The 57,671-nt window shown below is 73.5% G+C and carries 38 protein-coding genes and 1 pseudogene (1 of these 39 running past the window's edge); 26 read left to right on the top strand and 13 right to left on the bottom strand.

The genetic code is table 11. The features are described from left to right. Nucleotides 1-2,986, bottom strand: the 5' portion of a protein-coding gene (locus tag ACZ4SF_RS35585) for an AfsR/SARP family transcriptional regulator (RefSeq protein WP_468392770.1). It extends 116 nt beyond the left edge of the window; 2,986 of the gene's 3,102 nt are visible here — the first part of the coding sequence; it begins with the start codon at nucleotides 2,984-2,986; its stop codon lies off the left edge, out of view. A gap of 278 nt (nucleotides 2,987-3,264) precedes the next feature. Between ACZ4SF_RS35585 and ACZ4SF_RS35580 the strand changes: the two genes are divergently transcribed. The 18 genes from ACZ4SF_RS35580 (at nucleotide 3,265) to ACZ4SF_RS35495 (ending at nucleotide 36,292) form a co-directional block, all read left to right on the top strand. Then, nucleotides 3,265-3,453 carry a lysine biosynthesis protein LysW gene (locus ACZ4SF_RS35580; protein ID WP_468392768.1) on the top strand — a complete coding sequence of 63 codons (189 nt, stop codon included), beginning with the start codon at nucleotides 3,265-3,267 and terminating at the stop codon, nucleotides 3,451-3,453. Further along, the gene (locus ACZ4SF_RS35575) at nucleotides 3,450-4,319 is read left to right on the top strand and encodes a RimK family alpha-L-glutamate ligase (protein ID WP_468392766.1); all 870 of its coding nucleotides are present in this window, start codon (nucleotides 3,450-3,452) and stop codon (nucleotides 4,317-4,319) included. Before ACZ4SF_RS35580 ends, ACZ4SF_RS35575 begins: the two co-directional genes overlap by 4 nt. 14 nt (nucleotides 4,320-4,333) lie before the next feature. Further along, nucleotides 4,334-4,963, top strand: a complete 630-nt coding sequence (locus ACZ4SF_RS35570) for a DegT/DnrJ/EryC1/StrS family aminotransferase (RefSeq protein ID WP_468392764.1) — start codon at nucleotides 4,334-4,336, stop codon at nucleotides 4,961-4,963. Beyond that, on the top strand, nucleotides 4,960-6,279 hold the full coding sequence (locus tag ACZ4SF_RS35565) for a DegT/DnrJ/EryC1/StrS aminotransferase family protein (protein ID WP_468392762.1): 1,320 nt from the start codon (nucleotides 4,960-4,962) through the stop codon (nucleotides 6,277-6,279). Before ACZ4SF_RS35570 ends, ACZ4SF_RS35565 begins: the two co-directional genes overlap by 4 nt. Then, nucleotides 6,272-7,339: an N-acetyl-gamma-glutamyl-phosphate reductase gene (gene argC, locus ACZ4SF_RS35560; RefSeq protein WP_468392760.1), complete on the top strand. Its 1,068-nt coding sequence runs from the start codon at nucleotides 6,272-6,274 to the stop codon at nucleotides 7,337-7,339. The genes ACZ4SF_RS35565 and argC overlap by 8 nt, the downstream gene beginning before the upstream one ends. Further along, nucleotides 7,336-9,192: a M20/M25/M40 family metallo-hydrolase gene (locus ACZ4SF_RS35555; protein ID WP_468392758.1), complete on the top strand. Its 1,857-nt coding sequence runs from the start codon at nucleotides 7,336-7,338 to the stop codon at nucleotides 9,190-9,192. Before argC ends, ACZ4SF_RS35555 begins: the two co-directional genes overlap by 4 nt. Continuing rightward, on the top strand, nucleotides 9,189-10,007 hold the full coding sequence (locus tag ACZ4SF_RS35550; RefSeq protein ID WP_468392756.1) for a thiamine pyrophosphate-dependent enzyme: 819 nt from the start codon (nucleotides 9,189-9,191) through the stop codon (nucleotides 10,005-10,007). The genes ACZ4SF_RS35555 and ACZ4SF_RS35550 overlap by 4 nt, the downstream gene beginning before the upstream one ends. Next, the gene (locus ACZ4SF_RS35545) at nucleotides 10,004-10,963 is read left to right on the top strand and encodes a transketolase family protein (protein WP_468392754.1); all 960 of its coding nucleotides are present in this window, start codon (nucleotides 10,004-10,006) and stop codon (nucleotides 10,961-10,963) included. Before ACZ4SF_RS35550 ends, ACZ4SF_RS35545 begins: the two co-directional genes overlap by 4 nt. 54 nt (nucleotides 10,964-11,017) lie before the next feature. Beyond that, entirely contained in the window at nucleotides 11,018-12,271 is a 1,254-nt protein-coding gene (locus ACZ4SF_RS35540; protein WP_468392752.1) for an ATP-grasp domain-containing protein, read from the top strand. Continuing rightward, entirely contained in the window at nucleotides 12,268-13,581 is a 1,314-nt protein-coding gene (locus ACZ4SF_RS35535) for an amidohydrolase family protein (protein ID WP_468392750.1), read from the top strand. Before ACZ4SF_RS35540 ends, ACZ4SF_RS35535 begins: the two co-directional genes overlap by 4 nt. After that, on the top strand, nucleotides 13,578-14,822 hold the full coding sequence (locus ACZ4SF_RS35530) for an MFS transporter (protein ID WP_468392748.1): 1,245 nt from the start codon (nucleotides 13,578-13,580) through the stop codon (nucleotides 14,820-14,822). The genes ACZ4SF_RS35535 and ACZ4SF_RS35530 overlap by 4 nt, the downstream gene beginning before the upstream one ends. Continuing rightward, nucleotides 14,815-15,783 (top strand): NAD-dependent epimerase/dehydratase family protein, encoded by a 969-nt coding sequence (locus tag ACZ4SF_RS35525; protein WP_468392746.1) that lies wholly within the window; start codon nucleotides 14,815-14,817, stop codon nucleotides 15,781-15,783. Before ACZ4SF_RS35530 ends, ACZ4SF_RS35525 begins: the two co-directional genes overlap by 8 nt. Then, nucleotides 15,783-16,100 (top strand): putative quinol monooxygenase, encoded by a 318-nt coding sequence (locus ACZ4SF_RS35520; protein ID WP_468392744.1) that lies wholly within the window; start codon nucleotides 15,783-15,785, stop codon nucleotides 16,098-16,100. The genes ACZ4SF_RS35525 and ACZ4SF_RS35520 overlap by 1 nt, the downstream gene beginning before the upstream one ends. Before the next feature lie 118 nt (nucleotides 16,101-16,218). Then, nucleotides 16,219-25,797, top strand: a complete 9,579-nt coding sequence (locus ACZ4SF_RS35515) for a type I polyketide synthase (RefSeq protein WP_468392742.1) — start codon at nucleotides 16,219-16,221, stop codon at nucleotides 25,795-25,797. 25 nt (nucleotides 25,798-25,822) lie between these two features. Beyond that, the gene (locus ACZ4SF_RS35510) at nucleotides 25,823-33,157 is read left to right on the top strand and encodes an amino acid adenylation domain-containing protein (RefSeq protein ID WP_468392740.1); all 7,335 of its coding nucleotides are present in this window, start codon (nucleotides 25,823-25,825) and stop codon (nucleotides 33,155-33,157) included. Between the two features lie 110 nt (nucleotides 33,158-33,267). After that, nucleotides 33,268-34,398 carry an acyl-CoA dehydrogenase family protein gene (locus tag ACZ4SF_RS35505; protein ID WP_468392738.1) on the top strand — a complete coding sequence of 377 codons (1,131 nt, stop codon included), beginning with the start codon at nucleotides 33,268-33,270 and terminating at the stop codon, nucleotides 34,396-34,398. Between the two features lie 360 nt (nucleotides 34,399-34,758). Next, complete coding sequence (locus ACZ4SF_RS35500; protein ID WP_468392736.1) at nucleotides 34,759-35,601, top strand: MurR/RpiR family transcriptional regulator; 843 nt, start codon at nucleotides 34,759-34,761, stop codon at nucleotides 35,599-35,601. Between the two features lie 97 nt (nucleotides 35,602-35,698). Continuing rightward, nucleotides 35,699-36,292 carry a hypothetical protein gene (locus tag ACZ4SF_RS35495; RefSeq protein WP_468392734.1) on the top strand — a complete coding sequence of 198 codons (594 nt, stop codon included), beginning with the start codon at nucleotides 35,699-35,701 and terminating at the stop codon, nucleotides 36,290-36,292. 7 nt (nucleotides 36,293-36,299) lie between these two features. On the opposite strand, the gene ACZ4SF_RS35490 is transcribed toward ACZ4SF_RS35495, so the two are convergent. The 5 genes from ACZ4SF_RS35490 to ACZ4SF_RS35470 all read right to left on the bottom strand — a co-directional run bounded on the left by ACZ4SF_RS35490 (nucleotide 36,300) and on the right by ACZ4SF_RS35470 (nucleotide 39,965). Further along, entirely contained in the window at nucleotides 36,300-36,674 is a 375-nt protein-coding gene (locus ACZ4SF_RS35490; protein ID WP_468392732.1) for a roadblock/LC7 domain-containing protein, read from the bottom strand. Nucleotides 36,675-36,684: 10 nt separating this feature from the next. Beyond that, the gene (locus ACZ4SF_RS35485; protein ID WP_468392730.1) at nucleotides 36,685-37,188 is read right to left on the bottom strand and encodes a roadblock/LC7 domain-containing protein; all 504 of its coding nucleotides are present in this window, start codon (nucleotides 37,186-37,188) and stop codon (nucleotides 36,685-36,687) included. A 31-nt stretch (nucleotides 37,189-37,219) separates the two neighbouring features. After that, on the bottom strand, nucleotides 37,220-38,032 hold the full coding sequence (locus ACZ4SF_RS35480) for a transcriptional regulator (protein ID WP_468392728.1): 813 nt from the start codon (nucleotides 38,030-38,032) through the stop codon (nucleotides 37,220-37,222). Next, on the bottom strand, nucleotides 38,029-38,412 hold the full coding sequence (locus ACZ4SF_RS35475) for a hypothetical protein (RefSeq protein WP_468392726.1): 384 nt from the start codon (nucleotides 38,410-38,412) through the stop codon (nucleotides 38,029-38,031). Before ACZ4SF_RS35475 ends, ACZ4SF_RS35480 begins: the two co-directional genes overlap by 4 nt. A 179-nt stretch (nucleotides 38,413-38,591) precedes the next feature. Beyond that, entirely contained in the window at nucleotides 38,592-39,965 is a 1,374-nt protein-coding gene (locus ACZ4SF_RS35470; protein WP_468392724.1) for a type III PLP-dependent enzyme domain-containing protein, read from the bottom strand. A gap of 139 nt (nucleotides 39,966-40,104) precedes the next feature. On the opposite strand from ACZ4SF_RS35470, the gene hutU reads away from it, so the two are divergent. From hutU to hutI, 4 genes are read left to right on the top strand one after another with little or no spacing between them, the layout of a single operon-like run. Then, entirely contained in the window at nucleotides 40,105-41,769 is a 1,665-nt protein-coding gene (gene hutU, locus ACZ4SF_RS35465) for a urocanate hydratase (protein ID WP_468392722.1), read from the top strand. After that, nucleotides 41,766-42,983, top strand: coding sequence for an allantoate amidohydrolase (locus ACZ4SF_RS35460; protein WP_468392720.1), 1,218 nt, complete (start codon nucleotides 41,766-41,768; stop codon nucleotides 42,981-42,983). The genes hutU and ACZ4SF_RS35460 overlap by 4 nt, the downstream gene beginning before the upstream one ends. Next, complete coding sequence (locus ACZ4SF_RS35455) at nucleotides 42,980-44,317, top strand: formimidoylglutamate deiminase (protein ID WP_468392718.1); 1,338 nt, start codon at nucleotides 42,980-42,982, stop codon at nucleotides 44,315-44,317. The genes ACZ4SF_RS35460 and ACZ4SF_RS35455 overlap by 4 nt, the downstream gene beginning before the upstream one ends. 29 nt (nucleotides 44,318-44,346) lie before the next feature. Then, entirely contained in the window at nucleotides 44,347-45,522 is a 1,176-nt protein-coding gene (hutI, locus tag ACZ4SF_RS35450; protein WP_468392716.1) for an imidazolonepropionase, read from the top strand. A 7-nt stretch (nucleotides 45,523-45,529) separates the two neighbouring features. Here the strand turns inward: hutI and ACZ4SF_RS35445 are convergent, their stop codons facing one another. Both ACZ4SF_RS35445 and ACZ4SF_RS35440 read right to left on the bottom strand, forming a co-directional pair. After that, nucleotides 45,530-46,780, bottom strand: a complete 1,251-nt coding sequence (locus ACZ4SF_RS35445; RefSeq protein WP_468392714.1) for a hypothetical protein — start codon at nucleotides 46,778-46,780, stop codon at nucleotides 45,530-45,532. 5 nt (nucleotides 46,781-46,785) lie between these two features. Further along, on the bottom strand, nucleotides 46,786-46,932 hold the full coding sequence (locus ACZ4SF_RS35440; RefSeq protein ID WP_468392712.1) for a hypothetical protein: 147 nt from the start codon (nucleotides 46,930-46,932) through the stop codon (nucleotides 46,786-46,788). Between the two features lie 410 nt (nucleotides 46,933-47,342). Between ACZ4SF_RS35440 and ACZ4SF_RS35435 the strand changes: the two genes are divergently transcribed. Then, the gene (locus tag ACZ4SF_RS35435; RefSeq protein ID WP_468392710.1) at nucleotides 47,343-48,332 is read left to right on the top strand and encodes a helix-turn-helix transcriptional regulator; all 990 of its coding nucleotides are present in this window, start codon (nucleotides 47,343-47,345) and stop codon (nucleotides 48,330-48,332) included. A 274-nt stretch (nucleotides 48,333-48,606) separates the two neighbouring features. Here ACZ4SF_RS35435 and ACZ4SF_RS35430 read toward each other — a convergent pair. The 5 genes and pseudogenes from ACZ4SF_RS35430 to ACZ4SF_RS35410 form a co-directional block, all read right to left on the bottom strand. Then, nucleotides 48,607-49,497 (bottom strand): annotated as a pseudogene (locus ACZ4SF_RS35430) (DMT family transporter); the annotation flags it as partial. A 165-nt stretch (nucleotides 49,498-49,662) separates the two neighbouring features. Next, on the bottom strand, nucleotides 49,663-50,391 hold the full coding sequence (locus ACZ4SF_RS35425) for a 2OG-Fe dioxygenase family protein (RefSeq protein ID WP_468392708.1): 729 nt from the start codon (nucleotides 50,389-50,391) through the stop codon (nucleotides 49,663-49,665). Between the two features lie 34 nt (nucleotides 50,392-50,425). Then, nucleotides 50,426-51,667 (bottom strand): argininosuccinate synthase-related protein, encoded by a 1,242-nt coding sequence (locus ACZ4SF_RS35420; RefSeq protein ID WP_468392706.1) that lies wholly within the window; start codon nucleotides 51,665-51,667, stop codon nucleotides 50,426-50,428. Between the two features lie 194 nt (nucleotides 51,668-51,861). Beyond that, complete coding sequence (locus tag ACZ4SF_RS35415; protein WP_468392704.1) at nucleotides 51,862-53,421, bottom strand: ricin-type beta-trefoil lectin domain protein; 1,560 nt, start codon at nucleotides 53,419-53,421, stop codon at nucleotides 51,862-51,864. A 210-nt stretch (nucleotides 53,422-53,631) separates the two neighbouring features. Continuing rightward, entirely contained in the window at nucleotides 53,632-54,528 is an 897-nt protein-coding gene (locus tag ACZ4SF_RS35410) for an RNA polymerase sigma factor SigF (protein ID WP_468392702.1), read from the bottom strand. A 247-nt stretch (nucleotides 54,529-54,775) separates the two neighbouring features. Here ACZ4SF_RS35410 and ACZ4SF_RS35405 point away from each other — a divergent pair, with 247 nt between their 5' ends. From ACZ4SF_RS35405 to ACZ4SF_RS35395, 3 genes are all read left to right on the top strand, one after another. Then, complete coding sequence (locus ACZ4SF_RS35405; protein WP_468392700.1) at nucleotides 54,776-55,153, top strand: STAS domain-containing protein; 378 nt, start codon at nucleotides 54,776-54,778, stop codon at nucleotides 55,151-55,153. A 325-nt stretch (nucleotides 55,154-55,478) separates the two neighbouring features. Continuing rightward, nucleotides 55,479-56,048 carry an ATP-binding protein gene (locus ACZ4SF_RS35400; RefSeq protein WP_468392698.1) on the top strand — a complete coding sequence of 190 codons (570 nt, stop codon included), beginning with the start codon at nucleotides 55,479-55,481 and terminating at the stop codon, nucleotides 56,046-56,048. 464 nt (nucleotides 56,049-56,512) lie between these two features. Then, nucleotides 56,513-57,247, top strand: coding sequence for an LPXTG cell wall anchor domain-containing protein (locus ACZ4SF_RS35395; RefSeq protein WP_468392696.1), 735 nt, complete (start codon nucleotides 56,513-56,515; stop codon nucleotides 57,245-57,247). The last annotated feature ends 424 nt before the right edge of the window (nucleotides 57,248-57,671 follow it).

Raw genomic sequence — 57,671 nt, 5'->3', positions numbered from 1 at the left:
GTTCTTCTGCGCTGCGCAGGTGCTCCCGGGCGACTTCCTGCTTTCCCAGCGACTTCTCGGCTTTTGCCATGCCGTGCAGTCCGTGCGCCATACCCATGCGGTATCCGATGCCCAGTGCCCTCTGATGGGCACTGCGGTGCAGGTCGAGCGCCTTTTCGTGGTCGCCTCCGTACTGGTGGACCAGTCCCGCGATGTTCTCGACCTCGCACTGCCAGGTCACGGTACCCAGGGGGCTGACGAGCGCGAGTGCTTGATCGATGTACGTCATCACCTCGTCGCCCTGTCCGTTCCGCTGGTGGAGGACGGCTCGCAGAGCCAGGGACATGGCCCGGTTCCTGGGCATCGCGGAATCCTCGCCGAGTGCCAGGGCCCGGTCGAGGTACCTCTGCGCCGATGCGTCGTCGCCGCCGTCCAGATGCGCGATGACCAGGTCGTTGAGGGCGGCCACTTCGTGCTCCTGCTCCCCGACCTCCCGGCACAGCATGACGGCCCGTTCCGCGGCGGCGATCGCTTCCGCGGTCCGGCCCTGCCACAGGTGCAGGGTGCTGAGGTTGCACAGCGCGATGGATTCGCGCCTGACGTTTCCCAGCTCGCGGTGCAGCCCGATTCCGCGCAACAGCAGGCCGTATCCCTCGGAAAGGCTGCCGAGCACGATGTGTGCCCAGCCGAGCAGGTCCAGGAAGGCCGCCTCGCTGACGGGGTCCCCGTGCGACCGTGACACCCGCAGACCCTCCTCCGCCGCCTCCGTCGCCGAGCGGAACTCTCCGAGTATCTGGTGGGCCGAGGCCAGGTTGGCCAGGCTCAGACACAGGGCCTGGGTGTCCGCCGCCCGGCGGGCCGCGGTCACCGCGACCTCCGCCAGTTCCCGGAAGTCCCGGATGGCTCCCTGCGCATGCAGGTGGAGCACCGTGTTCCTGGCCAGGTAACTGGCCAGACGGTGGAAGTCGTGTTTCTGTCCCAGCCGGACGGTGGCCTGCAGGGCCCGGCTCTCCCGGTCGTACCAGCGGCGGGCGGACGGTGCGTCGCCGAACGCCGGAAGCCCCGACGCGTTGCCGGTCGGAGCCGACGCCCACCGGCGCAGGCCGGGAAACAGGATCCGGCACGCCTCGTTCGTCGCGCCCAGGTAGTGGTTCAGGAGCCGGCCGACCGCCGTGTCCTTCTGGTGCCGCACGGAATCGTCCCAGAGGCTGAGGGCGAAACTGCGGATGAGGTCGTGGAAGGAGTACCGCCCTGCCTCGTGCTGCTGCAGGAGCTGCGAGTCGAGCAGGTCCTCCAGCATCTGCTCCGCGTCTCGGGGCGTCATGTCCGTGAGAGCCGCGGCCGCATGAGGGTCGAAGTTGGGCCCGGGATGTACTCCGAGGAGCATGAACGCCCGGCGGTGCTCCTCGCCCAAAGCCTCGTAGGACAGCTGGATGGTCGTGGCCACGCTGCGCTCGGTGGAGCGCAGCTCCGTGAGCAGGGCGTCCTCCTCGCGGAGCCGGTCGACGAAGTACTGCAGCGTCCAGCGGGGGCGGTTGTGGAGCCGGGCCGTGGCGATGCGCAGTGCGAGCGGCAGATGTCCGCAGAGAGTGGCCAGGGACTTGGCGGCTTCGGGGTCGGCGGCCACGCGGTCCTCGCCGAGGGTCCGGGCGAGCAGCGCCGCGCTCTCCTGCGGCGCCAGTGTTCCCAGTGATATCCAGTGCGCCCCGTCGAGGTCGAGCAGTCGGCCACGGCTCGCCACCAGGACCAGGCACTCGGACGTGACGGGCAGGAGCGGGCGTATCTGAGCGGCCTCGGCCGCGTTGTCGAGGACGAGGAGCAGTCTGCGCGAGGCCGAGGCCGCCTGCCACATCACGAGACGGCTCTCGGTGTCATCGGGGATGGCGTTGTCGGGTGTCCCGAGGGCGCGCAGCAGGATGCGCGTCGCCTCCTCGGGCGCCAGGGGGCGTTCCCCCGGGGTGAAACCGCGCAGGTCGATGTAGAGCTGGCCGTCCGGGTACGAGGCGGCCAAGCGGTGCGCCGCACGCACGATGAGGGTGGTCTTGCCGGCGCCGCCCATCCCGTCGACGGCGACGATCCGCACCCCTTCGCCCGTCTGTCCCCGGTCGAGCAGGTAGCCGAGTTCCAGCTGACGGCCGGTGAAGTCCGGTAGTTCGTACGGCAGGGTGCACGGGGGGTTCTCGGCGGCTCGCGCCCCGTCGGACGGCCGGACGGGAGGGACCGAAGGCGCCGGGGAGGGCGTGTCCAGTTCGGGGCTGGCCCGGAGGATCTTCTCGAACAGGCCGGTCAGGTCCGGGCAGGGACTGATCCCCAGCTCCTCCGCCAGCAACTCCCGTACGGCGGCGTACTCGTGCAGCGCCTCGGCCTGCCGGCCGGCACGGTACAGGGCGAGCATCAGCTGGGCGCGCAGTCCCTCGCGCAGCGGGTAGGCGTCGGCGAACTCGCGTATCTCGCTGACGAGGTCGCTGTCCTCGCCCAGCTGGAGCCGGAGCGCGAAGAGCTCCTCCACCGCGGCCAGGCGCCGTTCCTCCAGGACGGTGGAGGCCGCGTCGAGGACCGGCCCGCCCGTCCCGTTCAGCACCGGGCCCCGCCACAGCGCGAGGGCCTTGCGCAGCTCCCCGGCCGCCGCACCGAGCTGTCCCGCGGAGCGGCCGGACGTGGCCGTCTGGACATGGTGCGAGAAGAGGTGCAGGTCGACTTGGAGCGGCTGTACGGACACGCGGTACCCGGCGTCCTCGGTCACGATCAGCGCCGGACCGTCGGGCAGGCGCCGCCGGAGGTCGGCAATGGCTTTGCGGACCTGCTGCTTGGCGGTATCGGGCGGGGTTTCTCCCCACGCCGTCTCGATGAGGCGCTCGATGGGCACCGTCCGTCCCGACTCCAGGAGCAGCGACGTCAGAATGCGGTCCTGAAGCGGCCCCCCGAGCTTGATCCGATGCCCGTCGGCCAGGCATTCCAGGGAACCAAGAACGTTGAACCGCAGCCCGCGATTATCTGCACTCGTCATGCGCCCCCCCTGTGCCCCTGGAAAATACCAGGTCAAACGCCTACTGCCACAGCCTAGGTGACTGCCGCAGCGAGCGGTACCGGACCGGTAGGTGAGTGGTATCACCGCCAGGCAGGCTCCTTGCAGCCACCGAAAGTGGCGCTGCTCCGCGCATCCCGAGGCACCCCCCACTGGTGCCCGGAGGGTGCGGACCGGGAATGCGCTCGGACCGAAACCCCCGCGCATACAACGGCGCCGGCAAATCCTGCGCCGCCAATTCACCTGAAGGAGTCATGATCATGACACTTGCGGCAACTGTCGCCAGCTGTCTCGTATGCGACACCGAATTCGAGGTGCGCGACGACTGGGAGAAGGGCGAGATCACCGAGTGCGGCGCCTGCGGCCAGGAGCACGAGGTCGTCGAGAAGTCCGCGGCGGGCGTCCGCCTCGACCTTGCCCCTGAGGTGGAAGAGGACTGGGGCGAGTGACGACCTCCGACCAGGTCCTGCTCTCGGTCACGATGCTGCGCCCGGAGGAGAAGCTGCTCCTCGGCGCGCTGCGTGACGAGGGCCTGACGGCGCAACCGCTGCTCATGGAGGATCTGGCCGAGATCGTGGCGGGCCACTCCGGCCCGCCCGCTCTCGCCCTGATCAGGAACCTCTCCCACCGGGACGCGATCAACGTCTCCCGCCGCCTGGAACACGCCGGGGTCCCCACCCTCAACCGCGCGGCCACGATCGAGACGTGCAACGACAAGGGCCTGCAGTCGCTGCTCTTCGCACGGCACGGCATTCCGCACCCCACCACCCGGCACGCCTTCAGCTTCGACCAGGTCCGCCAGAGCGTCGCCGCCCTGGGCATGCCCGCCGTGGTCAAGCCGGTCAGCGGCTCCTGGGGACGCGGGGTCAGCAAGATGACCCACGCCGACTGCGTGGAGGCGTGGGCCGCGGGCCGCGAGTCCGCCGACGCCACGGGAAAGCAGTTCCCCGTCGTCGTGCAGGAGTACATCGACAAGCCCGGCCACGATCTGCGGGTGGTGGTCGTCGGCCGGACCCCGGTGGTGGCCATCCAGCGGGTGTCGGACGACTGGCGCACCAACACCCACCTGGGCGCCGAGGTCCGGCGCGTCGAGGTCAGCACGGAGATGGAGAAGCTCTGCGGGCAGGTCGTCGACGTCCTCGGCCCCGGCTTCTACGGGGTGGACCTGGTCGAGGACCGGTCCACGGGCGAGCTGCTCGTGCTCGAAGTGAACGCCAATCCCGAATTCGCCCGCTCCTCCGCCCAGCACGGAGTGAACGTGGCCGGCCACCTCGCCGCCTACGTCGCGGAGACCCTCACGGCCTCGGCCGTGTGACACGGAGAAGATCCATGGAACTGTTCGACACCGCAACGGTGCTCGCCCGCGTCCTCACCACGGGCGTGGTCATGAGCATCGAGAAGAGCGACCGGGAACTGCCCGGACTTGAACGACTGCTGACCAAGCAGACCGGACGCGCCCGGGCCGTCCTCGTCAACAGCCGTACCGCCGCGATCCACGCGGCGCTCGCCGGCCAGGGCATCGGGCACGGCGACACCGTCGCCGTCCCCGAGCCGGACGCCGCGACCGGCCGCTTCCTCGGCTGGCTCGGCGTCAAGACCGAGGGCCAGGGGCCGGTCGCGTACGACTACGTGTCCCTGGACTCCGCCAACGCCGACCGGCTGGGCGAGCTGACCCGGAACGCCACCGCCCCCACCCTCGTCGTGGACCTCACCGGACTCGGCTTCGGACCGGCCGCCGCCGTCCTCACCGACGACGACGGGGTCTGGGCCCGTGCCGAGCGACTGAAGATCTTCGGCGCCTACGACCTGCGCACCATGTGGACGCAGGAGGAGGCCGACGCCTCCCTGGTGCCCGGGGTCCAGTTCAACTACCGGCTCAGCCCCCTCGTGGCCGCCTGCGTGCGGATGGCCCTGACCCAGGCGGCACGTCCCGCCACTCCCACCGGAGCGCGCTCATGATCACCGATTTCCCGGCAACGCCGCTGCCCCTGCCCGACCCCGCCGAACTCGACTCCGAACTCGCGGCACTCGGCGGCGGAGCCATGATTCCCAAGGCGTCGCGTCGCACCCTCTTCCCGGTCATCACCAAGGAAGACGTCTTCAACCTGATGCTCGCCCAGCGGCAGACGCCCGAGAAGGTCGTCGCCGACTTCGCCGAGGCCTACCGCTCCTACGTCGGCGCGGCGCACGCGCTGCCCACCGCCAGCGGCACCTCCAGCCTGCACATGGCCCTCGTGGGCGCCGGCGTCCAGCCCGGCGACGAGGTCATCGTGCCGGCGTTCACCTTCATCGCGACCGCGCAGGCCGTCGTCGCCGCGCACGCGATCCCCGTGTTCGTCGACATCGACCCGGTCACCTACTGCATGGACCCGCAGGCCGCGGCCGCCGCGATCACCGACCGCACCCGCGCGCTCATGCCGGTGCACGTGCACGGCCTGCCCGCCGACGTGTCCGCCCTGCGCGCACTCGCCGACCGGCACGGCATCGCCCTCGTCGAGGACGCCTCGCACGCCCACTCCGCGAAGGTCGGCGAGCAGGTGGCCGGCTCCTTCGGGGACGCCGCCGGCCAGAGCCTGATGGCCGACAAGAACTTCCCGCTCGGCGGCGAGGGCGGCATCGCGTTCTTCGCCACCGAGGAGAGCTACGACCTGGCCCGGGCCTACCTGGAGCAGCACGGCATCGACTACGGCATGTCGTGGGTCGCGGCCGCCTTCGGCGCCAGCCAGCTCAAGCGGCTGCCGTACTACGACGAGATCCGGGCCCGCAATGCCGCGCTGCTCGGCGAGGCCCTGCACGGGACCGGCCTGTTCACCCCGCCGCACGTCCCCGGCGGACACGTCCACGCGTACAACATGTACCGCATCACCCTGCACCCCGAGGCCGTCGGCCTGGGCGACATCCCGGTGTTCGCGGTCAAGGAGGCCGTGCACGAGCTGCTGGTCGCCGAGGGCGTCCCGGCCCGCGAGTGGCAGAACACCCCCATCCCGTGCCACCTGCCCTTCCAGCACCGGGACGGCTTCGGGAACGGCTACCCGTTCACCCTCAACCCCGGCGCCGTGCGCGACCACCGGCCCGAGGACTTCCCGGTCACCCTCGGCATGCTCGACAGCACCCTCGTCCTCTGCCGCGAACTGCGCTCCCCGGTGGAGTACGAGCGGATCCTGCGCTACGCCGACGCCTTCCGGAAGGTCGCCCGCCGTCCGGACGCCATCCGCAAGCTCGTCGAGACGCGCGACTACCGCCGTCCCTACGACAAGGCGGCCCGCCTTGGCTGACGCAGCGCACGAGAAGATACGCGTCGCCGTACTCGGAGCCAGCGGCTACACCGGCGGCGAGGTGATCCGGCTGCTCCTGGAGCACCCGCAGGTGGAACTCGCGTTCCTCTCGGCGGAGCGCTCCGCGGGCGCCGCTGTCGGCAGCAGCCACCCCTGGCTGCGCAACCACCCCAAGGCGTCCAACCTCACTTTCCGGCCGCTGGCCGAACTTGCGGACACCGACACCGTCGACATCGCCTTCGGCTGCCTGCCCACCGGCGCACTGCCCGAGCAGCTGGCGCTGGTCGCCGACCGGGCCAAGCGCGTGCTGAACCTGGGCGGTGACTTCCGGCTGCGCGACGAGAAGGAGGTGAGCAGGCATTACCCGGGGACCGCGGCCCACCCGCCGCTGGACGAGTTCGCCTACTACGTGCCGGAGTTGAGCCCCAGCATCCCGGACAGCCGGTTCGTCAGCCTGCCCGGGTGCATGGCCGTCACCACGATCTACGCCCTGTACCCGCTGTTCGCCGGCGCCGCTCCGCTGGTCGCCGACCGGGTCGTGGTCGACGCCAAGACCGGGTCCACCGGCGGCGGCCGCGGCAGCGGCGAGCAGCCGGCCGAGCGCAGCGGCAACTTCCGGGTGCACAAACTGCACGGTCACCGGCACGCGCCGGAGGTCCAGCAGGCCATCGCCGACTTCACGGGCGCCGCCGTCGACCTGAGGTTCTCCACGCACAGCCTCGACGTGTCGCGCGGCATCATGGTGACCGCCTACTCCGAGCTGCGGGACGGCGTCACCGCCCTCGACGTCAAGCGTGCCTACGCCAAGGCGTACGTCGGCAAGCCGTTCGTGCGGGTCCGCCCGGCACCCAAGGCGCCGCAGGACTTCCCCATGCTCAAGGCCGTCACCGGCTCCAACGTCGCCGAGGTCGCGGTGTCCGTCCGCGACGGTCAGTGCGTCACGGTGGCCGCCCTCGACAACCTGATCAAGGGCGCGGCCGGCCAGGCCATCCAGGCCATGAACCTCATCCACGGCTTCGACGAGGCAGCCGGGCTGCCGATCACGGCGGTGTCGCCGTGAGCCGACCGCTGTACGTCATCAAGGTCGGCAGTGCGACGCTCGACCGCGAGGTCATCCACAAGGAGATCGCCGACGTCGCCGCCCGCGGCGCCCGGGTGCTCCTGGTGGCGGGCGGGGCCACGGGCATCGAACGCCACTACGCGGCGATCGGCCGGCCGGTCCCCACGCTCCGGCTCGCCAACGGCGACGTGGTGCGCTACTGCCCGCCCGAGGAGATGGACCACCTCGTCGACGCCTACGAGCGGGTCACCCTGCCCGCCGTCGAACACGGCCTGCGAGCCCAGGGCCTGCGCACGTTCACGGCCGTCGCCGCGCGCAGCGGCCTGGTCGTCGGCCGGGCCAACCGCCCGTTGAAGGCGCTGTCGGCCGAAGGCCGCCCTGTCGTGATCCGCGACCACCGGGCGGGCGTACCCGCCGACGCCGACACGGAGGCGCTGAACGCCCTGCTCGACGCGTACGACGTCGTCTGCCTGTCCCCGCCGGTCGCGGACCGGGACGGCGGCGCCCCGCTGAACGTGGATGCCGACGTACTGGCCGCGGTGCTCGCGGTCGCCCTGGACGCCGACCACCTCCGGCTCGTCACCGGCACCGCGGGACTCCTGACCGACCCGGACGACCCGGACTCGACGCTGCGCGACGCCTACCCGGGCGACGGGGCGCAGTACGCCGGCGGCCGCATGCGCCAGAAGGTGCGCGCAGCCGAGATCGCTCTGCAGGGCAGCAGCGCCGACGTCGCCATCACCGGTCCGCACACCATGGGCGAGGCGGCGGGATGGACCCGGTTCTGGCGCACCCGGGGGCCCGCCGAGGACCTCGACCTGCTCACGCGCGCCGTCTCCGTGTCCTCGGTCTCCGGCGACGAGGCGGAACTCGCCTCCTGTCTCGCCGAATGGTGCCGGGCCCGGGGCATCGAGGCCCGCATCGACCCGGCGGGCAACCTCGTCGCGTCCCGGGGCACCGGTTCCCGCCGGCTGTTGCTCATGGGCCACCTCGACACGGTCCCGCACCGCTGGCCCGTCGAGTGGCGCGACGGTGAGCTGTGGGGGCGCGGCAGCGTCGACGCCAAGGGCAGCCTCGCCGCCTTCCTCGAGGTGCTGGCGGACGCGGAGGTCCCCGAGGACGGCCAACTGGTCGTGGTCGGTGCCGTCGAGGAGGAGATCTCCTCCTCGAAGGGCGCGTTCCACGTACGGGACAACTACCCGGCCGACGCGGTCGTCATCGGCGAACCCAGCGGCTCGGGAAAGCTGACCCTCGGCTACTTCGGCCTCTTCAAACTGGCGGTGACCGCCTCGGTGCCCACCGGCCACTCGGCCGGCATGGACGCGGTCTCGGCCCCGGACCGGCTGATCCGGGTCCTCGCCGAGATCCGCGCGTCGGTGCTCGAGCAGGCGCCCGAGGCGCTCAGCGCGGTCATCGACATCCGGTGCGAGCGCGGACGGGAGCGCGACCGGGCGCACGGCATCCTCAACTTCCGGGTGCCGCCGGGCGCCGACCTGGAGGCGCTGCGCACCGCCGCGCTCCGGCACGCCGGTGACGGCGTCGGGATCGAGGCGCTGCGTGCCACCCCGGGTCACCAGGGCGGCCGTTCGGGCCCGCTGGCCAAGGCGTTCGTCCGCGCCTTCGCCGAGGCCGGGGTCAGGCCCCGCTTCGTGGTGAAGAAGGGGACGTCGGACATGAACACCCTGGCGACCACCTGGCACGACGTGCCGATGGTGGCGTACGGGCCGGGCGACTCCGCCCTCGACCACACCGACGAGGAGCGCATCGGGGGCGAGGAGTACCGCGCCGCCCGCGCGCTGCTCGCCGACGCGGTGAGCCGCTGGTTCGCCCTTGCGGAAGGGAGCCGCCGATGACCGCCGTGCTCGAGAGTCCCACGGGCGCCGGGGCACTGGTGTCCCCCCTGGCCGAGCGGGCCCTCGAGGCCCGGCGGCTGGTCGTCGACATGGCGGCGTCCGAGCGCGGCTGCCATCTGGGCGGCAGCCTGTCGGTGCTCGACATCCTGGTCGCCGCGCTGCACCGGGCCTCCGCCGGGGACGGCACGGAGGTCGTGCTGAGCAAGGGGCACGCCGCCGCCGGCCTGTACGCCGCGCTGTACGTCAGCGGCATGCTGCCGGAGAACCCGGCACCGCTGTACGGCCGGGCGGGCCAGCCGTACACCGGTCATCCGGGCCCCAAGGTGCCCGGGGTCCGGTTCCCCACCGGCAGCCTCGGTCACGGCGTCCCGTACGCGGCGGGCTGGGCCCTGGCCCGCCGGATCGGCGGACGCAGCGGCCTCGGCATAGCCGTCGCAGGCGACGGCGAGCTGCAGGAAGGGCTGGTCTGGGAGACCTGCCAGGTGGCAGCGGCGCAGCAACTGGGCAACTTCGTGCTCGTCGTGGACCGCAACGGCGGCCAGAACGACGGGCTCGTCGCGGACATCTCGCCGCTGCCCTCTCTCACCGAGCGGTTCGCCGCCTTCGGCTTCGAGGTCACGGAGACCGACGGGCACGATCTGGCGGCGCTGACCGAGCTGTTCGCCAGGGACCGGTCGGCCGCACGCCGTCCTCTCGCCGTCGTCGCCCACACCGTCAAGGGCAAGGGCGTGCCGGCCGTGGAAGGCAAGGCGGGTTCTCACTACGTGACCATCGACGCCACGCGCGCCGCGAAGTGGAAGCGAGCGATCCGATGACTCTCTCCGGCCGTGACGCCTACCGCGAGGAGCTGACCGCCCTCGCCGTCGAGGACACTTCCCTCGTCTGCCTGGAGGCGGACCTGGGCGGCAAGAACCACCCCTTCCAGACCGCCCACCCGGACCGGTTCTTCAACGTCGGCATCGCCGAGGGCGCCATGGTCGACATGGCGGCGGGACTGGCCGCCGGCGGCTACAAGCCCTTCGTCAGCACCTTCGCCCCGTTCGCGGCGCTGCGGGCCGCGGAGAGCCTGAAGCTGACGCTGGGCTACCTGAACGCCGGGGTCACCGTCGTGGCACCGTACGCGGGCGTGTCCGGCGCCTGGTTCGGCACCACCCACCACTGCCTGGAGGACCTCGCGGTGCTCCGCAGCGTCCCCGGCGTGACCATCGCGGCCCCCTACGGCGAGGCCGAGATGCGTGCCGTGGTCCGGTCCGCGGCGCGCAGCGGAAAGCCGCACTACATCCGCACGGGCCGGAACGCCACGTACGAGTCGCTCCCGCTGCCGGACGGTGAACTGCCGCTGGTCAACTGGGAGTCCGAGGCGGATCCCGAGGACGTCTGCCTGGTGTCCGTGGGCGAGGAGGGCACCCGCCTGGCGCTGGCCGCCCGCGCCGCCACCGGGGCCTCCCACGCACACCTGGTCCACCTGGACCACGAGCACCTGACCGAGGCCGCCGCGGAACTGGCCCGCCGGCACGACCGGTTCGTCGTCGTCGAGGAACACCGCAGCCAGGGCGGAGTGGCCGAGGCGCTCGCGCTGCTGCTGCCCCGGTGCGAGGTCACGGCGGTGGGCGCCGGCCAGGAATGGCCCTCGACCGGCGGTGACCACCAGGAGGTCATGGCGTCGCTCGGCCTCGATCTGCCCGCCGTGCTCGCGGCCGTGGCAAGGGCACGCCACGGCCGGCCGACGGCCGCGGCCGCCGACGGGCACGCCCACGCCTGCGTCCGGTGAACCCCTCGTCCCGGGCGACTTCCCACCCCCACCCCCAACTCACGGAGCGCTGACATGCACATCCTGATGATCGAATGCAACCCCAACGGCATCGCCGGCATCGCCAACGCCCTGGAACTGGGCCACGACGTGACGCTGGTGTCGGTGGACCCCGACTTCTACCTCGCAGCCTCGCCCCTCGCCGAGGCGGCCTACGCCCACCCGAACTGCCAGGTGATCAAGAGCGCCGAGGCGTTCTCCCTCGACGAGCTGACGGCGCTGGCCCGCAAGCTGCACTCCGAGAAGCCGATCCACGGCGTCACCACCTACAGCGAGTACCACACCGTCCACACGGCCGCAGTCGCCGAGGCCCTGGGCCTGCCGGGCATGAGCGTGGACGGCGCCCGCAACGCCCGCCACAAGCACCTGACCCGGCTCACCCTGGACGGCAAGGGCGTGCGCCAGCCCCGCTTCGTCCACGTGGCCGACCCGAAGGACGTGGAGGCGGCCGTACGCGAGATCGGCTTCCCCTGTGTGGTCAAGCCGTCCGACGGTACGGCCAGCCTGCACGTCCTGCATCTCAAGGACGAGGAGGACCTGCGCGCCTACCTCGCGGAGCTCGCCGACGTGGCCGACTACGGCCGCGGCGTGGTCCGTGTCCCGGACCTGCTGATCGAGGAGTTCGTCACCGGCGAGCTGATCTCGGTGGAGTCCTGCGTCCTCGGCAAGGGCGAGGTGGTCAACCTCGGCCTCACCGACCGCCCGCTGAGCGGCTTCCCGTACTTCATCGAGATGGGCGCCACCTACTTCAGCGGGCACCCGCTCCAGGACGAGCTGTTCGACCTGACGACGCGCCTGCTCAACGAGCTGGGCGTGGACTTCGGCTTCATCCACACCGAGTTCCTCCTCGGCCCCGACGGCCCGGTGCTGTGCGAGGTCAACGGCCGGCTGGTCGGCGGCATCGTGCCGAGCCTGATGGAGCTGTCCTCCGGCGTCGACCCGTACCTGGAGGTCATCCGGCAGGCGCTCGGCGAGCGCCCCGAGCTGCCGCACCCCGGCGAGACCACCGCCGGCGGCCGCTGGTTCGGCGCCCCGATCGGCGGAACCATCGAGTCCATCGGCTTCGACGGCCTGAAGGAGCTGCCCGGCTTCCACAGCGCCCTCGCGTACAAGAAGCCCGGCACCGAGGTGAACCGGCTCTCCAAGAGCAACTTCGACTGGATCGGGCACACCATCTTCACCGGCGCCGACCGCACCGAGGTCAACAAGCGCTGCGTCGAGGCCCTGGACCGCATCGACCTGCGGATGAAGGTCGAGGTGGCCCGATGACCGCGGACCCGCGGCGTCAGGAACTGCACGGGGTGGCGATCCCCTCGCTCGACGACGGGGCCGTGTTCGACGTCACCGTCGAGGACGGCGTCTTCACCCGCGTCGAGGCCTCGGGCGGCCGCCACGGCGGCGAGACGGAGCTGTGGCCCGGCTACACCGAGACCCATGCCCATGTCTCGCTGCCCGCCAACTGGGACGACACGGCCGACGACCCGCGGATCGTCGCGCTGCAGTACGTCTACCACGGCGTCACCCACGTGGTGGACATGTTCGGCTTCCCGCTGGTGGCCGACGCCTGGGCGGCCGGCCGCGAGGCGTCCACGGTGCCGTACCCGGAGATCGTCCACTGCGGCTACGCGGTCACCGCGATGACGAACGCGGCCGGCCTCACCGGCCACGGCGTCGAGTTCCCGGCCCCGGTGCACATGATCGCCACCGAGACCGACCTGGAACACGCGATCCGTTCCAACGTCGAACGCGGCGGCACCTTCCTCAAGGTGATGTTCACGGACGGCACCGAACAGCCGGACAGCCCGGTGAAGTTCTCCCGGCTGTCCCGCCGGGTGCTCGAGTTCTCCGCCCGGATCGCCGCCGAACGCGGCCTCACCGCGGTCATCGACTGCAACACCCTCCAGGAGACCCGCTGGGCGTACGAGTGCGGCTTCCGCCTCTTCGCCCACAGCGTGCGCGACCGGACCCTCGACGCGGCCGACTGGAAGGAGTTCGAGGGCGCCCGCTTCGTCTCCACCCTGGCCGGCCTGCGCCCCATGGTCATGACGGGCGAGGAGTTCCGGGCCGAGTACGGGCGCGAGGGCTTCGCCGAGACCCAGGACATCCGCAACCTGGAGTTCGCCCAGGGCATCGAGAAGCCGTACGGCATCGAGTTCGGCTGCCAGGAGACCCGCACGGCAGCGCTGGCCGACATGCGCCGCAACGCCCTGGCCACCCTGCGCACGGGCAAGCTGCTGATCGGCACCGACTCCGGCAACACGGGCGCGTACCACGGCTACTCCTTCCTGAGCGAACTCGACCTGCTGCGCGGCGACGACGCCTCGCTGGAGGAGCGGCTGCGGCACCAGGCGACGGTCGGTGGCCGCCGCTACTTCGACGAGCTGAGCGGCGACACCCGGGACGTCCATCCGCTGAGCACCGGCGAGGCCGCCACCTACAACCTGCACGCTCCGGGACGGCCGCTGTCCGCCCTTCCGCTGCAAACGGTCGTCCGCGGCGTGCCGATCGACCGGCAGGCCGTCGCGCGCACCATCGCCGAGCTGCGTGCCGCGAACCCGGACCGGAAGGAGGCGCTGTGATCAGGGAGCGCAAGCGCGCACTCGTCGGCGTGATCGGCGGCATCCTCCTGGCCAACACCGGCAGTTACATCTGGTTCCCCGTCCTCGTCGCCACCCTCGGCGGGTCCGACAGCGGATTCTGGGCGGGCGTGGTCATGTGTATGACCTACGTCGGCCGCCTGCTCGCCACCTTCTGCTACGAAGGGATCGCGGCGCGCACCGGTGTCCGTGGGGGCGTGTTCCTCGGCACCGCGCTGGAGGCCGTGGCGCTCGGGCTGATGGGGTTCGCCGACGGCGTGCTCGCGTACAGCGTGCTCGCGTTCTTCATCGGCTTCGGCTCGGGGACCTCCTTCCCGGGGCTGAAGAACGTCCTGGTCTCCTTCCCCGAGGAGGAACGGGCCAAGGCGTTCTCCGCGTTCCAGATGGCGGGACAGGTCGGCCTTTTCGGGGGCGCACTGCTGGGCGCCGCACTGGCCGACGTGGAGCTGCGGACCCTGTTCTCCGTGGTGTTCGTGTTCTTCCTCGGCTTCTGCCTGATCACCTCGGCACTGATTCCCCGAGGCGGTTCCGGGAGTGCGCCGGACGCCGCGGCCGGGCGGGTTCCGCTGTTCAGCCTGACCGCGTTCAAGGGCATCGAGGTACGCGGCGCCACCCGCTATTTCCTGCTGTCCGCCGCGTTCTGGTTCCTGTCCCTGGGCTTCGTGGTCGGCATCCCCCTGCACATGGAGGAGTACGTGCCGGGGTGGGCCCCGTCCGCGCCGTTCTGGATCACGGGGCTCAGCATCCTGGTGCTCCAGTACCCGCTGTTCAAGCTGTTCGACAAGCGCTTCAGCCCGGGCACGGTCATGGCCGTCGGCCTGGCCGGGATGACCATCGCGTTCGTCTCCTTCGGGGCCGGACGCACCGCCCCCTGGGTGGTGGTCGGCTGTCTGACGGTGGTGCTCGGGGAGATCCTCTTCGTGCCGTCGTTCGACCTCTGGATCGCCCGCAGGGTTCCCGCGGACCGACTGGCCCGGGCCATGGGCGCGATGCACTTCTTCCGCAGCGCGGGCAACATGGCCGGCTCCCTGGCCGCGGGAATCCTGTTCGACCTGTCGCGCTCCGTCGGTGTGGCGGGCGGCAACTGGTACGTCGCGGCCCTGCTGGCGGCGGGCTGCGCACTCGTCTGCCTGAGCGGCCGGCACTCCGGCACGGCCACCGGGATCGACGCCACCGAGAACGATGTCACGCAGAGCGAAGAAGCAGTGAGGGAAAATGTCTGACATTTGCGTCATCGGGGGCACCCGGTTCTTCGGCAAGGTGCTGGTGCAACAGCTGTTGGACGACGGGCACCGGGTCACCCTCGTCAACCGCGGACAGACCCCCGACCCCTTCGGCGACACGGTGCGGCGGCTGCGCGCCGACGTCAACGTCCCCGGAGAGCTGACCGCCGCGGTGGCGGGCGAACGATTCGACGCGGTGATCCACCAGATGTGCTACACGCCGAACGCCGCCGTGGAGGCGTGCGAGGCATTCGGCGAACGGGCCGGGAAGATCATCATGACCAGCACCATCGAGGTGTACAACAAGGACACCTTCCGCTGGCGGTTCCCGGCCCCGCCGTTCGGCGCCCGCGCCCGCGAAGAGGAACTCGACCCCGCGGCCTACGACTTCGACACCAGCCTGCCCTGGTACACGCCCGGCTATCTGGACGCCCACTACGGCGAGGGGAAGCGCCAGGCCGAAGCCGCGCTGACGGCTCGCGCGAAGGTGCCGGTGCTGCTGGCCCGGGTCGCGCACGTCCTGGCCGCGGAGGGCGACTTCACCGGCCGGCTGCGGTTCCACCTCGACCGCATCATGGCCGGGCAGCCCGTCGTCGCCCACACGGCGCCCGGCCGGACCTCACTGGTACGGGCCGAGGAAGCCGCCGGCTTCCTCGCCTGGGCGGCCCTCTCCGATGCCACCGGAGCGGTCAACGTCACCTCCCCGGACACCGCCGACGTCTATGACGTCTGCGCCGCGGTGGAGAGCGCCACCGGGCTGACGGCCGACGTCATCGAGAAGGAAGACCCCGCCGGCGACCCCGGCCTGTCCCCGTTCTCCTGCCCGTCCGACTTCGGCATGGCGAACGACCGGGCGGCGGCCCTCGGCTACCACTTCACCCCCATCGCCCAATGGCTCCCCGCGGTCGCCCGTGCCGCCGCGGCCGGCCGGACCGACACCCCCCACTCCAAGGAGCAGTGATGTTCGACCTCATCGTCATCGTCCGGGTCCCCGAGTCCCACGACATCGCGCCGGTGGCCGACGCCCTGGCCCGGATGCGGCCGCTGTGTCTCACCGAGGACGGCTGCGTCAGCTGGGAGGCGTACCAGTCGCAGGACGACCCCGGCCGCTTCGTCCTCGTCGAGCGCTGGGCGAGCCGCGCCCACTGGGAGGCTCACGACTCCGGCGACGCCATCCAGAAGATCTACCTCCAGGAGATCATGCCGCGCATCGAACGCGAGGTGCACCCGAGCAGCCCGGTGAACAGCGCGCAGGAGCAGGTGACCGGCGCGCAGTAGCGGACGAGCAGGACGACGGGATGTGGACCGACTTCGCCAACGTCCACGCCCCGTCCCGGGGACACCGATTCGGCACGAACACGGGGGTGCATCAACGATGGAAATGGCTGGTCACGGCATGCGTGATCTCCCTTCACGCGCGATCGCGGTCGTCGGCATCGGCTGCCGGTTCCCGCAGGCGGACGGGCCGGACGCGTTCTGGCGGCTGCTGCGCGGCGGCGGCGACGCGATCACCGGCCGGCGCGGCGGCCGGGGCCCGGCACGCGGCGGATTCCTCGACCGGGTGGACGGGTTCGACCCCGAGTTCTTCGGTGTCTCACGACGTGAGGCCACAAGCATGGACCCGCAGCAGCGGCTGGCCCTCGAACTGGCCTGGGAGGCCCTCGAGGACGCCAGGACCCTGCCGGGCGACCTCGCGAACAGCCGGACCGGCGTGTTCCTCGGAGCGATAGCCGACGACTTCGCGACCCTGCTGCACGGCCTGGGTCCCGACGCGGTGACCGGGCACACGCTCACCGGGCTGCAGCGCGGTGTGATCGCCAACCGGATCTCCTACACCCTGGGCCTGAACGGGCCGAGTCTGGTGGTGGACTGCGGGCAGTCGTCGTCGCTGGCCGCCGTGCACCTGGCGTGCGCGAGCCTGCGGAACGGCGAGTCCGAACTGGCCCTGGCCGGCGGGGTGAACCTGATCCTCGCACCACAGAGCACCCTCGCCCTGGAGCGGGCCGGAACGCTGTCGGCCGACGGACGCTGCTTCACCTTCGACGCTCGCGCCAACGGTTACGTCCGCGGCGAGGGCGGCGGGATCGTCGTCCTCAAGCTGCTGGAAGCCGCCGTCCGGGACGGCGACCGCATACATGCCGTGATCCGCGGCAGTGCCCTGAACAACGACGGTGCCACCGAGACGCTGCCGACGCCGGGCCGTGCGTCGCAGGAGCGGGTGCTGCTCGCCGCCTGTGCCGACGCGGGCGTCGAACCGGGCGAGGTCCGGTACGTCGAGCTGCACGGGTCGGGGACACGGGCCGGCGACCCGGTCGAGGCCGCCGCGCTCGGTGCGACGCTGGGCGCGGCCCGCACCGAGGACGCCCCGCTCCTGGTCGGGTCGGTGAAGACGAACATCGGTCATCTGGAGGGCGCGGCCGGGATCGCCGGGTTCATCAAGGCCGTCCTGTGCGTCGGCGAGCGCGAACTCGTCCCCAGCCTGAACCACTCCGGGCCCGGCGAGCGGATCCCCCTCGACGAGCTGCGCCTGCGGGTGAACACCGAGACCCGTGCCTGGCCGGTGCCGGAGGGGCAGCTGGTGGCGGGAGTCAGCTCGTTCGGGATCGGCGGCACCAACTGCCACGTGATTCTGTCGGACTGGCAGGACGCGGAACGTGCCGGCGGCGAGACCGACGCCGGGGCGCTGCCCTGGGTCCTGTCGGGGCGGGACGAGTCCGCGCTGCGTGACCAGGCGGCACGGCTGCGCGCCCATGTGGAGGAGCGTCCGGAGCTGGGCGTGGCCTCGGTGGCCCGGTCCCTGGGCGTCACACGCACCGTGTTCGAGCACCGCGCCGTCGTCGTCGCACACGACAGGGACGGCTTCCTCGCCGGACTTCGGGCACGGTCGGCCGGGCAGCCGTCGGCGGCCGTGGTGGAGGGCCGGCACGAGGGGCCGCCGGTCCGGCCGGTCTTCGTCTTTCCCGGCCAGGGCTCGCAGTGGGCGGGCATGGCAGCGGAACTGATCGACACCGCACCGGTGTTCGCCGAGCGGATCGGCGCGTGTGCCGACGCTCTGCGCCCGCACGTCGACTGGTCGCTCCTCGATGTCCTGCGCGGTGCCCCCGGTGCGCCGCCGCTGGACGGCGACGAGGTGATCCAGCCCGCGTTGTGGGCGGTGATGGTGTCGCTGGCCGCGCTGTGGCGCTCGGCCGGGGTGGAACCGGCCGCCGTGGTGGCCCACTCGCAGGGCGAGATCGCCGCCGCCACCGCCATGGGTGCCCTGTCGCTGCAGGACGGCGCGCGGATCGTGGCCCTGCGCAGCAGGGTGCTGAACCGGATCGCGGGCCGCGGCGGACTGCTGTCGGTGGAGCTTCCTGCCGAACGGGTGCGGCGGGACCTCGCGGCGGTGGCGGCCTCGCTGTCGGTCGCGGCGGTCAACGGCCCCGCGCACACGGTGGTCGCGGGTCCGGGGGCCGCGCTCGACGCACTGGCCGCCCACTACGGGCAGGAGGTGCGGACCCGGCGGCTCCGGATCGACTACGCCTCGCACAGCGCGGCCGTCGAGGAACTGCGCGAGGAACTGCTCGGCGCCTTCGCCGGGATCGTCCCGCGCTCCATCGGCGTGCCGTTCCACTCGACCGTCACCGCCGCACCGATCGACACCGCCGAACTGGACGCCGGGTACTGGTACCGCAACCTGCGCGAGCCGGTGCGGTTCGGACCGGCCGTCGAGGAACTGCTGCACTCGGGCCACTCGACGTTCCTGGAGATCAGCCCGCATCCGGTGCTGGCGATGGGCATCCGGCAGACGATCGACGCGCACGGTGGGGACGGCGCCGCGCTGAGCACGCTGCGGCGCGGCCACGGGGACCGTCACCGGTTCCTCACGGCGGCGGCCGAGGCCTTCGTGCGCGGCGTCGCGGTGGACTGGGCGGCACTGCTGCCCGGCGCGGCACCGCTGACCGACCTGCCGACCTACCCGTTCCAGCGCCGCTCCTGCTGGCCGTCCGGGATGCCCGGGGTCACCGAGCAGATGCCCGACACGACGCCGGCCCCCACCTCGTCCTCGGCGCAGGCTCCGGCCCTGTCCTCGGCGCAGGCTCCGGCCCTGTCCTCGGCGCAGGTTCCCACCTCGTCCTCGGCGCAGGCTCCCGCTCTGTCACCGGCCGATGCTCTGTCCCCGGCGAACGCTCTGTCCCCTGCCCCGGCCCAGACCTCGGCTCCCGCCCTGTCCCAGGCCTCGGCTCCTTCCCCTTCTCAGGCCCCCTCCCCTTCCCCGTCCCAGGCCTCGGCTGCCTCCCCCTCCCCCTCCCTCTCCCCTTCCCCGGCCTCGGCCCTGTCCCCGGCCGGAGTCCCGTCTCCGGTCCCGTCCCCTTCCCCGGCCGGCGACAGGGGATCGGTGCTGGAGCTGGTCCGTAGCGTCACGGCGGTCGTGCTGGGCGCAGAGTCGGCCGGTGACGTCCGGCCCGGCCGGACGTTCCGGGAGATGGGCCTGGACTCGGCCATGACGCTCGAACTACGCGACCGGCTGTCGGCCGCGACGGGGCTGAACCTGGAGAGCACCGTCCCGTACGACCACCCGAGCCCGGCCGCCCTGGCCACTGCGATCGGTGAGCTGAAGGCGGGCGCGTGCACCGGCGGTTCCCCGGCTGCCGTGCGGGAGCAGGCACACCCCGGCGCCCCCGAGAACACCAGCGACCCCGAGAACGCCGGCGCCCCCGAGAACGCCGGCGCCCCCGAGAACCCCGGCGCCCCCGAGAACGCCGGCGACCCCGGCAACACCGACGAAGCCGGCGACCCCGTGGTCGTCGTCGGCATGGCCTGCCGGTTCCCCGGCGGGGTCCGCTCGCCCGAGGACCTGTGGAGCCTGGTCGACAGCGGAACCGATGCCACCGGCGACTTCCCCGACGACCGCGGCTGGGATCTGGCGACGCTGCACCATCCGGATCCGGAACGGATCGGCACGTCCTACGTCCGCCGGGGCGGCTTCGTGCGGGACGTGACGGACTTCGACGCGGAGTTCTTCGGGATCAGCCCGCGCGAAGCCCTCGCCATGGACCCGCAGCAGCGGCTCCTCCTGGAGGTCGCGTGGGAGGCGCTGGAGCGCGCCGGGATCGATCCGGCGACGCTGGCGGGCAGCCGGACCGGCGTGTTCGCCGGGGCGATGCACTCCGGCTACGGGCCGAGCATGGAAACGGCCGGGCACGGCGTCGCGGGTCATCTGCTGACCGGCACCAGCGCGAGCGTCATCTCCGGGCGGATCGCCTATGTCCTCGGCCTCAACGGACCCGCGCTGACCGTGGACACCGCATGCTCGGCGTCGCTGGTCGCGCTGCACCAGGCGGTGCGGGCCGTGCGGGGAGGAGAGTGCTCGCTGGCCCTGGCCGGCGGGGTCACGGTCATGGCGACCCCCGGCATGTTCGTGGAGCTGTCCCGCCAGCGGGTACTGGCCGCCGACGGCCGCTGCAAGGCCTTCTCCGCCCAGGCGGACGGCACCGGGTGGGGCGAGGGCGCGGGCATGCTCGTCGTGGAACGGCTCTCGGACGCCCGCCGCAACGGCCACCCCGTGCTGGCGGTCGTCGCCGGAAGCGCCGTCAACTCCGACGGCGCCTCCAACGGGCTGTCCGCGCCGAGCGGCGTCGCCCAGCAGCGCGTCATCGCGGACGCTCTCGCCGATGCCGGGCTCGCCCCGCAGCAGGTCGACGCCGTGGAGGCGCACGGGACGGGCACCGCACTCGGCGACCCCATCGAGGCCAACGCGCTGCTGGCCGCGTACGGGAGGGACCGGGACCGGCCGCTGTGGCTGGGGTCCCTCAAGTCCAACATCGGACATGCGCAGGCGGCGGCGGGCGTCGGCGGCGTCATCAAGATGGTGCAGGCCATCCGGAACGCGACCCTGCCCGCCACGCTGCACGTCGACGAGCCGTCCCCGCACGTGGACTGGACGTCCGGCTCGGTGGCCCTGCTGCACGAGGCCCGTCCCTGGCCGGAGACCGGTGAGCCCCGGCGCGGCGGCGTCTCCTCGTTCGGCATCAGCGGCACCAACGCGCACGTGATCCTCGCGGAGCCGCCGGCCGAGGCCACGACCGCCGGGGAACCGGTGCGGCCGCCCGTGGTGCCGGTCGTCCTGTCGGCCCGGACACCGCAGGCGCTGCGGGAGCGGGCCCGGGCACTGGCCGCCGAGCCGCTCGACCCGGTCGGCGCGGCACCGGCCCTGACCGCCAGGGCGTCCCTCGACGAGCGCGCCGTGGTGATCGCCCGTGACGGGCAGGAGGCCGACCGGGCCCTGGAGGCGCTGGCCCGCGCCGAACAGGCCCCCGGTGTCGTCACCGGCCGCGCGGGCGAGCCCGGCCGGACCGTTCTGGTCTTCCCCGGACAGGGCGGCCAGTGGCGGGGCATGGCATCGGCGCTCGCCACCGAATCCCCCGTCTTCGCCGCCCGCCTGGCCGAGTGCGAGCGCGCGCTCGCGCCGTACATCGACTGGTCGCTGGCCGACGTCCTGGACGGGGCGCCCCTGCTCGACCGGGTCGACGTCGTGCAGCCCGCGCTGTGGGCCGTGATGGTGTCACTGGCCGAGCTGTGGCGGTCGGCCGGGCTCGTCCCGGACGCCGTGGTCGGCCACTCCCAGGGCGAGATCGCCGCCGCCGTCGTGGCAGGGGCGCTGTCCCTCGACGACGGCGCCAGCACCATCGCGCTGCGCAGCAGCATGGCCGTCGAACTGATGGGCAAGGGGGCGATGGCCGCGATCCCGCTGCCCGCGGAGCGGGTGCGGGAACGACTCGGCGCGCTGAGCGTCGCCGCGGTCAACGGACCGGCCACCACCACCGTGGCCGGAGCCCCGGACGCGATCGCCGAGCTGGTCGGCACCTACCAGGCCGAGGGCGTCAACGCCCGCGTGGTCCCTGCCGCCTTCGCCTCGCACTCCCCGTCGGTCGAACCGGTCCGCGACAAGCTCCTGGCCGAGCTGGCGTCGCTGGCGCCGCGTACCGGCGAGATCGCGCTGATGTCCTCGGTCACCGCCGACTGGCAGGACGGCGGCGAGCTGGACGCGTCCTACTGGTACCGGAACCTGCGGCACACCGTGCGCTTCCAGGAAGCCGTCGAGGCGCTCATCGCGTCCGGCCACACCACGTTCGTCGAGGTCGGCCCGCACCCGGTGCTGACCGGCAGCATCGGCCAGATCCTCGAGAAGGCCGGCGCCGACGGGATCGTCACCGGCTCGCTGCGCCGCGACGAAGGCGGCCTGCGCCGGTTCCTCACCTCCGCCGCCGAGGCCTACGTCCAGGGCCTGCCCATCGCATGGGAACGGCTCACCGGAACGGCCGCCGGCCACGCCGACCTGCTCGCCCTGCCCACCTACCCCTTCCGGCGCCGCCGCTACTGGCTCACGGGCACGGCCGGGCCGTCCGGTACGGCCGACCTCGGCCAGGCCCCGGCCGGCCATCCCCTGCTCGGCGCGGCCGTCGATCTCGGCGACGGCGAGACGGTGTTCACCGGGCGGCTCTCGACCCGCACCCATCCTTGGCTGGCCGACCACGCCCTGTCGGGGACGGTCGTCGTACCGGGCACCGCGTTCCTGGAGATGGCCCTGCACGCGGGCGCGAGTGCCGGCACGGCACGGATCGAGGAACTGACGGTCTCCGCGCCGATGGAACTCCCGGAGGACGGCGCCGTCGACCTGCGCGTCCGGGTGGCGGCCGAGGACGGCGCCGGGCTGAGGACCTGCCGGATATCGGGCCGGGTGACCGGCGGAGAGTGGATCGAGCACGCCACCGGCACCCTCGGCCCCGGCACGGCCACGGAACCGGCCCCCCTGGACTGGCCGCCGGCCGGCGCGACGCCGGTGTCGCCGGCCCGCACGTACGAGGACCTCGGCCTGCACGGGTACGAGCACGGGCCGGTGTTCCAGGGGCTGCGAGCCGCCTGGCGACGCGACGGCGAGCAGTACTCCGAGGCCGTCCTGCCCGAGCCGGAGGCCACGAACGCCGGGGCCTACCACCTGCACCCCGCCCTGCTCGATGCGTCCCTGCACGGCCTGATCGCCGACGCCACGGGCCGCGAGGGCCGGCGCATGCAGCCGCTGCGCTGGCGCGGAGTGTCCCTGTTCGGTGCCGGGTCCGGTGCCGGGGGCCGCGCGTCCCTGCGGATGCACGCGGCAACCGCCGCGGACGGAGGCCTCGTCCTGACCCTGCGCGACGCCTCGGGAGACCCGGCGGGGCTCGTCGAGTCGCTGGAACTGTGCCCGGTCGCGGTCGGCCGCCCGGCCGATCCCGCCGCCGTGGCGCGTGGCTCCCTGTTCGCACTGGGCTGGGAACCGCTGTCCGGGCCGACGGCCGCAACACCGGCCGGACAGGTGCCCGTCCCGTGGGACGCCACCCTCCCGGACACGCTGCTCGCGGCGGCCGGGCCACCCGCGCACGCCGTCGTGGCCTGCCCCGCCGGCGAGGACGAGACCGACCCGGCGACAGCGGCCGGGAACGCGGTCCGGCGGACGCGGGACCTGCTCGGCCGATGGCTTGCCGAGGACCGGCTCGCCGGGTCCCGCCTGGTGCTGGTGACCCGCGGGGCCGTCGCCGTACGGCCCGGCGAGACCGTCCGGGACCTCGCGCAGGCCGCGGTCTGGGGCCTGGTGCGGACGGCACAGGTCGAGCACCCGGGCCGGTTCGCCCTGGTCGACCTCGCTCCCGACGCCACCGAGGTCCCGGCCGCGGCACTGGCGCCGGACGAGAACCAGACGGCGGTCCGTGGCGGCGCCGTCCTGGTGCCCCGGCTCGTGTCCGCGGTGGGGGACCCGGCGCTCCGCGTCCCCGAGGACGCGCCCGCCTGGCGCCTGGACATCCCCGAACGCGGCACCCTCACCGCGCTGGAGCTACGGCCCTGCCCCGAGGCCGCCTCCGAACCCGGCCCCGGCCAGGTCCGGATCGCGGTCCGCGCCGCCGGGCTCAACTTCCACGACGTCCTGGGCGCGCTCGACATGCACCCCGGCGACCCCGGCCCGCTCGGCCTGGAAGGCGCCGGCGTGGTCACCGCGACCGGGCCCGGTGTCACCGGCCTGGCCGCCGGCGACCGGGTGATGGGCCTGTTCCCCGCCGCGTTCGGCACACTGGCCCACGCCGACCAGCGCACCCTCGTCAAGATCCCCGACGGCTGGTCGTTCACCCGGGCCGCCGCCGTACCGGTCGCCCACATGACCGCCCTGCACGCCCTGACCGAACTGGGCGGCGTGCGCCCGGGCGACCCCGTCCTGATCCACGCCGGGGCGGGCGGCGTCGGCATGGCCGCCGTCCAGCTGGCCCGGCACCTGGGCGCGGAGGTCTACGCGACCGCGAGTCCCGCCAAGTGGCCCGCCCTGCGCGCCCTCGGCGTCGACGACGACCACCTCGCCTCGTCCCGCGAGCCCGGATTCGGGACCCGCTTCGGCGCGGACGGCCGGCGCATGGCCGTCGTGCTGAACTCGCTGACCGGTGAACTCGTCGACGAGTCCCTGCGGCTGCTGCGTCCCGGCGGGCTCCTGGTCGAACTGGGCAGGACCGATCCGCGCGACCCGGCCGAGGTGGCCGTCACCCATCCCGGTGCCCGCTACCAGGCGTCCAACCTCCTCCAGTTGCCGCCCGAGCACCTCGGCCGCCTCCTGCACCGAGCGGTCGAGCTGTTCACCGAGGGCGCGTTCACCTGGCCCGCCGTCACCGACATGGACGTCCGGCACGCACCGGAAGCCTTCGGGCTGCTGCGCCAGGGGACCCACGTCGGCAAGGTCGTGCTCACCGTCCCGCCGCTCCTCGACCCGGACGGAACCGTCCTGATCACCGGCGGTACCGGCGCCATCGGCCGGGCCATCGCACGGCACCTGGTCACCGAACACGGCGCACGACGGCTCCTGCTGGCCGGACGCCGCGGCGGTGACGCGCCCGGAGCGGCCGGGCTGGCGTCCGAGCTGAACGGGCTCGGCGCCGAGGTGAGCTTCGCGGCCGTGGACGTCGCCGACCGGGACGCCGTAGCCGCGATGATCGAAGCCGTCCCCGGCCGGCACCCGCTGACCGCCGTGGTGCACGCCGCGGGCGTGGTGGACGATGCGCCGGTCACCTCGCTCACCCCCGGGCAGATCGACCGGGTGATGCGGGTCAAGGCCGACGGCGCCTGGCATCTGCACGAGCTGACCGCGGGCCACCCGCTCACCGCGTTCGTCCTGGTCTCCTCGGTCATGGGGACGCTCGGCGGCGCCGGACAGGGCGGCTACACCGCCGCCAACGCGTTCCTCGACGCGCTCGCCCGGCACCGCCGCGCGCAGGGGATGCCCGCCCTCGCGCTGGCCTGGGGCCTGTGGGACGACCCGGACGGCATGATGGGCGCCCTCACCCCCGCCGACCGCGCCCGCTTCGCCCGGGCGGGGCTCGTGGAGACGGCCCCCGAGCACGGCCTGGCCCTGCTGGAGGCGGCACTGCCGTCGGCGCACGCCGTCCTCGTGCCCGCCCGGCTCAACCGCGAGGTCCTGCGCGGCCTCGGAACGGACCTGCCGCCGGTGCTTCGCCAGATCGTGGCCGCCGCCGGCCCGGGCCGGCCCGCGCACGTGCCCGGACAGCGGCGGCACCGGCCGCTGCGGGAGGAGCTGACCGGGCTGACCGCCGCCGAACGGGCCGGGATCCTGGCGGACCTGATCCGGACCCACATGGCCGCCGTCCTGGGCTCCCGGCCCGAGGCGATCCCGGACGACAGGCCGTTCGGCGAGCTGGGCTTCGACTCGCTCACCTCGGTCGAGTTCCGCAACCGCCTCAACACGGCGACGGACCTCAAACTCCCCCTCACCCTGCTGTTCGAGGCGCCGACGCTGCCCGAGCTGGTCACCGTCCTGGACACCGGACTCGTACCGCCCGAGGAGGTACCGGCCGCCCCGGAGGACGCCTTCGGGGACCTCGGAACGGACGTGGCGGCGCTCGTCGAAGCCGCGACCGCCGAGGAACTGCTCGACTTCATCGACCGCGAGCTCTCCGGCTCCTGACCCGCCTACGGAGGACCGATCCGTCATGGGATCAGAATCGAACGAGAAGCTGCTCGGATATCTCAAGCGGCTCACCCTCGACCTGCACCAGGCACGCGAGCGCCTGCGCGAGCTGGAGGACGGTGACCGCGAGCCGATCGCGATCGTCGGCATGGCCTGCCGGTACCCGGGCGGGGTCGACTCGCCGGCCGCCCTGTGGCGGCTGCTGGCCGAGGGCGGGGAGACCGTCGGCGCGTTCCCGCGCGACCGCGGCTGGGACGACGGCCTGTACGACCCCGCCGGCGGCGGCCGGAGCGTGACGGGCTCCGGCGGCTTCCTCTACGACGCGGCCGACTTCGACGCCGGCTTCTTCGGCATCAGCCCGCGTGAGGCCCTGGCCATGGACCCGCAGCAGCGGCTGCTGCTGGAGACCGCCTGGCGGGCCTTCGAGGACGCCGGGATCGACCCGGAGTCGGTGCGCGACACCGAGACCGGCGTGTTCACCGGGCTCTCCTGCAGCGACTACGGGCAGGGGCGCGGCGACCTGCCCGAGGAGGCCGAGGGCTTCCTGACGACCGGGACGGCGGGCGGCGTCGCCTCCGGCCGGATCTCCTACGCGCTCGGCCTGCGCGGCCCGGCGATCACCGTGGAGACGGCCTGCTCGTCCTCTCTGGTCGCACTGCACCTGGCCGTCCAGTCGCTGCGCCGCGGCGAATGCACGATGGCGCTGGCCGGCGGCGCGACGATCATGGCCACACCGCAGCTGTTCACCGAGTTCACCCGCATGCAGGGCCTGTCACCGGACGGCCGGTGCCGCCCGTTCTCGGCCGCCGCCGCGGGCAGCGGGTTCTCCGAGGGCGTGGGCGTGCTGCTGGTGGAACGGCTGTCGGACGCGAGGCGGCTCGGTCACCCCGTGCTGGCCGTGGTGCGCGGCAGCGCGGTCAACCAGGACGGCACCAGCAACGGCTTCACCGCACCGAGCGGATCGGCGCAGCAGCGGGTCATCCGGCAGGCGCTGGAGGACGCGCGGTTGTCGCCCGGCGACATCCAGGTGGTGGAGGCGAGCAGCACCGGTACCCCGCTCGGCGACCCGATCGAGGCCCGCGCCCTGCTGGCCGCCTACGGCCGTGACCGGGACCAGCCGCTGCGGCTCGGCTCGCTGAAGCCCAACATCGGCCACTCCCAGGCGGCGGCGGGTGTCGCCGGGGTCATGAAGACGGTGCTGTCGATGCGGCACGGCAGGCTCCCCGCCACCCTGCACGTGGACGAGCCCACTCCGCACGTCGACTGGTCGGCGGGCGCGGTCGAGCTGGTCGCCGAGGAGACCGCGTGGCCCGGGACGCCGGGGCCGAAGCGCGCTGCGGTGTCCTCACAGGGCATCAGCGGCACCAACGCACACGTGATCATCGAAGAAGCTCCGGCCGTCCCCGACGAGGCGCCGTCCGGGGAGCATGCCGGGTCGGGTGAGCATGTCCGGTCGGGCGAGCATGTCCGGTCCGGCTCGGGGGTCCCGTCGGGCTCGGAGGTTCTGTCCGGCTCGGGGGTGCGGTCGGGCTCGGAGGTTCTGTCCGGCTCGGGGGTGCGGTCCGGCACGGAGGTTCGGTCGGGCGAGGAGGTCCGGTCCGGCACGGAGGTCCGGCCCGCCGGGCAGGACGGGCCGCGTCTGCTGACCCTGTCGGCCAAGACACCGGCCGCGCTCGCCGACCTCACCGCGCGCTACGCGGAGCTGCTCGCCGACGGTGCCGACGGTGCTCCCCTCGCGTCGATCTGCCGCACCACGAGCCTCGGGCGGGCGCACTTCACGCACCGGCTCACGGCCGTCGCGTCCTCGCGCGCCGAACTGCGGGATCTGCTCACCCGGACGCGCCCGCACGAGGCGCCGCCGCCCGGCGTCCGCGTCGGCGCGCGGGCCCCGGAGACCAGCCGTGGTCCGGTGTTCCTCTTCACCGGCCGCCCGGACCCGGGGTACGCCGACGCGGCCGTCAGGCTGGCCGAGTCCGAGCCGGTCTTCCGCCGTGCCCTGGACCGGTGCGCAGAGGCGGCCGCTGGACCGGCCACGTCGGATCCGGTCTCCCCTCGCGAGGCGGACCGGTACACCGAGGCGTCCGGCGGCCGGCCCTCGCCGTTCGCCGTCGCGTACGCGCTCGCCGAGCTGTGGCGGTCGTGGGGCGTGGAGCCCGCCGCCGTCCTCGGCCACGGCACCGGCGAGCTGGTGGCCGCGTGCGTCACGGGCACGCTGCCCCTGGAGGACGCGCTGCGGTCGGCGGCCCGGACTCCGGCGGACGCCGCCGAGCCGGAGCGGTTCACCGACGGGATCGCCGCGCTGCTGCGCGACGGCCATCGGAGCTTCGTGGAGATCGGGCCCGGCTCGCCGCTCCTCGACCAGGTCCGGACGGCCGAGCACGCCGCGTTCCTGCCGTCGCTGCGCGAGGGCGAGGACGCCCGGCGCACTCTGCTCGACAGCCTCGGCGCGCTGTACACCCGAGGCGTCCGGATCGACTGGACGCGCGTGCACGGCGAGCCCGCCGGGCCGCCCACCGCCCTGCCCGGATACCCGTTCCAGCGCGAGCGCTACTGGCTCTGGACGGGAGACGTCCGCCGGGAACAGGCACCGTCTCACGGCGGGCCTCTGGTCGCGCAGGTCCGGCTGGTCGGCGCCGACGGCAAGCCCGTGGCGCTCGCCGAGGGCGTACGCCTGGAAGCGGTGCCCGGTGCGGCCGAGCCTGCCGCATCCGGAACCAACGCGCAGGCCGCGCCCGCGGTCAACGCGCCTGCCGCACTCGGAACCAACGCGCAGGCCGCACCCGCAGTCAACGCACCGGCCGCACTCGGAATCAACACGCCGGCCGCGCCAGGAATGCAGGCACCGGCAGCGCCCGGAACCCCCGCACCTACCGCGTCCGGAACCCCCGCACCTACCGCGTCCGGCTCCCACGCACCTGCCGCGCCCGGCTCCCACGCACCTGCCGTACCCGGATCCCACGCACCCACCGCGCCCGGCCCCCGCACGCCGGCCGCACCCGGGACCGGTAACACCGCCGAGCAGGTGGTAGGCATCGTCGGCCGGGCGCGCGGCGCGGCCGTCGCCGGTGACGACCTGCACCTGCCGCTGCGGAGCCTGGGCATCGACTCGCTGATCGCGATGGACATCCGGCAGACCCTCGCCCGGCGGCTCGGCGTCGACGTCCCGCTGCCCGAGCTGCTGGACGGCCGGAGCGTCGCCGAGCTCGCGCGCACCGTCCAGACGGTCCGCGGCGGCGCGGACCGTACCGCCGAGGCGTCCGGGACCGGGGAGCCCGGGACCGGGGAGCCCGGGACCGGGGAGACCGGGACCGGGGAGCCCGGGACCGGGGAGCCCGGGACCGAGGAGCCGGGGACCGGCGAGTCAGCGACCGGGGAGCCCGGGACGACGTTGGTCGCCGACCCCGCGGCCCGCCACGAGCCGTTCCCGCTCACCGACCTCCAGCAGGCCTACCTGGTCGGCCGTACCGACGCCTTCGAGCTGGGCAACGTATCCACCTCCTTCCTCGTCGAGATCGACCTCGAGGAGACCGACCTCGACCGGCTCGCCGTCTCCTTCCGGCACCTCGTCGACCGGCACGACATGCTCCGCGCGGTCGTGTCCAGGGACGGTCACCAGCGGGTGCTCGCCGAGGTCCCCGAGTACCGGATCGCCACGGTCGACCTGCGGACGTGCGACGACGCCGAACGGTCCCGCCGGCTGGCGGAGATCCACGAGGAGATGCGCCACCAGGTCTTCGACACCGAGGTCTGGCCGCTGTTCGACGTCCGGGCGACCCTGCTCGACGCGCGCACGACCCGGCTGCACCTCAACTTCGACGCGCTGATCGTGGACGGCCGCAGTTCCGGGCTGCTGTTCCGGGAATGGGCGCAGGCCTACCGCTCCGGGACGCCCACGGCGCCCGCCCCCGCCGTCACGTACCGCGACTACGTGCTCGCCGCCGCCCGGACGGATGCCGCGCAGCGTGAGAAGTCGCTCGCCTACTGGCAGGCCCGTACCGCCTCCCTCCCGCCCGCGCCCCGCCTGCCGCTGCGCCCGGGACCCGCGCCACGGCGGCCGGTGTTCACCCACCGCACGGGCCGGATCGAGCCCGGGGCGTGGCAGCGCTTCAAGGACCATGCCGCCGCGGCGGGCATCTCGCCCTCGGCCGCCCTGTGTACCGCGTACGCGCAGGTGCTGGGCGCCTGGAGCGCCTCGCCGCGCTTCACGCTCAACCTGCTGGCGTTCAACCGGCGGCCGCTGCACGACGACGTCGGCAGAATCATCGGAAACCTCAGCGCGACCACCCTGCTGGAGGTCGACGCCGCCCCCGGCGTGGACTTCACCTCGGGCGCCACGCGGTTGCAGAACCAGTTGATGACCGACCTCGAACACGGACACGTCAGCGGCGTAGAGGTGCTGCGCGAGCTCAACCGCGCCCGGGGCGGCACCGGCCTGGCGGGCATGCCCGTGGTCTTCACCAGCACGATCGGCTTCTCGGGGCAGGACGGCGGTGAGCGTGGCGCACTCACGGCCCTGACCACCCTCGGCGCCTCCGGCACGCTGGCGTCCAGCTCGGTCCGGACACCGCAGGTGTGGCTCGACCACCAGGCCCTGGAGGAGGCCGGGGAACTGGTCCTCAACTGGGACGTGGTGGAGGAGATGTTCCCCGACGGCGTCGTCGACGGGATGTGGGACGCCTATCTGGACCTGGTGCGTGACCTGTGCGGCGAGGCGGCGTGGCGTCGCCCGCCGACCGTGCTCGCGCCGGTGGCCGACCTGGAGCTGCGGCGGGCCGTCAACGCCACGGACGCCCCCCTCCCCTGCGAGCTGCTGCACGACGGGTTCCTGCGGCAGGCCGGGAGCCGGCCGGACGCGCCCGCCGTCATCACCGCCGCGCGGACCCTCGACTACGGTGAGGTCGACCGCCGCTCCGACCGGATCGCCCGGTGGCTCCTCGAGCGCGGCGCGGGTCCGGGCGTGCTCGTCGGCATCGTGATGGACAAGAGCTGGGAGCAGGTCGTCGCGGCGCTCGGCATCCTCAAGACCGGGGCCGCCTATGTGCCCGTGGACGCCGCCGTGCCCGGCCGCCGACTCCGGACGATCGTGGAGACCGCCGGCATCGAGCTGGTGCTGACCCGGTCGGCGCTCGCGGACGGACTCGACCTGCCGGACGGCACCCACACCCTGCACGTCGACACCGAACCGGAGGACACCGGTGCGAGCGGCCCCCTGCCCCCCTCCCCGGCCGGGCCGGACGATCTCGCCTACGTCATCTTCACCTCGGGTTCCACCGGGGTCCCGAAGGGCGTGATGATCGAGCACGCCGGCGCGGTCAACACCGTCCAGGACGTCAACGACCGGTTCGAAGTGACCGAACGCGACCGGGTCCTGGCCCTGTCCGCGCTCAACTTCGACCTCTCCGTCTACGACGTGTTCGGCCTGCTCTCGGCCGGCGGCGCCCTGGTCCTGCCCGACGCGTCGGCGCAGCGTGAACCGGCCGCATGGCTGGACCTGGTGAACCGGCATCAGGTGACGGTCTGGAACAGCGTCCCCGCGCTGATGGACATGTTCGTCGAACACGTCCGGGCCCTCGGCGGCCCGCCGTCGCTGCGCGTGGTGATGATGAGCGGCGACTGGATACCCGTGACCCTCCCCGCAGCCATCGCCTCCGCCCTGCCGGCCGCGCGGGTCTGGAGCCTGGGCGGCGCGACCGAGGCGTCCATCTGGTCGATCCAGTACCCGATCACCCACGTGGACCCGGACCGGACGAGCATCCCGTACGGCAGGCCGATGCGGAACCAGCGTTTCCACGTGCTGGACCAGGCGTTGCGGCCCTGTCCGGTCTGGGTCCCCGGCGACCTGTACATCGCCGGTGCCGGCCTGGCCCGCGGCTACCTCGGGGACGAGGAGAAGACGCGCGCGGCGTTCCTGCGCCACCCCGTGACGGGAGAACGGCTCTACCGGACGGGTGACCTCGGCCGCTATCTGCCGGATGGCGACATCGAGTTCCTGGGCCGCGTGGACTCCCAGGTGAAGATCCAGGGGCACCGGATCGAGCTCGGCGAGGTCGAGGCGGCCCTGCTGCGCCGGCCGGACGTGCGCGCGGCGGCCGCGGTGGCCGAGGGCGAGCGGGGCGGCCCCAGGCGGCTCGTCGCGTACGCCGTGTCCGGTACCTCCGAGGAGGAGCTGCGCGAGGCGCTCGGCCGGGAACTGCCCGGCTACATGGTGCCCGCCCGCGTCGTCCTGCTGGACGAGCTGCCGCTGACCGGCAACGGCAAGGTGGACCGCCACCGTCTGCCGTCGCCCGGACAGACGGCCCCGCGCTCCGGCGCGGCGGTCGCACCGCGCGACGCGACCGAACAGCTCCTCGCCGGGATCTGGGCCGAGTTCTTCGAGACCGCCGGCGGGCGGATCGACGTCACCGCGAACTTCTTCGACCTCGGCGGCGACTCGATGCTCGCGGTGCGGATGATGACCCGGATCCGGCAGCACACCGGCCGGTCGCTGCCGGTGGCCACGCTGCTCGCCCGGCCGACCGTCGCCTCGCTCGCCGAGGTGCTGCGCGACCGGCCCGGGGACGAAGGCCGGGCGGCCCTGGTCACGCTGCGGGAGACCGGGACCCGGCCACCCCTGTTTCTCGTCCACCCGGTCGGCGGCGACGTGCTCTGCTACGCCGGACTCGGCGCCCTCCTGGACGACGACCAGCCGCTGCACGCCCTCCAGTACCCCGACACCGAACCAGCGCCGCAGACCGTGCCCGGCCTGGCCGCGCACTACGCCGACGCGATCACCGAACGGTTCCCGGACGGCCCGTACCGGCTCGGCGGCTGGTCGATGGGCGGCGTCATCGCCCTGGAGACCGCCCGCCTGCTCACCGGACGGGGCAAGACGGTGGAACTGGTCGCGGCCGTGGACCTGCTCGAACCGCCCGGCCGTGCCGAACCCGCCTCCGACGCGGCGCTGCTGGCCCGGTTCGCCCGCGACCTGGCCGGACTGGCGGGAAGCGGCTGGAACCCGGGGCCGGCCGAGTTCGAGCCCACGGGTGACCGGTCCCCGGTCCAGGAACTGCTGACGCGGGCCCGGCACGCCGGCGTCCTGCCGGACGACATCGACGCCGCCACCCTGGAGCGGCTCGCGGGCCGGTTCCTGCGCCTCAGCCGCGCACTGGCCGAGCACGAGCCCGCCCCGTACCGGGGCAGGGTCCGGCTGCTGCGGGCCATCGACGGGGCCACCCCCGCGACCACCCGGCAGTGGCTGGACCTCCTCGGCGACCAGGCGGAAAGCATCGACGTACCCGGCGACCACTACAGCGTCATGCGCTCGCCGAACCTCCAGACGCTGGCAGCCGAGCTGGGCAAGGCCCTGGAAGACCTGTGACCGGAACCTGCCCGCATCGGTCGCATCGGTCGCATCGGCCGCATCTGCGGCACCTGCCGCACCGGCCGAACCCACCGAACCAAGAGAAGCAACAGAACCAGGAGGACCGGATGACCGTCGTGGAACTGCCGACCCGGGCCGAGCCGGGCCTCACCGTCGCCGCGGTCATGGACCGGGTACGGGCGTACGCCCCCACCCTCCCGTCGCGCGCGCCGGAGATCGAGCGGAGCGGCCGGCTACCCGGTGACGTCCTCGACGGCCTGAAGGCCACCGGCCTGCTGCGGGCCGCCCTGCCACCGGCGCTGGGCGGAGTCGAGATGACCGTGCCGGAGATCACGCGGGCCGTCGATCTGCTGGCGGAGGGCGACGGCTCGGTCGCCTGGTGCGCGGCCGTCGCGCTGAACGCCGCGCTGGCCGTGGTCTCGCTGCCCGTGGAGGTGTTCACCGAGCTGTACCCGGACCCGGACCTGATCACCGCGACGGTCCTGCCGCCGGCCGGGCGTGCGGTCCGGCGGGACGACGGCTACGTCCTGTCGGGCCGCTGGACCTCCGCGAGCGGGATCACCCACGCCGACCGGGTGATGGCGGGGTTCCAGACCCCGGAGGGCGCCCCGAGGATCGCCGTCTTCGACGCCGCGCACGCCCGGGTGGTCGACACCTGGCACACCACCGGACTGCGCGGCACCGGCTCCCACGACTTCGAGGTCGCCGAGCTGTTCGTCCCGGAACGGCACACGTTCGCTCTTCGGCCGTCCGGCTCCCGGCAGGAGCCGCTCCACCTGCGTGCCGACAACCTCGCCCTCAAGATGGCGGGCGTACCGCTGGGCCTCGCCAGGTCCGCGCTGAACGCGGCCCGGGAGCTCCTCGCCGCCAGGCGTTCCGCGCTGCCCCGGCCGGGCGTCCCTGCCGACCTCGCGCACGCCGAGTCGCTGATCGGCGCCGCGGACGCCTACGTGTACACCACGCTGGAGAACGCCTGGGCGGCACAGGCGGCGGGCCTGGCGCCGGAACGCGGCACGGCCGCCCTGGCCCGCCAGTTCGCGCACCGGGCCTGCCGGGAGGCCGTCCAACTGCTGTACGACGCCGTGGGATCGGCCGCGGTCTACACCGAGCTGACCCCGCTCGACCGGTGCCTGCGCGACCTCATCACGGCCGGCCGCCATGTCGCGTCCTCGGAGAAGATCCTCGACGGCGTCGGCGACCTGCGACTCGGCGGCGACCCCGCCTCCCCCCACCTCTGAACGTGTGCGAGCCGACGTAGGAAGTGAGAGTCGCCGGATTCGGCACCACACTCGCACACGTGTGAGCCCATTCCGAAAGGGGCGCCTCTCGCCCGCTGGTGATTCAGACGCCGGCGGACGTCTCGGGTGCGACCGGCGCCGTCACTGCGACGCGCACAGCGCCGGTGACCGACGGGGCGGGGGCGTGTACGTGGGGCGCGGGCCCCTGATCGGTGTAGTGAGCTGCCCTGGAGACCTGCCCGCACCACGCTGTATAACGGTATGCAGATGTGCGCTCCCTGAATAGGCGGCCCGTGTCGGTCAACGTCCCGGCGCTGTACTCTCCCGGGGCGTCGAGCACTCGCAGAGGGGGAGTACGTCATGAGCGCGACCGACAGCCCGGCCAACCGGCTGCAAACGCTGTTCGAGGGCCACCGGCTCACGCCGACCCAGCGCCGGATCGCGCACAGCATGGTGCGCCGGGCCGCCGACGTGCCCTTCCTGTCCAGCGTGGAGCTGGCGGAGCTGGCGGGGGTCAGCCAGCCGTCGGTGACCCGGTTCGCGGTCGCCCTCGGCTTCGACGGCTACCCCGCCCTGCGCAAGCACCTGCGGGAGGTCGTCCCCGCCGGGCCGGCCGCCGGGGCCGGCGCGTTCAACGAGTACCAGCAGGCCGTCGAGGCCGAGATCGAGAACCTGAAGCACCTCGCCGAGCTGCTGGCCGACCCGCGCCCGGTGCAAAGGGCCGGCCGGATACTCGCCGCCTCCCGTCCGCTGCCGGTGCTCGGCCTGCGTGCCGCCGCCTCCCAGGCGTACGGCTTCGCCTACTTCGCCGCCAAGGTCCACCCGGACGTCCGGCTGCTGAACGAGGGCGGCACGATGATCCACGACCGTATCGACGCCGCGGTCCGCGCGGGCGCCACCGCCCTGCTCTGCTTCGCCCTGCCCCGGCATCCCCGCGAGGTCGTGGACACCCTCGCCTACGCCAAGGACGCGGGCCTGACCGTCGTCACGGTCGCCGACTCCGCGTTCGCGCCGGTCGCCAAGTACTCCGACCTGCTGCTGCCCGCCGCCGTCGGCACCGGCCTCGCCTTCGACACCGCGTGCGCGCCGATGCTGCTCGGCCGGGTGCTGCTGGAAGCGGTCTGCGACGACCTGCCGGACGCACAGGCCCGCCTGGAGGAGTTCGACACGCAAGCGGCGGCCCGCGGACTGTTCGTGGAATGACCCTCCCGGACGCGCTCTCTCAGACTCGTCTCACGTTCTGCCGTTACCTTCCCTGCGAGACAGGGCGCTTTGCGCAGACGTGACGCGGGAGGCTGACGTGGCGCGCGGAGGACGCGGAGGACAGGGGCTGGCGCGGGTGGCCGTCGTCGTACGGGCGGGGGCCGCGCCGCTGTGGTGGTCCGGGGTGGCCGCCGCCGGGATCGGTGCCGTACCGGAGGGGCTGACCGGGCGCCGGATCGGGGTGCTGGCCGGAGCGGCGCTGTTCCTGATCGGCGCGGCCGTCGTGGCGCCGGCCCGGCGCGGCCGGTACACCGCTCTCGCACGTGGGGCGGCCCGCGCGGGCAAGTACGACGTGCTGCAGGACAGGGCGGTCACCGTGCGCGTCTGGCGCCGGGGGCACCGCTGGTTGCTGCTGCTGGGCTGGGTGGTCGCGTTCGGCTCCGCGTTCGCGGTGCCCGCGGCCGGTGGGATGCTGCTGGCCGGGCTCGGCGCCGGGCTGCGGCTGAAGGCCGCCTGGCTCGGGCGGCTGGAGCGAGCCGGGCAGACGCTGCTGTGGGTGCGCGTCGACTGGCTCGACCGGCGCGGCGGACGCCCGGCGGGCAAGGCCGTGAAGGGCCTGCGGAGTACGGGCGTCGCGGCCGGCGACGCGGCCCCGGGCGGGGCCCGCCGCCGTACCGCGGCACTGATCTGAGGCTTCGTCAGACCTCCAGCTCCGCCTCGATGTTCTTCAGCTGGTGCCGGGCCATCGCCAGGTTGGCCCGGCTCGCGTCCAGGACCAGGTAGAGGAAGAGGCCGTTGCCGCCGCGGCTGCTCAGCAGGCGGATCAGGTGGTACTGGTCGGACAGGGTGATGAGGATGTCCTCGATGCCGCCCTTGAGCCCCAGCATCTCCATCGTGCGCATCTTGGCACGGATCACGTCCGTGTTGCCGGCGGCGGCCACGTTCAGGTCGAAGCTCTTGCTGCCGCCCATCGTGCCCAGCGCCATCCCGCTGGTGTAGTCCACGAGCGCGACGCCGGTGGCCCCCTCGATGGAGGTGAGGGCTTCCTTCAGTGCGGTCTCGGTGTTGGCCATGGTGGTCCTCTCAGCTGTCGGTTGCGGTGCGCGCTTCGGCACTCGTCGTGCGGGGCGTGCGGGTTCGGACGGGGGGCGCCGTACTGACGGACCCCAGGGGTCTTGTGCTCGGCCGGGTGGCGCGGGCGGCGGCCTCGGCGGCGTCCAGCAGCTCCCCGACGCGGGCGCCGGCCCGGCGGCCCTCCAGGTGCAGCCGGCCGACGTTGACCCGGTCCTGGGCGAGCAGGGTCAGTACGGCGGTGCGGCCGGCCGCGTAGGTGGCGATGTAGCCGCGCTCGCCGCGCACCAGCAGCTCCCGGAAGCCGCCGTGCCCGGTGGCGTCGGTGACCCGCATGGCGATGCCGAGCTGGGCGGCGGTGAGGGCGGCGAGGCCCTCCGGATCGACACCGGGGGTGTCGTGGGCGACGACGAGGCCGTCGACGCCGGCTGCGAGGGCGCCGGTGAGCTGCGGTACGCGGGTGCGCAGCCGGCGCAGCTCGTCCAGGACGGCCTCCAGGTCCTGCTCGGGCACCATCAGTTCTCTCCTCTCGGCGGGGCGGTGCCGTTCAAAGCGCCTCCAGCGCATCCCTGAGCCTCTTCAGCAGCGCGATGTCGGGGTCGGTGGTGACCTGGTGGGGCGAGGGTGTGGGCGACGGGGCCTGGGCCGGGGGCACCGGCACGACGTGCCCGGCCGCGGCGAGCCGGCGGATGTCGACCAGCGTGTGGAACGCCTGCCGGCCCAGGTTCCGGGCGAGGTCGGTGGCCGTGCGGACGCCGTCCACCCGGTCCAGGACCGCTCGCTGGCGTGGGGTGACCGGGGCGCCGGCGGCCGGTCCGGCGGGGTCCGCGCGGATCAGCGGGACGCTGTCGGCGGCCGGGTCGGGCCACAGCCGGTGCAGCAGGAGGCGGCGGCGCAGCGTCTCGCGCTCCAGTGCGACCACCGGGACGGAGGGCAGCGGGCCGAGCCGGGGCGCGTTGTCGTACCGGAACCGGCCCGGGGTGCTGCTCGGGGCGAGCGCGAAGTACCCGGCGTCGTACAGCGCGTCCAGGTGGCACAGCTCCAGCGCGCCGGTGGGCAGCACCCCCGCGTGCAGCAGGAGTTCGGCCGCGTGCAGGGGACCCGGGGTCCGGGCGGCGGCCCGCTGCCAGGCGGTGCCCGCGAGGGTGCCGTGGGCCGTGAGGAGCACGTCGAGGCCGGGGGCGAGGGGGCTCTCGGCGTGCACCACCCGGCCCTCGGCGAGGTGCAGGGTGCCGTGCTCGCGGACCAGGATGCCGGTGGCCCGCTCCTCGGCGAGGCGGGTCAGCATCGGGGACAGGGCGCGGGTGGCCCGCTTGTCCCGCACCGGCAGGGCCGGCGGAGGGGTTTCGACCACGGTCATCCCAGCACCAGCCTGGCGGCCATCTCACCGAGCCGGATCCGGGCGAGCGCGAGGTTGCCCTCCTCGCGGCCGAGCCACAGGTGCAGGAACACGCTGCTGTCGAAGGACGTGTCCACGAAGCGCAGCAGGTGGTAGCTGTCGCCGTTGCTGACGATCAGGTCCTCCACCGGCGGCAGGTCGTCCCCGCCGGCCGCGAAGGTGCCGTGCTCGGCGGCCATCCGGGCCAGTTCCGCGGCCTCGGCGGCCGTCGTCTCGTGGTCGCCGCCGGGTGCGTCACCGACCGTGCCGAGGGCCAGTCCGCTCGTCCAGTCCACCAGCGCGGCTCCCCGGGCACCGGGCAGCCGCATCGCTTCGAGTAGGCACTCGTCTATTCCGGGCACCGTGGCTCCCCTCCCGCCTGGGACTCCGGTTGAGTGACGCCGACACTACGCAACGTGTGCGCGGGAGGTGAGGCCTTTGGCATTTTCCGGTGGAACGTGCGTCCGGCGTACTAGTGTTGGTCAACTGACGTGTGTCTCACGGCCGTTGATCCATTTGTTCGAGAGTCTGCGGGGGTGTGTCAACGGCTCCCGGGCGCCCGCAGGGTGGTGAGCGCCGACGCATGCGCCCCGCCGGATTCGGCCACGACCTCGGTGATCGTCTGCGGCGGGCGCACGGTCGCGAAGGCCACGCCCCCGTCGCCGTCCGGTGCGAAGCCGTGGACGCCCGGCCGGGCCAGGGAGTTGTAGGCGTAGTGGTGGGCGAAGTAGTACGCGCCCGTGTCCAGCGCCGCCACGTAGTCACCCTGCTCCAGCAGCGGCAGGGTGCGTCCCTCGGCCAGCAGGTCGCCCGAGAAGCAGGCGGGACCGGCCACGTCCTGCACCACCTCCGGACCCGGCTTCGGGCGTCCCTTGGCGTCGTACGCGGCGATTCGCAGCGGCCACGCCCCCGGCGCGTACACGGTCCGCGTCGCCACCTGCACGCCCGCGTGCGTCACCGCGATGCGCCGCCCGCCCGCGCTCTTGGCGTACTCCACGCGGGCCACCACCGTCCCGTGCTTGGCCAGCAGCGACCGTCCGAACTCGGTCACCAACCCGTACCGCCCGTCGAACAGTCCCGGCACCTGAGCCGCCAGCAGCCGCGCGTACTGCGCGTACGACGGTGTCGTCCCCTCGGACGCGAAGTTCACCGGCAGCCCGCCGCCGATGTCGACGGTGTCGACCTGCCGCCGTCCGACCCGCTCGTTGATCTCCTCCGCGAGCGCGTACGCCTCCGCCACACCCCGGGCCAGCAGCGACAGCGGGATGCCCTGCGAGCCGGTGTGTGCGTGCAGCCGGGTCAGCCACGGCCGCTCCGCGTACGCCCGTACGACCCAGGCGCGCGCCCCCTCGTCCTGCAGCGCCACCCCGAACTTCGAGGTCGCCGTCGCCGTCGAGGTCGCCCCGATCGTGCCGCCGCCGATCTGAGGGTTCACCCGGAGGCCGAGCGGAGCCCGGGGGGCCGCGGAGCCGACGAGCGCGTCCAGCCGGTCCAGCTCCTGCGGGTTGTCCGCGTTCACGGCGATGCCCAGGGCCAGCGCCTCGCGCAGCTCCGCCGGGGTCTTCGCCGGAGCGTCCAGCACCGTCCGGCCGGCCGGGACTCCCGCCGCCCGCGCCAGCGCCAGCTCCCCGGGGCTGGCCACCTCCGCGCCGATTCCCGCCTCGTGCAGCAGTCGCAGCACCGGCACCAGCGGGGTCGCCTTCACCGCGAAGGCGTGCAGCACCGGTGTCCCGGCCGGTACCACCGCGTCGAACGCCGCCCGCAGGGCCGCGGCCGACTCCCGGATGCCGGTGACGTCCAGCAGGCCCAGTACGGCCGCGTCCGGCCCCAGCAGGCCCTGCTCGACCGCCGCCCGCACCGCCTGGTCGCGCCGGGCGGCGCGCTCCTGCGCCTCGCTCTCGATGTCGTGTTCCACGGCGTCCCCGTCCTGTCTCGGCTACCGGTGCTTCCAGCCAAACACCCGCCGCTCGCCGACGCGGCCTTCCCGGCGTATTGACTAGTTCTATTCAGGAAGCCAGGATGTGAATAGACGTAGGCACAGGAGGAGGCAGACGATGTCGGGACCCCGCCCCGTACGAGCACCGCGCGGCACGGAACTGAGCACCCTGGGATGGCAGCAGGAAGCCGCCCTGCGCATGCTCCAGAACAACCTCGACCCCGAGGTCGCCGAGCACCCCGACAAGCTCGTCGTCTACGGCGGAACCGGCAAGGCCGCCCGTGACTGGCGCTCCTTCGACGCCATGGTCCGCACCCTGAGGACCCTCAAGCAGGACGAGACCATGCTGGTCCAGTCCGGCCGCCCGGTCGGCGTGATGCAGACCCACGAGTGGGCCCCGCGCGTCCTCATCGCCAACTCCAACCTGGTCGGCGACTGGGCCAACTGGGAGGAGTTCCGCCGTCTGGAGGCCCTGGGCCTGACCATGTACGGCCAGATGACCGCCGGCTCCTGGATCTACATCGGCACCCAGGGCATCCTCCAGGGCACCTACGAGACCTTCGCCGCCGTCGCCGCCAAGAAGTTCGACGGCACGCTCGCCGGGACGATCACCCTGACGGCCGGCCTCGGCGGCATGGGCGGCGCCCAGCCGCTCGCCGTGACCATGAACGACGGCGTCGCCATCTGCATCGACTGCGACCCGCGCGCCATCGAGCGCCGCATCGAGCACCGGTACCTGGACGTCAGGGCCGACAGCCTGGACCACGCGCTCCAGCTGGCCACCGAGGCCCGCGACGCCCGCCGCCCGCTGTCGATCGGCGTCCTCGGCAACGCGGCCGAGCTGGTCCCGCAGCTGCTCGCGATGAACGCGCCCATCGACATCGTCACCGACCAGACCTCCGCCCACGACCCGCTGGCCTACCTGCCCGTCGGCGTCGCCTTCGAGGACATGGCCGACGCCGCCGCCAAGGACCCGGCCGGCTTCACCACCCGCGCCCGTGAGTCCATGGCGAAGCACGTCGAGGCCATGGTCGGCTTCATGGACGCCGGCGCCGAGGTGTTCGACTACGGCAACTCCATCCGCGGCGAGGCCCAGCTGGCCGGCTACGACCGCGCCTTCGCCTTCCCCGGCTTCGTCCCGGCCTACATCCGCCCGCTCTTCTGCGAGGGCAAGGGCCCCTTCCGCTGGGCCGCCCTGTCCGGCGACCCCGCCGACATCGCCAAGACCGACAAGGCGATCCTGGAGCTGTTCCCGGAGAACGAGTCCCTGGCCCGCTGGATCAAGATGGCCGGCGAGCGCGTCCACTTCCAGGGCCTGCCCGCCCGCATCTGCTGGCTCGGCTACGGCGAGCGCGACAAGGCCGGCGAGCGCTTCAACGACATGGTGGCCTCCGGCGAGCTGGCGGCTCCGCTGGCCATCGGCCGCGACCACCTGGACTGCGGCTCCGTCGCCTCCCCGTACCGCGAGACCGAGGCCATGCTCGACGGCTCCGACGCGATCGCCGACTGGCCGCTGCTGAACGCCATGGTCAACGTGGCCTCCGGTGCGTCGTGGGTCTCCCTCCACCACGGCGGCGGCGTCGGCATGGGCCGCTCCATCCACGCCGGTCAGGTCACGGTGGCCGACGGCACCAAGCTGGGCGGCGAGAAGATCCGCCGCGTCCTCACCAACGACCCCGGCATGGGCGTCATCCGGCACGTGGACGCGGGCTACGACATCGCCGAGTCCGTCGCGCAGGAGCGCGGGGTCCGGGTGCCCATGCGCGAGGGTGACCAGGCGTGACCTTCCACAGCATGTGGGCGGAGCTGCTGCCGGTCGGCCGCAGCTCCGCCTCCGGCGGCTACCGCCGTTACGCCTGGACCGGCGCCGACGCCGACTGCCGGGCCTGGTTCCGGGAGCAGGCCGAGGCGCGCGGGCTCGTGTACGAGGTCGACCGCAACGGCAACCAGTGGGCCTGGCTCGGTGACCCGGCCGCCGGGGACGCCGTCGTCACCGGCTCGCATCTGGACTCCGTGCCGGACGGCGGCGCCTTCGACGGCCCCCTCGGGGTCGTGTCGTCCTTCGCCGCCCTGGACGAACTGCGCAGCAGGGGAGCACAGCTCGGCAAGCCCCTCGCCGTCGTCAACTTCGGCGACGAGGAGGGCGCCCGGTTCGGGCTCGCCTGCGTCGGCTCCCGGCTCACCGCGGGGCAGCTGACCGTCGAGCAGGCGCACCGGCTCACCGACGGCGACGGGATCAGCCTGCCGCAGGCCATGGAGGCCGCCGGATACGACCCCGAGGCCATCGGACCCGACCCCGAGCGGCTGGCCCGGATCGGTGCCTTCGTGGAGCTGCACGTCGAACAGGGACGCGCGCTGGACCTGTCCGGCGACCGGGTCGGCATCGCCAGCGCCATCTGGCCGCACGGCCGGTGGCGGTTCGACTTCCGGGGCGAGGCCAACCACGCCGGCACCACCCGGCTGGTGGACCGGCGCGACCCGATGCCGTCCTACGCCGAGACCGTGCTCGCCGCCCGCCGCGAGGCCGAACTCGCCGGTGCCGTCGCCACCTTCGGCAAGATCTCCGTCGAGCCGAACGGCGTCAACGCGATCCCCTCGCTGGTGCGCGGCTGGCTCGACTCCCGCGCCGCCGACCAGGACACCCTGGACAGGGTCGTCGGCGGCATCGAGAAGGCGGCACGGGAGTACGCGGACGCCCACGGCGTCGACCTCGACGTCGTCCGGGAGTCCTTCACCCCGGTCGTCGAGTTCGACCACGCGCTGCGCGACGAACTCGGCCGCATCCTGGGCCGGGACACCGGTCTGACGGTGCCCGTCCTCGGAACCGGTGCCGGACACGACGCCGGGATCCTGTCCGGGAGCATCCCGACCGCCATGCTGTTCGTGCGCAACCCCACCGGTGTCTCGCACTCCCCGGCCGAGTTCGCCGCCGAGGACGACTGCGTGGCCGGTGTGCACGCACTCGCCGACGTACTGGAAGGGCTGGCCTGCAGGTGACGACACGGACCTACTGGCTGGAGCACGCCTGGCTCGACCCCACCGTCGAGCCGGGCGTGGCCGTCACCACGGAGGACGGCCGGATCACCGCCGTCCGCACCGACGTACCCACTCCGCCGCCCGGCGCCGAGGTGCTGCGCGGCCTGACCCTCCCCGGCCTGGCCAACGCCCACAGCCACGCCTTCCACCGGGCGCTGCGCGGCACCGTCCAGGTCGGCAGCGGCACCTTCTGGACCTGGCGCGAGGTGATGTACTCCGTCGCCGACCACCTGACCCCGGAGACCTACCACGCCCTGGCCCGCGCGGTGTACGCCGAGATGGCGCTCGCCGGCATCACCTGCGTCGGCGAGTTCCACTACGTGCACCACGCCCACGGCGGCACCCCCTACGCCGACCCCAACGCCATGGGCGAGGCGCTGATCGCCGCCGCGGCCGAGGCCGGCATCCGGATCACCCTCCTCGACACCTGCTACCTCTCCTCCGGGTTCGGAGAGCCGCCCAACCCCCACCAGCTGCGGTTCTCCGACGGCAGCGCGGAGGCCTGGGCCGAACGCTGTGCAGTTCTCAAGGAACGGGATCACGCGCGGATCGGGGCGGCCGTCCACTCCGTACGGGCCGTACCCGCCGGCCAGCTGGCGACCGTGGCGCGGTGGGCCGAGGAGCGGCGGGCCCCGCTCCACGTGCACCTGTCGGAGCAGACCGCCGAGAACGAGGCCTGCCTCGCCGCGCACGGCTGCACGCCCACCCGGCTGCTCGCCGACCACGGCGTCCTCGGGCCACGCACCACCGGCGTGCACAACACCCACCTCACCGACGAGGACATCGCCCTGCTCGGCGGCTCGGGCACCGGCACCTGCATGTGCCCCACCACCGAACGCGACCTGGCCGACGGCATCGGCCCGGCTGTCGCCCTGCAGCGGGCGGGCTCCCCGCTGTCCCTCGGCTCCGACAGCCACGCCGTCATCGACCTGCTCGAAGAGGCGCGCGCGATGGAGCTGGACGAGCGGCTGCGCACCCGCACCCGGGGCCACTGGACGGCCGCGGCACTGCTGCGGGCCGCCGGCGCCGACGGCCACGCCGCCCTCGGCTGGGATGAGGCCGGCACCATCGAGCCCGGCGCGCTCGCCGACCTGACCACCGTCGCCCTGGACTCGGTCAGGACGGCAGGGACACTGCCCAGACTGGGCGCCGAGACCGCCGTATTCGCGGCGAGCGCGGCGGACGTACGGCACACGGTCGTGGGCGGCCGGCACGTCGTACGCGACGGCGTGCACACGCTCGTACCCGATGTGCCGCAGGCGCTGGCCGCCGCCGTCGAAGCCCTGCGCGGCTGAGGAACGCCGACCCCCACGAGGACGACACCATGAGCAGCAGCACCGTCATCACCAACATCGCCACACTGGTCACCAACGACCCCTCCCTCGGCGACGAATCCCCCCTCGGTCTGGTCCGGGACGCGGCCGTCGTCATCGACGGCGACCGCATCGCGTGGACCGGTGAATCCAGCAAAGCACCCGCCACTGACAACCGGGTCGACGCGGGCGGCCGGGCGGTGCTGCCGGGCTTCGTGGACTCCCACTCCCACCTGGTGTTCGCGGGCGACCGGACGCAGGAGTTCAACGCCCGCATGTCCGGCCGCTCCTACACCGCCGGGGGCATCCGCACCACGGTCGCGGCGACCCGGGCCGCGAGCGACGCGGAACTGGAGGCGAACCTCACCCGTTACCTCGCCGAGGCCCTCCGCCAGGGCACGACCACCTTCGAGACGAAGTCGGGCTACGGCCTCACGGTCGAGGACGAGTCCCGCGCCCTGCGCATCGCGGCCCAGCACACGGACGAGGTGACCTACCTCGGTGCGCACATCGTCTCGCCGGACTACGCCGACGACCCCGCGGCTTATGTCGCCCTGGTCACCGGCGAGATGCTGGACGCCTGCGCGCCGCACGCCCGCTGGATCGACGTCTTCTGCGAGAAGGGCGCCTTCGACGGCGACCAGGCCCGCGCGATCCTCACGGCCGGCAAGGCGAAGGGCCTGCACCCGCGCGTCCACGCCAACCAGCTCTCCTACGGCCCCGGCGTCCAGCTGGCCGTCGAACTGGACGCGGCCAGCGCCGACCACTGCACCCACCTCACGGACGCGGACGTGGACGCCCTGGCCGGCGGCAACACGGTCGCGACCCTGCTCCCCGGCGCCGAGTTCTCCACCCGGGCGCAGTGGCCGGACGCCCGCCGGCTGCTGGACGCGGGTGTCACGGTCGCCCTCTCGACGGACTGCAACCCGGGCTCGTCGTTCACCTCGTCCGTGCCCTTCTGCATCGCGCTCGCCGTCCGGGACATGCGGATGACCCCCGACGAGGCCGTCTGGTCGGCCACGGCCGGCGGCGCCGCCGCCCTGCGCCGCACCGACATCGGCCGCCTCACCCCGGGCAGTCGCGCGGACCTGACCCTCCTGGACGCCCCGAGCCACGTCCACCTGGCCTACCGCCCGGGCGTGCCGCTGGTCAGCGGGGTGTGGCGCGGTGGCGTACGGGTCGTCTGACCCCTCCTCAGAAGGCGTGGGCGGGCGCGCCGTCCAGCGCGTCCTGCCTCGCCGCCGCCCGGAGCGGGCACACCTCGCCCAGCCGGGACACCCGCCGTCCCTCGCCGAGCACACCGCCGCCCCCGGCAAGCACACCGCCAACCCCGGCGAGCAGCAGTCCCGACCGGGACCCGACGCGCGCGGCGAGCCGTGCGCCCCGCAGCGCGGGGTCCTCGGCCAGGGCGGCCGTCAGCGAGGTCACGGCCGACCGGGTACGGCGGACCAGGCACAGCTCCGGATGGACGGCCCACACCGGCGGCCCCGCCGCCTCCACCAGCGCGTCGAACGAGGGCAACCCGCAGTCCGCCACGACCAGTACGGCCCGCCAGGCATCCGCGTCGGCGCCGCCCGTCCGGCCCAGGGCGCGCAGCAGTGCGGGGAGCCGGTGCTGCGGGGCGAGCAGGGCGAGGACGCCCGGCCCCGGTGGCGAGGGCACGTGGGGCCGGCTGCCCGTTCCCACCGCGTGCGTGCGTACGGCGAGCCCCGAGGCCTGCGCCTGCTCCACAACCATCCCGACCAGCCCGGTCGGTTCGGCCAGCCCGGTTGGTCCGACCAGCCCGGTCGGTTCGGCTAGCCCGGCCGGTCCGACCAGCCCGGCCGGTCCGACCAGCCCGGCCGGTTCGGCTAGCCCGGCCGGTTCGGCCAGTCGGGTCGGTTCGGCCAGTCGGGTCGGTTCGGTCTGTTCGGAAGGCCGGTTCGGTTCGGCTGTCACTTCGGCCGGCGGGGTCGGTTCGGTCGGTTCGGTCTGTCCGGAAGGCCGGGTCTTTTCGGCCGGCTCGGTCAGCCCGGGCGGTTCGGCAGGCCGGGTCTGTTCAGCCTGTCCGTTCCCTCCGTGGACGTCGTCGTACGCCACGGTCAGCGCGGTGGCGCCGAGTGCGAGCGCGCTCTCGGCCAGCGCGCGGGCGAGGCGGGTCTCGTCGGGTGCCCAGCTCACCGCGGGCGGCCGGCCCGGCAGCAGCGGCAGCAGACAGGCGAGACCGGCCTGCCGGTAGACCTCCAGGGCCCCGTCGGTGACCGCCGGGTCGGCGTGCCCGACGACCGCCGCGAAGTCGCCGGCCACCACGGCCTGCGCGACGCCGGAAGCCTCGTGGAAGACCTGCCAGTCGGCCGCCCACGGCGCATCGCTGCGGATCCGGTTCACCTCGGCGAGCAGGACCGTGCCCGCGGCCGTACACGGACCGGTGAGCGGGGCAACGACGGCGACGGCCGGTACCGGCACGACGGTCAGCCCCAGATCAGGGAGTCGGAACCGGCGGCCACGGCCGCGTCCCCGCCCGCCGGCGCGGCAGCGGCGGCCGGCATGGCCGCACCGGCAGCCAGCAGCGCGGTGAGCGCGACGGCGGACGCGAACCGCCGGGCCGGGCGCCGCACGGACCCGGGAGGCCCGGCGTGACCGACCGAAGCACCGGCAGAGACGGACGCGGACACGGCGGCGACAGAGACGGCAGACGCGACAGAGACGGCGGACGCGCCAGAGGAGGCAGATGCGGCGGGGAAGGCGGACGCGGCGGAGAAGGCGGTGCGACGCGGCATGGGGTACCTCCGGGAAGGGTGCGGAAGGAGTGCGGGGCAGGTCGTCAGCATGTGCCGGGACGCTCACCCGCGGCTACGGCTGCGGTGGTTCCGGGACCGGCCATGGCCAGGCCCGGACGGCTCGCCGGCGCCGCCGCAGCGTCCGCATGCCGGACCTTGCCTGGCCAGCTGAGCAGGGCGTTCCTAAGATCCGGACGGCGTCAGGTCCGGGTGGCTGTCGCGCCGGGGGACGACACGGAGGAGGCCCGATGGACGTGAAAGAGCGTGCCCAGGAGCTCTATCGCATCGCACTCGAGGACGCGGCCTGGCACCCCGCGAGTGTGCTCGGCGAACACGGCTGGAGCGACGGGGAGTTCGCCGACGCACTCCAACTCCTCACCCGGCTACGGCTGTTCGTGCCCGCACCGGACAGCGGCAATGGCTGGACGGCACTGTCGCCGGACACCGCCCTGCGCAACCTCCTCATGGAGGAGGAGCAGCACACGTCCACGCTGCTCAGCTCGGTGCAGCGCACGCGGTCCGCGCTGAACCGGATCCTCACGGACTTCCAGCCGGTGCACGCACGGGAGTTGCTGCCGGTGCGGATGGAGGTGGTGACCGGCGCCGCGAACGTGTCGGCGGCGCTGGAGGACGTCTCGCGGCGCGTGGAGGACGAGGTGCTGTCGCTGCACCCCGGGCGCGCGCTGCAGGCCTCGATGGTCGAGGCGGGCCTGGAGCGGGACCTCGCGGTGATCGGGCGCGGGGTGCGGATGCGTACGATCCACCTCGGCTCGGCGGCGGCCGTACCGCACATGGCGTCGTATCTGCGCCGGCTGAGCGCCGCCGGGGCGCAGGTGCGCACCGCGCACACGCTGCCGCTGCGGCTGATCGTGGTGGACAGCTCGACCGCCCTGGTGCCGGCGCCGCCGTCGGCCATCGGCGAGATCACGGCGGTGATCCTGCGGGGCGAGACGCTGGTCGGGGTGTTCCGGGAGATCTTCGAGCACTGCTGGGCGGCGGCGAACGCGCTGACCGACACGGCGGCCGGACCGGACGGGGAGTGGCGCCCCGAAGGACGCCACCTGGAACTGCTGCGGATGCTCGCGGGCGGGCTCACCGACGAGGCCATGGCCCGGAAGCTGGGCGTGTCCGAGCGCACGGTCCGCCGTCTGGTCTCCGAACTGACCGAGCGCCTCGGCGCCGCCAGCCGCTTCCAGGCCGGCGCCTGCGCCCAGCGGCTCGGCTGGCTGGACGGCTGACGGCCGCCGGTCAGGCCCCTTCCACCGCGGCATGCCGAGGAACCGGCGTACCTCCGGGAGCGGCCACCTCGGCGGCAGGGGCGTCCCCGGCGACGGAGCCGCCCCCGCCCGGACGGGCGGCATCCGCGGCGAGGGAGCCGCCGGCTGCCGGACCGTCTGCGCCTGCGGCCTCATCCGGACGGGCGGCATCCCCGGCGAGGGAGCCGTCCCCGGCCGGACGGGCGGCATCCCCCGCAACCGCGGTGCTCTCGGCCGGGCCGGTCTCCCGTTCCCGGTCCGCCACCGCCCGCCCCCATGCCGTGCCGGCGAGCACCAGGAGCGCGCCGAGCAGCCCGAGCACGCCCGGGCGGTCGCCGCCCAGGGCGATGCCGACGGCCGCGGCCCACACCGGCTCGGTGCCGAGCAGCAGGCTGACCCGGGACGGGGAGGTGCGGCGGACCGCCCACATCTGCACGAAGAAAGCGAACAGCGTGCAGAACGCGGACAGGTACACGAGCCCCAGCCAGTCCCCGGCGTCGAAGGCGGCCGCCGCCGACCAGGGCGAGGCACCGGTGCCCGGCAGCGCCGCCAGAGCGGCGAACACCACGACCGCCCCGCCCAGCTGCACGGTGGTCAGCGACAGCGCGTCCGCCCCGCGCACCGACTCCATGCGGGACATGGCGAGGACGTGCACGGTGCGGGCCACGGCGGCCCCGAGCATCAGCAGGTCGCCGCCGGTCGGGGCGGTGAATCCCGCGCCCTGGGTCAGCAGGGCCACGCCCAGCACCGACAGTCCGGCCGCCGCCATGAAGGAGCCGGGCAGCCGGGTGCCACGCACCCTGCTCTCGGCGAGCGGGGTGAGCACCATCGTGAGGCTGATGATCAGCCCCGCGTTCGTCGCCGAGGTGTGCACCACCCCGTACGTCTCCAGCAGGAATATCCCGGCGAGGATCAGCCCCAGCAGCCCGGCACCGCGCAACTGCACGGCGCTCAGCGCGCGCAGCCGCCGCCAGCCCGCGGCTGTCAGCACGGGCAGCACCACGGCGAACCGCAGCACCAGCACGGCGAGCACGGTCGACTCCGTCGTGACGCCCTTGGCGGCCAGATAGCTGGAGCCCCAGACCACCGCGACCAGCAGAACGGGAAGATCGGTCAGCCGGCCGCTGCGGGCCGCGGTGACAGTCATGGACACTCCTCAGGGGATGTACGGAAGCAGACGTACGGAAGCAGACGTACGGAGGGAGACGTACGGGCGGTAGACGTACAGAAGGCGGGGAAGAGCCGGCGGCCCTGGGTCCAGGCAGCCGTCAGGCCGCGCTCGGTCCGCCGTCAGGCCGCGCTCGGCCCCCCGTCAGGCCGCCGTGTACGCGATCACCAGGACGTCGCGGTGGGCGGGCAGTGCGGGGTCCACCGGGCGCACCGGGGTCACCGAGTGCAGCGTGCGGCGGTCGTCGCCCAGCAGCAGGTCACCGGGCTCGGACAGCGTAGTCGTCAGCAGATGCCCGCCCGCGTCGGTGTACACCCCGCTCTCGCCGCCGCTGACGTTGGTGCGGCCGATCAGCAGCGAGGTGATGAAGGTGACCCCGTCGCGGTGCCGGCCCTCGGGGGCAGGCTGGCCCTCCTGTTCGGCGGAGGCGTTGATGCGGTACGGGTGCAGCTTGACGTTCCACCTCGGGGTGCCGTCGACCTCGCTGAAGATCCGGCCGAGCGCGACGAGCAGCGCGCGCAGCAGCGGATCGTTCACGAACGACTCCGTCAGCGGGTCGAAGACCCGCTCGATACCGCCGTTGAGCGGGTTGACCTCGGTCTCCTGCCGGTACGGCGCGTGCGGCAGCAGGGTCGGCTCCCCGACGGCCGGGTCCAGGACGAACTGCCCGTAGCGGCGGTAGCGGTACGTGCCCCCGTCGGCCATGTAGGTGTCCAGCGTCAGCTCGTCCCAGTGCGCGGCGAACCGCGCCCAGTCGGCGGCACCGACGCCGAGCAGGGAGGACAGCGCGGCCGACGGCAGCAGGTGCCCGCCGGGGCCGGACAGGGCGGTGACGGCGTCGACGGCAGCCGGGTGGGCGAGGGCGGTGGTCATGGCGTAACTCCGTGGGTTTCGTGGGCGGTCGGGATCAGGCTGCGGCGGGCAGCAGCGCGGGGGCGACAGGCGGCGCGAACGGCGCCGACTCGGCGGCGATGGCCCGCTCCTCCCACTCCTCCCGGTCCCGCAGGTACAGCGGCCGGGCGGCGGTGATGGCGCGGGTGTCGGCACCGCCCGTACGCAGCCGCCAGGCGACGGTGCCGCTGGTCCGGGCCGCGCAGCTGTCGACGAACGACTGGACGGCCAGGCGCAGTTCGCCGAACCACCGGCCCTCCAGCGCCTCGCGCACCCAGAGCTGCTCCAGGTGCCGCTTCTCGCGGACGAGTTCGGCGTCGAGGCAGGCGCTCTCGATGTGCCGGTAGGTGCGCAGCAGCAGCCAGGCGGCCGGCATCTCACGGATCTCCAGGACCTTCTCGCCGTGGTCCAGGTGCTCCAGGCCCGAGTAGCGGCCCAGCCCGTACGCGCCGACGCGCCGGTTGAGCCGGTCGATCAGCTCGGTGAGCGGCATCCGCGTGCCGTCCAGTGCGACCGGGCGGCCGTTCTCGATGGTGACCGTGAGCAGGTCCTCCGCGCCGGGCTCCGCGGTGGGCCGGCTCCAGCTGTACATCTCCTCGGGCACCTCGTGCCGCTCGGGGTCGTCGAGGATCCCCGACTCGAACTCCCGGCACCACAGGTTGGAGTCCCCGCTCACGATCCGTCCGGCGAGCAGGTCGACGCCGGCGGCGCGCAGCGCGACCAGCTTGTCCTCGCGGGTGACGGGGTCGAGGTCGTACGGGCTGCCGTAGGCGCCCTCGCAGCCCAGCAGCGCCAGCGCTCCGTTGAGCCGGCGCAGGGTGTTCTGCGAGCGGTTGGCGGTGTGCAGGACGGCCTGCGCGCCGAGCGAGCGGGCCAGCCGCACGGCCGTCTCGGCGATGAGCGGGCGGCTGAGGGTGGAACTGACGGGGTGGATGCCCAGGTACTCGGCCTGTGCGGCGATGGCCGGCGCCACGAAGCGGTCGGCGAACTCCTCGCGCCGGTCGAGCAGATGGAGCCGCGCGCCGAGTGCTTCGGCCACCTGCCGTTTGTAGGGGCCCGACTCGTCCTCACCGATGTCCACGCTCACGGCGTGCACCTCCCGCAGGCCCATGCGGCGCAGCCGGAGCAGCAGGTACGAGCTGTCCAGCCCGCCGCTGAACAGGGTCACGACCGGGCGGTCGGGGTCCAGGTTCGCGAGTTGGGCGAAGGAACGGACGAGCGGGAACGGTGCGGTCTTCGCAGCCTCTGTTGTGGTCACGGCAGCAGACTTCTCGTCCGGCACCGCCCGGGACAACTGTTTCCCGCCGTCCGAGCCCGGCCATGACCGCACCCGGACACGTCACGTCCGCCGCATGCGAGCCGGTCCGTGACCGCACGCGGGCACCCTCCCGTCCGCCGCATGCGAAGCCGGAGGCCGGAGGCTGGAGGCCGACGGCCGGTCCGGCGGTCGGTTCAGGGGGCTCCCGCCCGCCACCGCTGTTCCTGCTCGTCGTCGAGCGACCGCAGGGACACCCCGTAGCGGCCGTCGGGGGTCACCGCCGTCTCGATGGCGATGTGCGGGCGGATCGTGCCGTCGGGGTCCACGGTGAAGCGGAGGTTCTCGCCGTTGCGGCTGTAGACCGCGTCGCACTCCCAGATGCCCACGCCGCGCTCCACCGAGCCCCGGCTGTCCAGGCAGAAGTCGTCGTCGGCCGCCGAGCGCAGCACACCGAGGTAGGTGTCGACGCGCCAGCGCTGGGTGGGGGAGGAGGAACAGGGCGCGGTGACCACGTCGTTGCCCTCGGACAGGTCGCCGTCGCGGATGTCCAGACAGCGGCCCGTGGCGCGGTTCACCACCTGAGCGAAGGAGGTGCCCGGCGGCACGGGCGGCGGGGGAGCGGGCTTCGCGGTGGGCCGGCGCGAAGGGCGCGGGGACGCGGACGGGGACGGGGGACGGTGCGACGTCGGCGGGGCAGAAGGCGACTCGGTCGTCCGCGAGGGGGACGGGGAGGCGGAGTGAGTGGGGGTGACGGCGACCGTGGCAGTCACCGTCACCGCGGGGGGCGCGGGCGTCGCCGCCGTCGGCTGCTGGTCGCCGTTCTGCCCGGGCAGGAGCAGGAACACCAGCAGCGGGGTCAGGGCCACGCCCAGTGCCGCGGAGGTCAGCAGCAGCCGACGGCCGGGCGGCCGACTCGCCTTCTCCGCCACGGCCGTCGGTACGACGGCCCGGGCGGGCGGCTCCTCCTGGCGCAGGTACGCCGTTCCCCGCCACGGCAGCAGGCCCTCGGCCAGCGTCTGCCGCGGCGTGTCCCGCAGCGCCCGCAGGTCCTCGAAGGCGGCCGTGCAGTGCGGGCAGTGCGCCATGTGGGCGTCCAGGTCGGCGCTGTAACGGGGGCCGTCCGGCCGTAGCGCCTCCTCGATGAGCCGCCGGAAGTCCGCGCAGCGCGGGTCGTCGGAGGCGGCCAGCCGGTGCCGCAGGCAGGCCTGGGCCAGCGCCTTGAGGGCCTGCGGGGTGCCGTAGGCGACGTCCGCGCGGCTCAGCCCGAGGAAGGCGGCGGTCCGCTCGACGGGTTCCTCGTCGAGGACGCCGTACCAGAGCAGCCCCTGGGTGCGGGACGGCAGCGACTGGAACGCGGGGAGGAGGGGCGGGGTCGGGCCCTCGGACAGGCCGGCCGCGTTCAGCACCAGCAGCAGCCCCGGGTCGACGCCCGCGGAGCGCTCGTCGCGCGACCAGCCGGCCGCCAGCCGGGCGGTGAGCAGCAGCAGCCGGTGCCGCAGCGGAACGGCGGGGTCGATGCCGCGGGCGGTCTCGCGGGCCGTCGTGGTGATCGTCTCCGCCGCCAGCCGGTGGGCCACGGGCTCGCTCGCCGCGCACAGCCGGGCGTAGGCGAGGACCGCGGGGTGGTGCCGCCGGCGCAGTTCCTGCAGCGCCGGATACGCCGTCGGCGTGGCCAGACGCAGCAGTTCGGTCAACCGTGCGTCCGGCGCGTCCTCGTGGCTCCCGTCCGCCTCGGCCCGGTCCCCCTGAGCCATGCGCCACCCTCCGTCCCGGAAATGCGGCCGCCATACCAGCCGGTTTGGGGGCCCATAGTGGAGGAGGGGGCGGTCCGGGGAAAGAGGTTTCCGCGGATAACCGCATAACGGTTGGGGTGTTGGGTACCCACCAGCCGGTGTGGAAGGACCCGGATACGGCGAAGCGGCCCGCCGTCGCCGGCCGGGCCGCTCACCGCAGTACGGGAGAAGTCACTCCTCCAGGGTCAGCCCCTTGCGCAGCCGCACGAGCGTGCGCGAGAGCAGCCGGGACACGTGCATCTGGGAGATGCCGAGTTCCTCGCCGATCTCGGACTGGGTCATGTTGGCCACGAACCGCAGCGAGAGGATCTTCCGGTCCCGCGGCGGGAGTTCCGCGATCAGGGGCTTGAGCGACTCGATGTACTCGATGCCTTCGAGGCCGTGGTCCTCGTACCCGATGCGGTCCGCGAGCGCGCCCTCGGTCTCGTCCTCCTCGGGCTGCGCGTCCAGCGACGAGGCGGTGTAGGCGTTCGAGGCGGCCATGCCCTCGACGACCTCGTCCCTGGAGATGCCGAGCCGCTCGGCGAGTTCCGTGACCGTGGGTGCGCGGTCCAGCTTCTGGGCCAGCTCGTCCCCGGCCTTCGCGAGGTCCAGGCGCAGCTCCTGCAGCCGGCGCGGGACGCGCACGGACCACGAGGTGTCACGGAAGAAGCGCTTGATCTCGCCGATGATCGTCGGCATCGCGAAGGTGGGGAACTCGACGCCGCGGGTCAGCTCGAAGCGGTCGATCGCCTTGATCAGGCCGATCGTGCCGACCTGGATGATGTCCTCCATCGGCTCGCTGCGGGAGCGGAAGCGGGAGGCGGCGAACTTGACGAGCGCGAGGTTGAGCTCAACGAGCGTGTTGCGGACGTACGAGTACTCGTGCGTCCCCTCCTCCAGCGACTGGAGGCGCTCGAAGAGGGTCTTGGACAGAGCCCGCGCGTCTACCGGGCCGATCTCGTCGTACGGGGGGATCTCCGGGAGTCCCTCGAAGAGGTCGAGGGCGTCGATGGGATGATCCAGTTTTTCCGGTGGGGGTGTCGACGTCGCGATCGGGGTATGCGATGCGTCGAGCCGGGGTGACATGGGTGTCCTCCATCGTTCTCGGCATATGGCTGCCGAAGCCAGTACGTGCACTGCGGTGTGCGGCGCCTCCGAAGCCGGCGTGTAGGGGTGTGTGTCTTTACTAGCCCTACCCGCTGCACCGAGCGAGTCGCAAGTGCGTTATGTATTGGTATGTCCGTTTGTGTGCGGTTGTTCGGGTGTCGGAGTGCGCAAGGAAGGCGTAATGTTCGAGGGCATCAGGCAGCCACGACCTCGGGAGAGAGACGGCATGGACCACGGGACGGTCGGCAGCGCACAGTCGGGCCGGCTTCTGGTGGAGGTGCGGGAAGAGGGCTCCAGCGCCGTTGTGACACCTGCGGGTGAGCTGGACCACCACACCGCCGATCTGCTGCGTGAGCCCCTCGACGACCTGCTGGCCAAGGGCTTTTCGCGGCTCGTGGTGGACTGCTCGCGCCTGGAGTTCTGCGACTCCACGGGGCTGAACGTCCTGCTCGGCGCCCGGCTGAAGGCGGAGGCCGCCGGTGGCGGGGTCCACCTGGCGGGAATGCAGCCGGTGGTCGCCCGCGTGTTTGAGATCACAGGGGCGGAGGCGGTCTTCACCATCCACGACTCCGTGGAGGCGGCCCTGGCCGACGGTGCCGACTGACCGCCGCCCCGGCCATGCCCGCCCGGTTCCCGGGGTGGCCGCTCCCGGCGTTGCATCCGTCACGTCGAACGCGAGGGTGTTCCGTCGGATCGGTCGGGCAGGAGAGGGCAGAAGAAGCAGGAGGCATCCTGCCGGCCGCCGGAACTCCCGGCACCGGCGAACCACCTGGACGGGACGTATCCCCGGCGGACGGGCGGGCGCGGAGCCCCGCACGGACGACGGCGGACGACGGCCGGACGGCACAGAGGCCGGCCGGCGTCGGCGGTCCCGGCCGTCCGACCGACTTTTGAATCGTGAACTGGTGAATCGGTGAGGTGAAGCGCTGATGAGCACCACCCGGCCTTACTCGCCGGGCGACCGCGGCCCGGAGCCCAGCGGCGCTTCCGGGGCGTCCGGAGGGGGTGCGCCGGCTCCCGGCGCAGCCGCGGGGGCAGCCGCGGCGTCCGTGCCGTCCGGACCGGCCGACGGTACTCGGCAGACCCAGGGCCGGCAGGTCCGCAGGCTCCGCCTGGAAGGCGAGAGCGGGGTCGTCCCGCTCGCCCGAGACTTCACCCGCCAGGCGTTGTACGCGTGGGGCTGGCTGCCCGCCGCCACCGCCGACCAGCGGGCCGCGGCCGAGGATGTACTGCTGGTCGTCTCCGAACTGGTCACCAACGCGTGCCTGCACGCCGAGGGCCCCGACGAACTGCTCCTCGCCTGCGACAACAAGGTGATCCGGCTCGAGGTGTCCGACCGGGGCACCGGCCAGCCGGCCCCGCGCACCCCGCACCGCGCCGGCCGTCCCGGCGGGCACGGCATGTTCATCGTGCAGCGGCTGTGCCTGGACTGGGGCGTCGTCCGCGCCCCCGGCACCCCGGGCAAGACGGTGTGGGCGGAACTGGGCGCACCGGCGTGATCCCGCCAGGCGCCGGTCCGACCGCCCGCCCTCCCGCGTCCGTACGCCCGTACTTCCTCCCGCATCCGTAGGGCCGCGTTTCCTCCTGCATCCGTAGGGCCGTGCTTCCTCCCGCATCCGTAGGGCCGTGCTTCCTCCTGCATCCGTAGGGCCGTGCTTCCTCCCGCATCCGTAGGGCCGTGCTTGTTTTCTTGCCAGCACGGCAGTCTTCCTCCGGGCCCGCACGGCCGTTCTCCCTCCCGCGTGCATGGGGCCGTCTTCCTCCCGCGCGCCCACCCCGCGGTGCCTCCCGCGCCCCCGTCTCCACTCCGGCACCCCGTCGCGCACGCCGGATCGCCACAACTCCGGCCTGTGACGCATCTTCCTTCCTCACGGCCCCGGGCGTACCTTGACGGCCGAATCTGATGTGCCGTCAGGAACTTCCCCGGGTTCCCGAAGCCGTGAACGAATGGGGTGGACCGACCGTGTCGTACCCGAAACGAACCTCCGCGCTCGCGTCCGCCGCGGCCCTGGCCGGCTCGGCGGTGCTGCTGGCCGCGCCGGCGGCCCACGCCGAGGTCGTCGACGTCAACTACCGCTGCCAGACACCGATCGGCGTCAAGAGCGCCGTCTCGCCCATCGACATCAAGGGCGTCAGGAGCGGCAGCGGCTACAAGATCACCATGTCCTGGCAGAAGGGCGTCTCCTCCAGCCCGGTCGAGCTGGGCAAGGGCGCGATGAGCCCGAGCGCCACCATCGCACTGGGCGGCGCCGAAAGCGGCGCGCTCGCGGTCAGCGGTCCCGCCAACGCCGCCGCGATCCCCGCCAACACTCCCATCAAAATCAGCGACTTGAGCGGCACCTATACGCCGAAGAAGGCCGGCAAGGTGACCTTCACGCCGGGCACTCTCACCATCAAGGCGCTCGGCACGACGACGACCTGCACGCCGACCAACAGCCCCAAGCCGGCCCTGACCCTGGACGTGACAGCGGCCGGCGGCTCGTCCTCCGGCGGCTCCTCGTCGTCGTCCTCATCGTCCTCATCGTCCTCGTCGTCGTCTTCGTCGTCCTCAGGCGGTTCCTCCTCGGGCGGACAGCTCCCGCAGACCGGTCCCGAGGACTCCGCCGTCGCCCTCGGCACGCTCGGCGGCACGGTGCTCCTGGCCGGCGCGGCGGGCGTCCTGTGGCTGACCCGGCGGGGCCAGACCGTACGCCGCTGAAGGGGTGGGACCGGACCGCGCCACCGACGGGGCGGGGCCGCCGCGCAGCCCGCAGCCACTGCGAGGCCCGCTCGCATGCCGCAGCCGCTGCGGGGCCGCCGCGCAGACCGCAACTACTGCGAGGCCGCCTCGCGTTCCGCAGCCGCTGCGGGGTCGTCCCGCCCACCGCAGCCACTGCGAGGCCCCCGCAGACCGCCGCCCGCGGTGCGACGAGACCGCCCGCCGAACCGCCGTCCGGCCACCACCGCTGGAGCCGCCCATGCCGCCCCTCGCACCCGCACCCGCGCCGGCCTCCGGCCCGTCCTCACGCCTGCCGCTGGCGCCGTCCATGCCGCCCCTCGCACCCGCACCCGCGCCGGCCTCCGGCCCGTCCTCACGCCTGCCGCTGGCGCCGTCCATGCCGCCCCTCGCACCCGCACCCGCG

Source organism: Streptomyces sp. NPDC027663 (assembly GCF_055566415.1).
Note: the sequence above shows the minus strand (reverse complement) of the source record. Positions and strands in the feature narration are given on the sequence as shown.

Coding starts and splice junctions, on each gene's coding strand:
- ACZ4SF_RS35410 (WP_468392702.1), bottom strand. CDS start 54,528: ATGTCACCCCGGCTCGACGCATCGCATACCCCGATCGCGACGTCGACA.
- ACZ4SF_RS35520 (WP_468392744.1), top strand. CDS start 15,783: ATGTTCGACCTCATCGTCATCGTCCGGGTCCCCGAGTCCCACGACATC.
- ACZ4SF_RS35515 (WP_468392742.1), top strand. CDS start 16,219: ATGCGTGATCTCCCTTCACGCGCGATCGCGGTCGTCGGCATCGGCTGC.
- ACZ4SF_RS35510 (WP_468392740.1), top strand. CDS start 25,823: ATGGGATCAGAATCGAACGAGAAGCTGCTCGGATATCTCAAGCGGCTC.
- ACZ4SF_RS35490 (WP_468392732.1), bottom strand. CDS start 36,674: ATGGCCAACACCGAGACCGCACTGAAGGAAGCCCTCACCTCCATCGAG.
- ACZ4SF_RS35480 (WP_468392728.1), bottom strand. CDS start 38,032: ATGACCGTGGTCGAAACCCCTCCGCCGGCCCTGCCGGTGCGGGACAAG.
- ACZ4SF_RS35425 (WP_468392708.1), bottom strand. CDS start 50,391: ATGACCACCGCCCTCGCCCACCCGGCTGCCGTCGACGCCGTCACCGCC.
- ACZ4SF_RS35570 (WP_468392764.1), top strand. CDS start 4,334: ATGGAACTGTTCGACACCGCAACGGTGCTCGCCCGCGTCCTCACCACG.
- ACZ4SF_RS35405 (WP_468392700.1), top strand. CDS start 54,776: ATGGACCACGGGACGGTCGGCAGCGCACAGTCGGGCCGGCTTCTGGTG.
- ACZ4SF_RS35545 (WP_468392754.1), top strand. CDS start 10,004: ATGACTCTCTCCGGCCGTGACGCCTACCGCGAGGAGCTGACCGCCCTC.
- ACZ4SF_RS35580 (WP_468392768.1), top strand. CDS start 3,265: ATGACACTTGCGGCAACTGTCGCCAGCTGTCTCGTATGCGACACCGAA.
- ACZ4SF_RS35500 (WP_468392736.1), top strand. CDS start 34,759: ATGAGCGCGACCGACAGCCCGGCCAACCGGCTGCAAACGCTGTTCGAG.
- ACZ4SF_RS35535 (WP_468392750.1), top strand. CDS start 12,268: ATGACCGCGGACCCGCGGCGTCAGGAACTGCACGGGGTGGCGATCCCC.
- hutU (WP_468392722.1), top strand. CDS start 40,105: ATGTCGGGACCCCGCCCCGTACGAGCACCGCGCGGCACGGAACTGAGC.
- ACZ4SF_RS35415 (WP_468392704.1), bottom strand. CDS start 53,421: ATGGCTCAGGGGGACCGGGCCGAGGCGGACGGGAGCCACGAGGACGCG.
- ACZ4SF_RS35565 (WP_468392762.1), top strand. CDS start 4,960: ATGATCACCGATTTCCCGGCAACGCCGCTGCCCCTGCCCGACCCCGCC.
- ACZ4SF_RS35540 (WP_468392752.1), top strand. CDS start 11,018: ATGCACATCCTGATGATCGAATGCAACCCCAACGGCATCGCCGGCATC.
- ACZ4SF_RS35505 (WP_468392738.1), top strand. CDS start 33,268: ATGACCGTCGTGGAACTGCCGACCCGGGCCGAGCCGGGCCTCACCGTC.
- hutI (WP_468392716.1), top strand. CDS start 44,347: ATGAGCAGCAGCACCGTCATCACCAACATCGCCACACTGGTCACCAAC.
- ACZ4SF_RS35435 (WP_468392710.1), top strand. CDS start 47,343: ATGGACGTGAAAGAGCGTGCCCAGGAGCTCTATCGCATCGCACTCGAG.
- ACZ4SF_RS35525 (WP_468392746.1), top strand. CDS start 14,815: ATGTCTGACATTTGCGTCATCGGGGGCACCCGGTTCTTCGGCAAGGTG.
- ACZ4SF_RS35550 (WP_468392756.1), top strand. CDS start 9,189: ATGACCGCCGTGCTCGAGAGTCCCACGGGCGCCGGGGCACTGGTGTCC.
- ACZ4SF_RS35485 (WP_468392730.1), bottom strand. CDS start 37,188: ATGGTGCCCGAGCAGGACCTGGAGGCCGTCCTGGACGAGCTGCGCCGG.
- ACZ4SF_RS35400 (WP_468392698.1), top strand. CDS start 55,479: ATGAGCACCACCCGGCCTTACTCGCCGGGCGACCGCGGCCCGGAGCCC.